Origin of the sequence: Roseibium denhamense (assembly GCF_009711415.1) — a bacterium.
Classification (GTDB): Bacteria; Pseudomonadota; Alphaproteobacteria; order Rhizobiales; family Stappiaceae; genus Roseibium; species Roseibium denhamense.
This window is the reverse complement of the sequence record NZ_SMLZ01000102.1, coordinates 1-57,671: the sequence shown is the minus strand read 5'-3', so window position 1 is coordinate 57,671 and position 57,671 is coordinate 1. Positions and strand designations below refer to the sequence as shown.

General features: G+C 56.3%; 49 protein-coding genes and 1 pseudogene (1 of these 50 running past the window's edge). 26 read left to right on the top strand and 24 right to left on the bottom strand.

The annotated features are described in order from the left end of the window. Positions 1-1,426: the 5' portion of a cysteine--tRNA ligase gene (gene cysS / locus E1180_RS08040; protein ID WP_155190662.1), read on the bottom strand. The gene continues 2 nt to the left of window position 1, outside the view; 1,426 of the gene's 1,428 nt are visible here — the first part of the coding sequence; the start codon lies at positions 1,424-1,426; its stop codon straddles the left edge of the window (only 1 of its three bases is visible, at position 1). A gap of 111 nt (positions 1,427-1,537) precedes the next feature. Here cysS and E1180_RS08035 point away from each other — a divergent pair, with 111 nt between their 5' ends. From E1180_RS08035 to E1180_RS08025, 3 genes are all read left to right on the top strand, one after another. Beyond that, complete coding sequence (locus E1180_RS08035) at positions 1,538-3,370, top strand: L,D-transpeptidase family protein (protein WP_208997007.1); 1,833 nt, start codon at positions 1,538-1,540, stop codon at positions 3,368-3,370. A gap of 139 nt (positions 3,371-3,509) precedes the next feature. After that, positions 3,510-3,698, top strand: coding sequence for a sugar transporter (locus E1180_RS08030; RefSeq protein WP_155190661.1), 189 nt, complete (start codon positions 3,510-3,512; stop codon positions 3,696-3,698). Positions 3,699-3,764: 66 nt separating this feature from the next. Continuing rightward, positions 3,765-4,106, top strand: a complete 342-nt coding sequence (locus tag E1180_RS08025) for an ArsR/SmtB family transcription factor (RefSeq protein ID WP_155190660.1) — start codon at positions 3,765-3,767, stop codon at positions 4,104-4,106. Between the two features lie 32 nt (positions 4,107-4,138). Here the strand turns inward: E1180_RS08025 and E1180_RS08020 are convergent. Together E1180_RS08020 and E1180_RS08015 are read right to left on the bottom strand one after the other, a co-directional pair. Beyond that, a pseudogene (locus E1180_RS08020) lies at positions 4,139-4,649 on the bottom strand (CreA family protein). A gap of 114 nt (positions 4,650-4,763) precedes the next feature. Beyond that, positions 4,764-6,053, bottom strand: coding sequence for an MBL fold metallo-hydrolase (locus E1180_RS08015; RefSeq protein WP_208997006.1), 1,290 nt, complete (start codon positions 6,051-6,053; stop codon positions 4,764-4,766). Between the two features lie 309 nt (positions 6,054-6,362). Here E1180_RS08015 and E1180_RS08010 point away from each other — a divergent pair, with 309 nt between their 5' ends. After that, the gene (locus E1180_RS08010) at positions 6,363-6,863 is read left to right on the top strand and encodes a MarR family winged helix-turn-helix transcriptional regulator (protein ID WP_196220563.1); all 501 of its coding nucleotides are present in this window, start codon (positions 6,363-6,365) and stop codon (positions 6,861-6,863) included. Positions 6,864-6,984: 121 nt separating this feature from the next. Then, a complete protein-coding gene (locus E1180_RS08005; RefSeq protein ID WP_155190659.1) occupies positions 6,985-8,322 on the top strand; it encodes a DUF2865 domain-containing protein in 1,338 nt (445 codons plus the stop codon). On the opposite strand, the gene gltX is transcribed toward E1180_RS08005, so the two are convergent. The 5 genes from gltX to E1180_RS07980 form a co-directional block, all read right to left on the bottom strand. Next, complete coding sequence (gene gltX, locus E1180_RS08000; RefSeq protein ID WP_155190658.1) at positions 8,285-9,646, bottom strand: glutamate--tRNA ligase; 1,362 nt, start codon at positions 9,644-9,646, stop codon at positions 8,285-8,287. The two genes, E1180_RS08005 and gltX, sit on opposite strands and share 38 nt — an antisense overlap. 56 nt (positions 9,647-9,702) lie before the next feature. Continuing rightward, on the bottom strand, positions 9,703-10,917 hold the full coding sequence (locus E1180_RS07995) for an MFS transporter (protein WP_155190657.1): 1,215 nt from the start codon (positions 10,915-10,917) through the stop codon (positions 9,703-9,705). 33 nt (positions 10,918-10,950) lie between these two features. Beyond that, on the bottom strand, positions 10,951-12,618 hold the full coding sequence (locus tag E1180_RS07990; protein ID WP_155190656.1) for an NAD+ synthase: 1,668 nt from the start codon (positions 12,616-12,618) through the stop codon (positions 10,951-10,953). Positions 12,619-12,845: 227 nt separating this feature from the next. Continuing rightward, positions 12,846-13,349, bottom strand: a complete 504-nt coding sequence (locus E1180_RS07985) for a response regulator (protein WP_283404489.1) — start codon at positions 13,347-13,349, stop codon at positions 12,846-12,848. Between the two features lie 192 nt (positions 13,350-13,541). Beyond that, on the bottom strand, positions 13,542-14,924 hold the full coding sequence (locus E1180_RS07980) for a class II 3-deoxy-7-phosphoheptulonate synthase (protein ID WP_155190654.1): 1,383 nt from the start codon (positions 14,922-14,924) through the stop codon (positions 13,542-13,544). 261 nt (positions 14,925-15,185) lie between these two features. Between E1180_RS07980 and E1180_RS07975 the strand changes: the two genes are divergently transcribed. Further along, a complete protein-coding gene (locus E1180_RS07975; RefSeq protein WP_244314001.1) occupies positions 15,186-15,965 on the top strand; it encodes a VIT1/CCC1 transporter family protein in 780 nt (259 codons plus the stop codon). A gap of 8 nt (positions 15,966-15,973) precedes the next feature. On the opposite strand, the gene E1180_RS07970 is transcribed toward E1180_RS07975, so the two are convergent. Beyond that, positions 15,974-16,567, bottom strand: a complete 594-nt coding sequence (locus tag E1180_RS07970; RefSeq protein ID WP_155190653.1) for a gamma-glutamylcyclotransferase family protein — start codon at positions 16,565-16,567, stop codon at positions 15,974-15,976. A gap of 51 nt (positions 16,568-16,618) precedes the next feature. On the opposite strand from E1180_RS07970, the gene E1180_RS07965 reads away from it, so the two are divergent. From E1180_RS07965 to E1180_RS07955, 3 genes are all read left to right on the top strand, one after another. After that, on the top strand, positions 16,619-17,812 hold the full coding sequence (locus E1180_RS07965) for an aminotransferase class V-fold PLP-dependent enzyme (RefSeq protein WP_155190652.1): 1,194 nt from the start codon (positions 16,619-16,621) through the stop codon (positions 17,810-17,812). An 85-nt stretch (positions 17,813-17,897) separates the two neighbouring features. Next, complete coding sequence (locus tag E1180_RS07960) at positions 17,898-19,433, top strand: diguanylate cyclase domain-containing protein (RefSeq protein WP_155190651.1); 1,536 nt, start codon at positions 17,898-17,900, stop codon at positions 19,431-19,433. Between the two features lie 232 nt (positions 19,434-19,665). Further along, positions 19,666-21,141 carry a sensor domain-containing diguanylate cyclase gene (locus tag E1180_RS07955; protein WP_208997005.1) on the top strand — a complete coding sequence of 492 codons (1,476 nt, stop codon included), beginning with the start codon at positions 19,666-19,668 and terminating at the stop codon, positions 21,139-21,141. Positions 21,142-21,292: 151 nt separating this feature from the next. Here the strand turns inward: E1180_RS07955 and gor are convergent, their stop codons facing one another. From gor to rpiA, 3 genes are all read right to left on the bottom strand, one after another. Next, entirely contained in the window at positions 21,293-22,669 is a 1,377-nt protein-coding gene (gene gor, locus E1180_RS07950; protein WP_155190650.1) for a glutathione-disulfide reductase, read from the bottom strand. Between the two features lie 342 nt (positions 22,670-23,011). Further along, on the bottom strand, positions 23,012-23,524 hold the full coding sequence (locus E1180_RS07945; RefSeq protein ID WP_208997004.1) for a DUF2059 domain-containing protein: 513 nt from the start codon (positions 23,522-23,524) through the stop codon (positions 23,012-23,014). Positions 23,525-23,566: 42 nt separating this feature from the next. Further along, positions 23,567-24,268: a ribose-5-phosphate isomerase RpiA gene (gene rpiA, locus E1180_RS07940; RefSeq protein WP_155190649.1), complete on the bottom strand. Its 702-nt coding sequence runs from the start codon at positions 24,266-24,268 to the stop codon at positions 23,567-23,569. A gap of 224 nt (positions 24,269-24,492) precedes the next feature. Here rpiA and E1180_RS07935 point away from each other — a divergent pair, with 224 nt between their 5' ends. The 3 genes from E1180_RS07935 (at position 24,493) to E1180_RS07925 (ending at position 29,168) form a co-directional block, all read left to right on the top strand. Further along, positions 24,493-26,259, top strand: coding sequence for a methyl-accepting chemotaxis protein (locus tag E1180_RS07935; RefSeq protein ID WP_155190648.1), 1,767 nt, complete (start codon positions 24,493-24,495; stop codon positions 26,257-26,259). Between the two features lie 66 nt (positions 26,260-26,325). After that, complete coding sequence (gene gph, locus E1180_RS07930) at positions 26,326-26,985, top strand: phosphoglycolate phosphatase (RefSeq protein WP_155190647.1); 660 nt, start codon at positions 26,326-26,328, stop codon at positions 26,983-26,985. 329 nt (positions 26,986-27,314) lie between these two features. After that, the gene (locus tag E1180_RS07925; RefSeq protein WP_155190646.1) at positions 27,315-29,168 is read left to right on the top strand and encodes a tetratricopeptide repeat protein; all 1,854 of its coding nucleotides are present in this window, start codon (positions 27,315-27,317) and stop codon (positions 29,166-29,168) included. 48 nt (positions 29,169-29,216) lie between these two features. On the opposite strand, the gene E1180_RS07920 is transcribed toward E1180_RS07925, so the two are convergent. The 5 genes from E1180_RS07920 to E1180_RS07900 form a co-directional block, all read right to left on the bottom strand. Beyond that, complete coding sequence (locus tag E1180_RS07920; protein ID WP_155190645.1) at positions 29,217-30,095, bottom strand: class I SAM-dependent methyltransferase; 879 nt, start codon at positions 30,093-30,095, stop codon at positions 29,217-29,219. Between the two features lie 27 nt (positions 30,096-30,122). Then, the gene (locus E1180_RS07915) at positions 30,123-30,815 is read right to left on the bottom strand and encodes an acylneuraminate cytidylyltransferase family protein (protein WP_155190644.1); all 693 of its coding nucleotides are present in this window, start codon (positions 30,813-30,815) and stop codon (positions 30,123-30,125) included. A 20-nt stretch (positions 30,816-30,835) separates the two neighbouring features. Further along, complete coding sequence (locus tag E1180_RS07910) at positions 30,836-31,867, bottom strand: GDP-mannose 4,6-dehydratase (RefSeq protein ID WP_155190643.1); 1,032 nt, start codon at positions 31,865-31,867, stop codon at positions 30,836-30,838. Then, complete coding sequence (locus E1180_RS07905) at positions 31,867-33,684, bottom strand: N-acetylneuraminate synthase family protein (protein WP_155190642.1); 1,818 nt, start codon at positions 33,682-33,684, stop codon at positions 31,867-31,869. Before E1180_RS07905 ends, E1180_RS07910 begins: the two co-directional genes overlap by 1 nt. A gap of 259 nt (positions 33,685-33,943) precedes the next feature. Then, on the bottom strand, positions 33,944-34,756 hold the full coding sequence (locus E1180_RS07900) for a ferredoxin--NADP reductase (RefSeq protein ID WP_155190641.1): 813 nt from the start codon (positions 34,754-34,756) through the stop codon (positions 33,944-33,946). Between the two features lie 415 nt (positions 34,757-35,171). Here E1180_RS07900 and E1180_RS07895 point away from each other — a divergent pair, with 415 nt between their 5' ends. Next, positions 35,172-36,206, top strand: a complete 1,035-nt coding sequence (locus tag E1180_RS07895; protein ID WP_155190640.1) for a GlxA family transcriptional regulator — start codon at positions 35,172-35,174, stop codon at positions 36,204-36,206. A 200-nt stretch (positions 36,207-36,406) separates the two neighbouring features. On the opposite strand, the gene E1180_RS07890 is transcribed toward E1180_RS07895, so the two are convergent. Further along, on the bottom strand, positions 36,407-37,129 hold the full coding sequence (locus E1180_RS07890; RefSeq protein WP_208997003.1) for a sulfite exporter TauE/SafE family protein: 723 nt from the start codon (positions 37,127-37,129) through the stop codon (positions 36,407-36,409). Between the two features lie 52 nt (positions 37,130-37,181). Further along, positions 37,182-37,979 carry a substrate-binding periplasmic protein gene (locus E1180_RS07885; RefSeq protein WP_283404490.1) on the bottom strand — a complete coding sequence of 266 codons (798 nt, stop codon included), beginning with the start codon at positions 37,977-37,979 and terminating at the stop codon, positions 37,182-37,184. 364 nt (positions 37,980-38,343) lie between these two features. Between E1180_RS07885 and E1180_RS07880 the strand changes: the two genes are divergently transcribed. Further along, positions 38,344-39,570, top strand: a complete 1,227-nt coding sequence (locus tag E1180_RS07880) for a winged helix-turn-helix domain-containing protein (protein WP_155190637.1) — start codon at positions 38,344-38,346, stop codon at positions 39,568-39,570. Between the two features lie 31 nt (positions 39,571-39,601). Here the strand turns inward: E1180_RS07880 and E1180_RS07875 are convergent, their stop codons facing one another. Beyond that, the gene (locus E1180_RS07875) at positions 39,602-41,248 is read right to left on the bottom strand and encodes a hypothetical protein (protein ID WP_155190636.1); all 1,647 of its coding nucleotides are present in this window, start codon (positions 41,246-41,248) and stop codon (positions 39,602-39,604) included. Between the two features lie 285 nt (positions 41,249-41,533). On the opposite strand from E1180_RS07875, the gene E1180_RS07870 reads away from it, so the two are divergent. After that, positions 41,534-42,259: a hypothetical protein gene (locus tag E1180_RS07870; protein WP_155190635.1), complete on the top strand. Its 726-nt coding sequence runs from the start codon at positions 41,534-41,536 to the stop codon at positions 42,257-42,259. Positions 42,260-42,279: 20 nt separating this feature from the next. On the opposite strand, the gene E1180_RS07865 is transcribed toward E1180_RS07870, so the two are convergent. Further along, positions 42,280-43,281 (bottom strand): AraC family transcriptional regulator, encoded by a 1,002-nt coding sequence (locus E1180_RS07865; RefSeq protein ID WP_155190634.1) that lies wholly within the window; start codon positions 43,279-43,281, stop codon positions 42,280-42,282. Between the two features lie 254 nt (positions 43,282-43,535). On the opposite strand from E1180_RS07865, the gene E1180_RS07860 reads away from it, so the two are divergent. Then, on the top strand, positions 43,536-43,739 hold the full coding sequence (locus tag E1180_RS07860) for a YgaP family membrane protein (protein ID WP_155190633.1): 204 nt from the start codon (positions 43,536-43,538) through the stop codon (positions 43,737-43,739). Between the two features lie 60 nt (positions 43,740-43,799). Here the strand turns inward: E1180_RS07860 and tdh are convergent, their stop codons facing one another. The 3 genes from tdh to E1180_RS07845 all read right to left on the bottom strand — a co-directional run bounded on the left by tdh (position 43,800) and on the right by E1180_RS07845 (position 46,689). Then, a complete protein-coding gene (tdh, locus tag E1180_RS07855; RefSeq protein ID WP_155190632.1) occupies positions 43,800-44,840 on the bottom strand; it encodes an L-threonine 3-dehydrogenase in 1,041 nt (346 codons plus the stop codon). After that, entirely contained in the window at positions 44,840-46,024 is a 1,185-nt protein-coding gene (locus E1180_RS07850) for a glycine C-acetyltransferase (protein WP_155190631.1), read from the bottom strand. Before E1180_RS07850 ends, tdh begins: the two co-directional genes overlap by 1 nt. A gap of 104 nt (positions 46,025-46,128) precedes the next feature. After that, positions 46,129-46,689: a helix-turn-helix domain-containing protein gene (locus E1180_RS07845; protein ID WP_155190630.1), complete on the bottom strand. Its 561-nt coding sequence runs from the start codon at positions 46,687-46,689 to the stop codon at positions 46,129-46,131. Positions 46,690-46,905: 216 nt separating this feature from the next. On the opposite strand from E1180_RS07845, the gene E1180_RS07840 reads away from it, so the two are divergent. From E1180_RS07840 to E1180_RS07795, 10 genes are all read left to right on the top strand, one after another. Next, a complete protein-coding gene (locus E1180_RS07840; protein ID WP_155190629.1) occupies positions 46,906-48,576 on the top strand; it encodes a formate--tetrahydrofolate ligase in 1,671 nt (556 codons plus the stop codon). A gap of 254 nt (positions 48,577-48,830) precedes the next feature. Then, positions 48,831-49,910: an HD-GYP domain-containing protein gene (locus tag E1180_RS07835; protein ID WP_155190628.1), complete on the top strand. Its 1,080-nt coding sequence runs from the start codon at positions 48,831-48,833 to the stop codon at positions 49,908-49,910. Between the two features lie 193 nt (positions 49,911-50,103). Next, complete coding sequence (locus E1180_RS07830; protein WP_155190627.1) at positions 50,104-50,808, top strand: corrinoid protein; 705 nt, start codon at positions 50,104-50,106, stop codon at positions 50,806-50,808. A 5-nt stretch (positions 50,809-50,813) separates the two neighbouring features. Next, positions 50,814-51,485: a DUF1638 domain-containing protein gene (locus E1180_RS07825; protein ID WP_155190626.1), complete on the top strand. Its 672-nt coding sequence runs from the start codon at positions 50,814-50,816 to the stop codon at positions 51,483-51,485. Positions 51,486-51,600: 115 nt separating this feature from the next. Then, positions 51,601-51,903 (top strand): virulence factor, encoded by a 303-nt coding sequence (locus tag E1180_RS07820; protein WP_155190625.1) that lies wholly within the window; start codon positions 51,601-51,603, stop codon positions 51,901-51,903. Continuing rightward, positions 51,896-52,774: a methylenetetrahydrofolate reductase gene (locus tag E1180_RS07815; protein ID WP_155190624.1), complete on the top strand. Its 879-nt coding sequence runs from the start codon at positions 51,896-51,898 to the stop codon at positions 52,772-52,774. The genes E1180_RS07820 and E1180_RS07815 overlap by 8 nt, the downstream gene beginning before the upstream one ends. A gap of 13 nt (positions 52,775-52,787) precedes the next feature. Further along, the gene (locus E1180_RS07810) at positions 52,788-53,741 is read left to right on the top strand and encodes a methyltetrahydrofolate cobalamin methyltransferase (protein WP_155190623.1); all 954 of its coding nucleotides are present in this window, start codon (positions 52,788-52,790) and stop codon (positions 53,739-53,741) included. Between the two features lie 175 nt (positions 53,742-53,916). After that, a complete protein-coding gene (locus tag E1180_RS07805; protein ID WP_155190622.1) occupies positions 53,917-55,947 on the top strand; it encodes an ASKHA domain-containing protein in 2,031 nt (676 codons plus the stop codon). Between the two features lie 58 nt (positions 55,948-56,005). Next, on the top strand, positions 56,006-57,331 hold the full coding sequence (locus E1180_RS07800) for an MFS transporter (RefSeq protein ID WP_155190621.1): 1,326 nt from the start codon (positions 56,006-56,008) through the stop codon (positions 57,329-57,331). Between the two features lie 131 nt (positions 57,332-57,462). Further along, a partial coding sequence (locus tag E1180_RS07795) for a hypothetical protein (protein WP_155190620.1) occupies positions 57,463-57,671 on the top strand: 209 nt, incomplete at its 3' end.

The following is a 57,671-nucleotide window of genomic DNA, read 5'->3' as shown; positions in this document are numbered from 1 at the left end:
ACCGTTTGAGATCCCAGGTTGTTACGCGAGCGCCGGTTTCGGAGTCTTTTGAATCCTTTAGCAAGATCCCTTGAGATGTCAGTTCATCGCGTATCCGGTCAGCTTCCGCCCAGTTTTTCGCATTGAGGGCTTCAAGACGATCATTGATTGCAATTTGAATGCGCGTCTCATCCACGCCGGACATATCTGCCGCAACAGGCTTGAGACCCAAAAGAGCTGCAGAGGCAGAATACTCTGCCAGCTTTTCCGGGTTCCGGCTCGCCTCACCCGCAAGGCCATGCAATGCCTGAATAGCAGCTGCCGAATTGAGATCATCTTTCATCGCATCGAGGACGTCAGCCGAGGGCGCGGCATCTGTCTCGATCAATTCCGGCCATTTTGCCAGGAGGTTCTCCGCTTCTTCCAGCTTGCGCACAGAGAAGTCGATGGGCTCTTTGTAGTGGGTCATGAGCATCGCAAGCCGCAGCACTTCGCCCGGCCATTTGCGGCCGCCGAAATTTTCCGTATCCAGGAGCTCGTGAATGGTGAAGAAATTGCCCTCGGACTTGGACATTTTCCGGCCCTCCACCTGCACGAAACCGTTGTGCATCCAGTAATTGGACATGCGCTCCGTGCCGTTGGCGCAGCAGGACTGGGCGATCTCGTTCTCATGGTGCGGGAAGATCAAATCCAGCCCGCCGCCGTGAATGTCGAACACCTTGCCAAGATGATGCTCGCTCATGACCGAGCACTCTATGTGCCAGCCCGGACGGCCTCGGCCCCAGGGGCTGTCCCAGCCCGGTTCGTCTGCTGAGGACAGTTTCCACAGCACAAAGTCGCCGGGATTCTTCTTGTGGTTCTCCACTGCGACACGGGCACCGGCAATCTGCTCGTCCAGCTTGCGTTTTGAAAGCCCGCCGTAGTTCGGCATGGAAACCGTATCGAACAGCACTTCGCCGCCATCTGCTGTCTCGGCGATATAGGCGTGGCCCTTGTCGATCAGCAGCTCGATCATCTTGATCATACCGTCGATATGCTGGGTCGCACGCGGTTCGTGATCGGGCTCCAAAACCCCAAGACGCTCGATATCAACGTGGAATTGATCAGCTGTCTTTTGCGTGACCTTGGCAATGGCGTCATTCAACGAAAGGTTGGGAAAGTCGCGCAAAGCCCGTGCGTTGATCTTGTCGTCCACATCCGTGATGTTGCGCGCATAGGTAACATTCTCCGCACCGTAAAGATGCCGGAGCAGACGGAAAAGAACGTCGAATACGATTACAGGACGGGCGTTGCCGATATGGGCAAAGTCGTAGACCGTCGGACCACAGACATAGAGCCGCACATTGCCGTCATCGATCGCACGGAACTCTTCCTTCGTGCGGGTCAAGGTGTTGGTGAGCTTCAAGCCCTTGTAAGTGCCCGAAATGCTGGGATCAGCGGCGCTCATATCAAACGGTCTCCTGGCCGGCTGGCCGGGCGGTCCGTCTCACATGAATTTTCGCACAGAGGGAACGGCCACAGCCAGCGGTGTCGCTAGCTGCAAATAATGGTCGAAGTAATGATGTTTCGTATGGCCGTCATCATGGGCAGCTTTATGGACCGGTTTTCAAGGGCGGGTCAAGTTCGCTTTTCTGTATGGGCGGTTTTTAGCGTGCGCGAGGTCATTGGCGATGCCGCAGGGTTCCTCTACACTTTAACGACAGGGGAATCAGAGGGAGGCTTTCCCATGGGGCTGGAAAGCATTTGGGCGCACAGAATTGTACACAAGACGGTAACAGCGGGGGCCATGGTGGCCTTTCTTATGTCCGCTTCGACCGTCCTCGCGCAATCAAATACGGCTACGGCTGGAGATGGCGCGGCGCCTGCGGTGCTGGAGCCCGCGTCACCCATCGCCTCGTCCCTGCAGGCAGCCCTTGGCCCCGATGTTCCAGATAGCCTGATGCAGCACTACACCGCCCGGGCCTTTGCCCCGGTATGGGTTGCAGACAACAGCCTTACCGAAAACGCGCATCTTGCGATTGCGGCCATGGCGGCTTCCAACGATCATGCGCTCAATCCGGCAAATTACCGGCCGCTGGAACTCGCCGGGCAAGCAGAGCGGGCTCAAACACCGGACGACTGGGCCCGGTTTGATCTGGACATGTCGACAGAGTTTGTCCGCTACGCCACACATTTGTCCTCCGGCCGGGTGCAACCGAACGAAGTCAACAAGGCGCTGAACGTCTTTCCCGATCGGCCGGAACCGGCCGCCCTTTTGAGCGCGGCAACGGGTTCAGACGATTTTGCAACGTTTCTGGCAGAGCTTCCGCCGCAATCGGATAATTACGCCAGGCTAAAACGCCGGCTCGCGCAGTACCGGCAAAAGGCTGCGACCGGGGGCTTCACATCCGTTCCCGACGGCGAGGTGCTCAAGCCGGGAATGCGGGATGCCCGTGTACCGTTCTTGCGCAAACGGCTGATGGAGGAAGATATCCCGGGGGCCGACGGCCATAGCGGGCAGGTCTATGACGGTGCTCTCATCGAAGCCGTCAAGACTTTTCAGGAATATCATGGACTGGCAACCGACGGCGTCATCGGGCCAAACACGTTTGCCCGGCTGAACATCTCGATTGAGCAAAAGCTCATCCAAATGGAACTCAATATGGAACGCCGCCGCTGGATGCGCGACGATCTTGGAGACTTCTACATCTTCGTCAATCTCGCGGACCAGAACCTGAAGGTCGTCAAGAACGGCAAGACCATCCACACCGCACGTGTGGTTGTCGGAAAGCCGTTCCACGCGACGCCGGTGTTTTCGGACACGCTCGAATATGTCGAAGTCAATCCGTACTGGAACGTGCCCTACTCCATTGCGACACGCGAGTATCTTCCTGATCTGCAGCAAAACCCGTCGGCATTGTCGAGCAAGAACATCCGTGTGTTCCAAAACGGCTCGGAAGTGGCCGCCACGCAAGTCGGCTGGAACGCCTATTCAAGACAGAACTTCCCCTTCCGGCTCCGCCAGGACCCCGGCCCGTCAAATGCGCTTGGGCGGATCAAGTTCATGTTCCCGAACGAATTCAATATCTATATTCACGACACTCCATCAAAGTCGCTCTTTTCACAGGCCGAGCGGGCTTTCAGCCATGGGTGCATCCGCGTTTCCGATCCCTTTGCACTGGCCGATGTGATCTTGGCCGATCACAATCTGCCGGACGGGGTCTGGAAGCGGTATCTTGAGAGTGGCGAGCGCGATGTCTTCAGCAAATTCAGCCAGCCGGTTGAAGTGCATCTCACTTATCTGACCGCCTGGATGAACAAGGACGGTTCGACCCATTTCCGGCATGACATTTATGACAGGGACAAGGTCCTTCTCGACGCGCTCCGAACAGCTATGACAGACAACCTTTAGACCCTAATCATCTGTTTTATATTGCACTTTAAGCTCGTTTAGATATCTGAACGCTGGCTGAACGGTGAACTCAGCATGGGTTCAAGGGCGGGCACGTACTCTCCAGGCAATCGCTACACACTTGCCGATGGAGCAAACGATGCTGAACCGCCTTTTTGTGATCATCTTTTTGATGATAGTTCTCGCAGGTCCGATTTTCGCGCTGATCGCAATTACCGATGGCACCCAGGCTTTCGGCAGTGAATTGCAACAAAAAAGCGCCTGTTTGTTAACCGGTACCGGTTGTGGGAATGGAAATATTGTTGTGACAATGGCCGCCCGCATATAGAAGAGACCACATCGACAATCTGCTTTCAAATATACGAAAGCAGGAAACCTTGGGCCTGGCTGCCAAATGGACTATCAAATACTCGAAGAAAAGGCAGATGCCGCCGCTGAATTCTTGAAGATGATGGCTTCTGCGCCACGTCTTTTGCTGATGTGCCTTGTTCTCGAAGAAGAGAAGAGCGTAGGCGAACTTGCCGAAAAAACCGGCATGCGTATGCCGACGGTGTCCCAGCAGCTTGGACTGTTAAGGGCGCAGGGCCTGGTGACAACACGGCGGGAAGGCACGACGATCTATTACCGTCTTGCAAGCGAACCGGTCAAAGACATCATGGCGATGCTCTACAAGCATTTTTGCGCCGACGCTGAACTGCCGGTCGCAAAACACCTTGAGAAACTTGAAAACTCCTGAGTACACGTCCACCCAGGACGCCCACGCCGCCATCATTCGTCCAGATAGTCAGCGCATTTTTGCGGAGCCTGATCGCCCCATGGGCATGATCGGCACCGTCGACGTGGAGTTTTTCGGGCTGCCTTCAATCAGCTTGTCCGAATAGACCAGGTACACCAGAACGTTCCGTTTGGTGTCACAGCCGCGCACAATCCGCATCTTCTTGAACATGAACGAGCGGCGCTGGCGGAACATCTCCTCACCTTGCTCGAAGGTCTCCTTGATGTTCACCGGGCCAACCTGCCGGCAGGCCAGCGACACATCGGAGACTTCTTCAGCCACCCCAAGCCAGCCCGAAACCCCGCCCTTCTCAGGGACGGTGAAATGGCAGGCAACGCCATCAATCAAGGGATCATCAATCGCGTAGGTCGCTAGCTTGTGGTCCGGCGTCAGAAACTTCCACACCGTCGACTTCTTAAAAATCAGATCCGGATCATCGTCGGACCAGGCGGCTCCGGTCCCGGCGAGTGTTGCAAAAAGAACGGCGGCGGCCAGAAAACGCATTCCAAATCCTCCTGAAATTGACGGCTTTCATGTGGGCATCTGGAAGGCGTGATCAAGGCTCAACAAAAAACGCGCGCAAACTGCGCGCGTTTCCGGATCGTCTATCAGCGATGTTCACTGACGGGCGTCTTCAAGCACTTTTTCATCCTCCACCGCTTCGGTCCCGGACGTTTCCGCGTCGCTCGACCCTTCTGATGGTTGTTCATCACCTAAAAGGGATTGCGCAAATACATCATCGGAGACCAGCTCACCGGATGGATCTTCGGAAGCGGTTTCCAGGGTGCCTTGAGGTTCCTGTGCTTGATTGCCGCTGTCTTCTGGAGGGTTATCTTCCGGATGTACAGCGGGCTGATCGGCCTCGCTGTCTGGCTCCGGGACCGCCGGAATTCCGCTTCCGCCGGCAAGAGCGTCGGTCAGGTCGGCACAGCGCTCCAGCGTCCAGATCTGCGGCTGGTCAAGGCCCAGGGCTTCGTCATAGGCGCGAGCGACGTTAAAAGGCAGATGCTCTTCAAAATCCGTGCGGCCGGAAAATTGCGGAGACAATGCGTCTTTGACGGCCTCGAACGTGTCTTTCAGCCCCATGCTGCCTTCCACACAGGCAGCAGCGGCATCCCTGAGACCGGTCACGAACTCGCGGGTGTTTTCGATGGCTGTGGAGACCGCTGCCGCACCTTGCGCCGGTTTTCCGCGGCCGGGCATCAGCGCGCTTGGCCGGAAGGCCGCAATGCGGTCAAGGGCACGCGGCCAATCGGCAAGATGGGCATCACCGCAATACGGCGCCGCCTCGGTCTGCACCACATCCCCGGCAAAAAGCACACCGCTTTGCGGCACCCAAACGACAAGGTCACCCATTGTATGGGCGCGCCCAAGATGCATCAGCCTGACTTCACAGCCGCCAAGGTCAATCGACATGGACGAGGCAATTGTCATGCTGGGAACGACCGGGGGCGTACCGTGCGGCAACCCGCCAAACACGTTCTCAAACCGGCTTCTCGCGACCTGAATCTCTTGTTTGCCGCGTGTATCGCTCATCCGACGGGTAAGATCCGACGCGATAATTTCTCCAGGCTCAAACCCGGAAATTCCAGCAGACACGTCTGCATGGAAATGGGTCAGTACGAGGAGTTTTACCGGTTTGTCCGTGACTTCGCGCAGTTTTTCGAGTGCAGTTTGGGAAAGCGCCGGCGTCGGCTGGCCGTCGATGACAAGCACGCCGCGCTCACCGATGACAAACCCGGTATTCGCGCATCCGTCCGACTGGTAGACGTAGCAATTGCGCCCCATTTCCTCGAGCCGGCCGTTCTCGCCGGGAATGGCATCTTTTGTATTTTTGTAGGTTGCCATGACGGCCTCGCTGTTCTGCCGGTCAATGTCCGGCACTCCATCGATCTGTTGGGAATTCATCCCAATAACTGTTGACGGAAAGGGTTCAGGAATCGCACCCGATTCGCAAATTCATGGGCGCCACTTTGTTAACGAATCCTTTCTTATCAACAGAACGCTGTCAATTCCGCCAGCTATCCGATCGAAAATCAGATGGCTGTACAAGACCGGCTCCAAATGTCCTGCAAATAATTCCAAGCACCATCAAAGGGCATTCCATGCTATCGTTATTATGAGTACTTGCTAATGCTGGAAGGTGGCCGGAAAACGGCAAACTTCTTCTCATATTGTTTGATCTGCACGATAGCCTGACGAGCCTTTGCGAACCTGATGCCGACCTCCCCCTCACGTTCACCGAACCAGTGCGACCGGCCGTTGCTAAAGCTGAGCCGGTTCTTGCCCTATCAGCTCAATCATCTTGCCGAGACCGTGAGCCGGTCTTTTTCTCAGGTCTATTCGGACCGTTTTGGCATCGGCATTCCGGAATGGCGGGTCACCGCGACGCTGGGCGAACATGGTCAGATGACCGCGCGCGATGTTGGCAAGGCGACTTCGATGCACAAGACAAAAGTGAGCCGTGCAGTGGCAGGTCTTGAGACCAAGGGCTATTTGCTGAGAACGAGGAAGGATACGGACCAGCGCGAACAGGCGCTCCAGCTCACCGACGCCGGCAAGGCCATGTATGAAGAAATTGTTCCGCTGGCCAACGCCTATAGCAACCAGTTGCAAGACGCTCTGTCCGAAGACCAGAAGGCCCAGCTCGAAGATATTTTCGCCCGGCTTCAGGCCGCGGCAGAAAACCTTCCGGGAGGCTCCGGAAACCCGGCCTGACAACGGCTCGCATTAACCTCACGTCATAGCTTTCGTTGCTATTGTCCGGCTTTACGGCAATGATGCCGGCATCCAGGTTGAAGCGGATGGCGCGGGGATTGGGCGCTGCAGGGGACAAGTAATGAGACTGCGCTTTAACGCAAAGTCTACGGTGTGTATTGCGTTTGCCTATATGAGCGCTGCTCTAGCGCTTGCAGGCGCCCCTGCACATGCTGCTTCCTGTTCCGCTCTTCAATCCGAACTCCGCCAGCTTGAAAAATCTGCGGGAAAAGCTTCCCCGGCGGCTCAAAAATGGCTTACCGCGAAACGCCAGCAAAGCGCTGCAATCAAGGCGGCCGAGCGGGATGCCCGCCATTTCGACTGCCCATCAGCGGGCGGCGCCAAATGCGACAGCCTTTCCGACAAGATCAGCCGTATGCGCAATAACCTGGCCGCGATTGAACGGCAAATCGCGAAGTCGGGCGGCAGCTCCGGTTCCGGAAAGCGGTTGCGTCAGGTGCGTGCGGCTATTGCAAAACAAAACTGCAATTCCAGCGGAACCACTCGTCAGGCAGAGAGCGGACCGGACGGATCGCAGACAAGCCCGAGATCCCTCCTTGCCCGCCTGTTCAATCCGCAGCCCCGCGTGGAACTGGCAGCGGCCGATCCACAGGAACAAACGGCTGTGCGCAAGCGCCGATCTGCGGGCGCCGCGAGTTCTAAAGTGCGGTTGCCCTCAGGGGGAACGTTCCGAACGCTCTGCGTGCGCACATGCGACGGATATTTCTTTCCCGTCAGCTTTTCGACGGGCAAGAGCCAGTTTGCCAATGATGCCGCACGGTGCTCCGAAATCTGCCCGGCCTCGAACACCGAGCTTTATGTTTATCGCAATCCGGGCGGTGACCAGGCGGACATGATGTCCCTTGCCGGAAGCCTCTATACGGAACAGCCCTTCGCCTACCGGTACAAATCTGAATTTGTGGAAGGGTGCAGTTGCCGCCTGCCACGGCAAACGGGCAGCCAGTCCAGATGGACAGAGGTGAGCGGCAGTGCCTCGGGAAGCAACCGGATCTTCTTCACCGATATCAGCCAGGGGCTGCCACGCCGATCCCTGCAGCTGAGCCGGGGGCGTACGGTCGGCGCAGAAAACGATACCTCGTCTCCCCTGGCCCGCGCGCCCTTGATGCGGGACCAGCTTCCGGCCTACGCGGATCCGGATACCCTGATCAATCTTGAAAAGGGATTTAAAGCATCCGCCCGGCTTGAACCTGTGATGCTGCGGCTAACGCCCGCTTCTGCGCAAGTGGCGGATGCATCCTCAGGCGGATTGCCCTTGCTTGGCAACCGGTACGGAAAAAACCGGGAAGAAGAGGTCGCCGGGTCTCCGGTGTTCAAATCAGATGACCCGGGCTTCCGTCCAGCTCCCGACAGGGACATCCCTGTCAGGGTAGTCGGTCCAGAATTTTTTGTCGCCCAATAAGCGGCAGAAGGTCTTTCATGTCCGGACCATGATCGAGACCGGTCAAAACCCGGCGCAGCGGCATGAAAAGCCCCCGCCCCTTCCTGCCTGTTTCAGCCTTCAGGGCCGAGGTCCAGGCGCCCCAGGTCTCTGCGGACACATCGCCTTCGGGAAAAAAGGCCTTGGCTTGCGCGATAAACTCCCGGTCATCGTCTTCAACGCGGCTCTGCACCGGGCCCTCGACAATCTCCCAATAGCCCCTGGCATCGGAGACCAGCTCGCAATTCCCGCGAATAGCCTCCCAAAACGCCGCGCCGCCGCCAATACCAAGATCCTTCAACCGGTCAGAAGCCACCTCGAACGGCATGTCGTGGACCAGACGCGCGTTCAGGACTTTCAGTTCTTCCGGGTCAAACTTGGCGGATGAACGCGACACGCTCGTCAGATCGAACTTTTCGACCAGAGCATCCATGGTCGGCAGAGCTTCAACGGCCTTGCTCGTGCCGGTCAAAACAGCAAGCGAGCACACGGACATTGGCTCCAGGCCGGTCTCCCGCAAAGACCCGATGGACAGGGCGCCCTTGCGTTTGGACAGCCCTTCCCCGTCAACCGTCGTCAGCAGATTGTGGTGGCCGAAAATTGGAACTTTCGCCCCGAGCGCTTCAAAAATGGCAAACTGCACGCCCGTATTCGAAACGTGGTCTTCACCGCGGATGATATGTGTGATGCCCATAGCAATATCGTCGACGATCGACGCAAATGTGTAGAGATAGGTGCCGTCCGAGAGGATCAGCACCGGATCGGGCATGGAAGCCAGATCCACGGTTTGCTGGCCCCGGCAAAGGTCCTCCCAGGTCACCTCGGTACGCTGTGTCGAAAACGGATCGCCTTGGTGGTTCGGCAGGACGAACCGCCAATGCGGCTTGCGGCCTTCCGTCTCAAATGCCTTTCGCTCGTCTTCGGTCTGCTTCAACCCGGCTCGGTCATAAACCGGCGGACGGCCAAGGGCCCGCTGACGGGAGCGCCGGCGTTCCAGTTCTTCCGGTGTTTCGTAACAGGGATAAAGCAGCCCGGCGTCTTTAAGCGTCTGCGCAGCTGCGTCATAGCTTGCGATCCGCTCCGACTGGCGCTCGATTGTGTCGGGCTGGATGCCAAGCCACCGCAAGTCCTGCTCGATGGAATCGGCATACTCCTGTTTTGAGCGTTCGGTATCTGTGTCGTCGAAACGCAGGACAAAACGCCCGCCGTTTTTCTTGGCAAAAAGCCAGTTATAGAGAGCCGGGCGGCTGTTGCCGATGTGAATGTGGCCGGTCGGCGACGGCGCGAAGCGTACTGTAATGGTCATGGCGCTTCAGTTAGCTTGAGACATGGAAGCGGGCAAGCGCAAATTGAGGCCATGCCTCAGCTTTGTTCCCGGTCACGGTAAACGCGAGCCGCCCCTGTAAGAACAAAACAGAACACCAGACAATAGGCACCCATACCCATCACCTGCAAATCGAATGGCACACTATTATCGATCAGCCATCCAACAGCGCCGGGCCCAGCGGCAGACGCAAATACCATCAGCGAAAATGCAACAGCGCGAATGGCACCAAGATAACGGGTGCCGTAAACCTCTGGCCAAAGTGCACCAACGAGGGTCCCGTTAAAACCATTGGAGACACCGACAAGGCCCATGAAAATAAATGCTGCGACCGGCAGATGAACTGTGGCCAACACCGCGCAGGCAACAGTTAGAGGGAGCAGTGTAAAAGGCAGAAGATGGCGGGCGGAGTATCTGTCGATGAGCGGCCCTATGGTCAGCGACGCACAGACGACACCTGCGGCCATTACCAGAAAGGCGCCTGCGAACAATTCCAGGCTCCAGCCGCGAAGTTCGACCAGATAGACCTGATGAAAGAAGATCGCCGTTCCGATGCAGGCAGGCGCATTGATACCGGCAGAAACAAGCCAAAAAACGGGATCACGCAGCACCTCGGCCCGTGTCCATTGGCGGCCTTCCGGCTTTGCTGAAGCGGTTTCAGACGCAGATGCGATCCGGTCCTTTGCCAGCAGAACAGCTAGGATCGGCAAGCAAAGCAGCAAAAGGACGCCCGCAGAAACCGTCCAGGCGCCGCGCCAGCCTACATAACCACTCAGAAGGACAAACAGGATCGGAAACAACGCCTCGGCAGTTGGAAAGCCGAGCATCGCGACGGAGACGGCGCGGCCCCTTTGCGCAGAAAACCATCGGCCGGCCGCCGTGATGGATGTGTGGGTCAACATGCCCTGCCCGCACAAGCGCAGGCCGAAGAACGCAAGCCCCACCATCCAGACGGCCGCCGTGGTTGCCATCAATAAACAGGACAGCGCGAGGGAACTGATAACGATCACAGCAATCCGGCGGACCGGGAAGTAATCAAGGCTCTTGCCGACATAAGAGAGCGAAAACGCACTGGCCAGGGTGGCGACCATATAGATAAGACCGAGCTCACCATGGCTAAGACCGAATTCCGCCCGGATATCGCCTGCAGACAGGGCGATAAAGAATGTCTGTCCAAATCCGGAGAAGACCGCGAGCAGATAGCTTGCGGAAAGCCAGCGGGCATTGTCGCGCAGAAAGCCTAAATAGGTCATGGAAGTGTCCCGTCCGGCCTGCCGCGCAATGTGTTAGGAACGATCACGAAAGCGGTTGGTGATCGGATACCGGCGGTCCTTGCCGAAATTGCGCTCAGTGATTTTCACGCCCGGTGGGGCTTGGCGGCGTTTGTATTCAGCAATGTACAACAGATGCTCGATCCTGTGGATCAGATCCCGGCTGTGGCCCCGCTTTTCGATCTCACCGACCGACATCTCCTCTTCGACCAGACATTCCAGAATGTCGTCGAGCACGTCGTAGGGCGGGAGCGAATCCTGGTCTGTCTGGTTTTCGCGCAGCTCTGCCGTTGGCACCTTTGTGATGATGTTGGACGGGATCACCTCGCCCTTGGGGCCGAGAAGGCCTTCAGGCTGGTTCCGGTTCCGCCAGTCAGCCAGGTGGTAAACCTGCGTCTTGTAGAGATCCTTGATCGGATTGTAGCCGCCATTCATGTCGCCATAGAGCGTTGCATAACCGACCGACATTTCTGACTTGTTGCCTGTGGTCATCACCATCTTGCCGAACTTATTGGAGACCGCCATCAATATGACCCCACGGGTCCGCGACTGAAGATTTTCTTCCGTCGTGTCCTCGTTCGTACCCTTGAACATGCCGGAAAGCGCGGACAGGAAGCCTTCAACGGGCTCCGCCACCGGCACGGTGTCATAGCGTATGCCAAGCGCCTTTGCGCAATCGGCTGCGTCCTGAATGCTCTCCTCCGACGTGTACCGGTAGGGCAGCATGATGGCATGGACCTGGTCAGCCCCGAGCGCATCAACGGCCATCGCTGCGCAAATTGCTGAGTCGATCCCGCCCGACAGGCCAAGCACAACCCCGGGAAAACCGTTCTTGTTCACATAGTCGCCAAGCCCCATGACGCAGGCCCGCCAATTGGCCTCATCCAGGTCAGGCAGTTTGTCCATTGGACCGTTTTCACAGACCCAGGTCTCTCCATCCCGTTTCCAGTCTGAAACGGCAAGGCTGGTCGCGAATTGCGGCATCTGCAGGGCCAGCGACCGGTCGGCCTGGAGCGCGAACGATCCACCATCAAAAACCAACTCATCCTGCCCGCCTACCTGATTGCAGTAAACCAGCGGCAGATTGGTCTGCACAACACGGGCAACAACGACCTGCAGTCTTTCTTCCGCGCGGTTCTCCCAGTATGGGGAGCCGTTTGGAACCAGCAGCAGTTCGGCGCCGGTTTCTTCCAGGCACTCACAAACTTCGTCGTTCCAGATATCCTCGCAGATCGGGATACCAATCCGCACGCCCCTGAAATCAACCGGTCCCGGCAACGGGCCCGCCGCAAAGACGCGCTTTTCGTCAAAAACACTGTAGTTCGGCAGGTCGTATTTATAGCGAACGGATTGGATCTTGCCCTGGTCGAGCAGCAAGGCCGCATTGTAGACCCGGCCATCATCGCCCTTGTAAGGGGTGCCAATGATCACCCCCGGACCGCCATCGGCCGTTTCCAAGGCCAGTTGTTCGGCCGCTTCCATGCATTTGCGGACAAATGCGGGCTTTAGAACCAGATCTTCCGGAAGATAGCCGGCCAAAACAAGCTCTGATGTGAGAAGTAGGTCCGCACCCTTCCGAGCGGCTTCCTCTCGGGCCGCCCTGACAAGGCTCAAATTGCCGGTCACATCACCAACTGTTGGATTGAGTTGGGCCACAGCCAAACGGAAACGGTCTGAAATCATGAGGATAATCCGGGAATAGTTGCTACCCGATGGTGTAGCGGCCCGGCCGTGCGCTTGCAATCGGACATTTCGACTGCCCCCGGCTCGAGCATCGGGTGTTTAGTTAGAAACGCCCAAAGATGATCGCCCAGTTAATAACCGAGCATCTTTGGGCGGCGTATTTATCCCGATTAACCGCCCGCTAACCTAGAAGCGTTACCCGCTCGCGCGAAACAACAGATGGCGGATTACAAAAGCGCGAGCGCTTGCGCCGGATCAGGCTGGTCTTTCGGAGCCATGCCGGACAGATCGGTTATGTCTAGGCTACGCGTTTTCTGGTCACCTGGCCCCATGATCCCCGTGCTTGGGCCCTCAACTTGCTGGCGCTGAAGAATGTCGCACATGTGTTTGTAAAGGATGGCGGGCGCGATCGGCTTGGCCACAAATCCATGAATGCCGATCCCTATCGCCTCCAGAATAGTGGTCCGTTTGGCATGTGCGGTGATTACAAGGACCGGCATCGTGCAGATGAGCGGGTCACGGTCACCGCGCAAGATCTTCAGAAATTCGTTTCCGCCGAAGGGTTGCATGGCCCAATCGCAAAGCACGATATCCGGCTTCCGGTCGACAACCAATTCCAACGCCTCTGCGCCGTCGGACGCCTCATAAATTGCCCGGATTCCGAAGCCAGACAAGACCGACCGCAGAATTGAACGCATGTGAGGATTGTCCTCTGCAACGAGGCAGGACACCCTCGACAGATCCCATAACTCACGCAACGTAATCAGTTCCTTACGAACAGTTCCTCAACTCATTTAGGCATGCGCTTTTTGGGTTAATGCACCCTTACGGTTTGCCGGAATTTGAATCAATTGTTATGCAAAACGACAAGAGGGCGGCAAAAGCCGCCCTCAAGGTTAATGCGTGGTTTTCGAATTCGCGGATTACGCGCTGGCAGCCAGCGGCTCGCTTTGCCGGTCGTCACGTTCCTTCTTGAGATTTTCCGCAATCAGGAAAGCCAACTCAAGCGCCTGATCCGCGTTCAAACGCGGGTCGCAGTGGGTGTGGTACCGGTCACCGAGCTGCTCCTCGGTCAGCGCCCGGGCACCGCCCGTGCATTCTGTCACGTTGCGGCCGGTCATTTCCACATGGACGCCACCCGGATGGGTGCCTTCCGCACGGTGGACCGCAAAGAACGCCTCGACTTCCCGCAAGATCCGGTCGAACGGACGGGTTTTGTAACCGCCTGCCGAAATGGTGTTGCCATGCATCGGATCGCAGGACCAAACCACGGACTTTCCTTCGCGTTCAATCGCGCGCACCAGCTGGGGCAGATGGTCAAAGACTTTGTCGGCGCCAAACCGCGCGATCAGGGTCAGGCGACCCGGTTCATTGTCCGGATTCAGAATGTCGACCAGCTCCAGCAAACCATCCGGCGTCAGGGACGGACCACACTTCAAGCCAATCGGGTTCTTGATGCCCCGGAAGAATTCGACATGCGCATGGTCGGGCTGACGGGTCCGGTCGCCGATCCACAGCATGTGGCCAGAGGTTGCGTACCAATCGCCGGACGTGGAATCGACGCGGGTCAGCGATTCTTCATACCCCAGAAGCAGCGCTTCGTGGCTGGTGAAGAAATCAGTTCCCCGGAGCTGGGGAACGCTGTCCCGGGTGATGCCGCACGCACGCATGAAGGACAGGGATTCACTGATCCGGTCCGCCAGCTCCTTGTAACGGTGGCCTTGAGGGCTGTCGGAGATGAAACCGAGCATCCATTGATGCACCTGATCCAAATTCGCAAAACCGCCTTGGGAGAAGGCTCTCAGGAGATTCAGCGTCGCAGCGGATTGCCGGTAGGCCATGGCCATCCGGTTCGGATCCGGAATACGGCTTTCCGGTGTGAAGTTGATGTCGTTGATGATGTCACCACGGTAGCTCGGCAGCTCCACATCATCCTTTTTCTCGATGTTGGACGACCGCGGTTTTGCGAACTGGCCGGCGATCCGGCCAACCTTCACCACCGGCTGCGATGCAGCATAGGTGAGAACCACCGCCATCTGCAGGAACACACGGAAGAAATCCCGGATGTGGTCAGGATGGTGTTCGGCGAAGCTTTCGGCGCAGTCACCGCCCTGCAGCAGGAAACCATTTCCCTTCGCAACTTCGGCCAGCTGGTTTTTCAGCGCTCTGGCCTCACCTGCAAATACGAGCGGCGGATAAGTCGACAGGCGATGTTCCACATCCGCCAAAGCCTCTTGATCCGGGTATTCCGGCACCTGCAAGATCGGCAAGGATCTCCAGCCGTCCGGGCTCCACTTTTCCGCCATTGTCATTCTCCTCGTCGGGACCCGGTGGTCCCTTTGCTTCTCTTATGCCTCAACCCAAGGAACTTTCTTGCTTGGCGCACGGGTTTGAGGACGCAATCGTGCGGCCTTATACACCTGTCGGACGGGCTTGGCCACTTCCGATCTGACGCAAAGTTTTCTGTATTCTTGATCTTAATTCATCGATCATTCCGATTAAACACGCCCAATGACGGGTAAGGCCGGGGTCCTTTAAACAGAACCGCTTGAGCAAGATCATGGTGGATGGCCAATCGCGCGGTCATGCTGGCCGTCACGAAGGGACGATCAGCCATGCACCGGCAAGACTTGGAGCACAGCCACAAGCCGTCAGATATTGCGACCCGCTTGGCCAAAGGGCCCACGACCAGCTACCTTCGTGACTGGGTCTATGGAGGTATCGATGGTGCCGTCACGACATTTGCCATTGTCGCCGGATCCGCAGGTGCCGGGCTTTCTTCGACCGTGATCCTCATCCTCGGAATTGCCAATCTTTTGGCAGACGGCTTTTCAATGGCTGCGGCTAACTACACCGGCTCCAAATCGGAGAACGAAGACATTGCCCGCCTGCGGGCAATCGAGGAAAAACACATTGCCTTGGAGCCCGATGGCGAACGGGAAGAAATCAGGCAGATTTTCAAGGCCAAGGGCTTTAGCGGCAAAGACCTTGATGAAATCGTCCGTCTCGTGGCGTCAAACAGGACCATGTGGATTGAAACCATGCTGCAGGGCGAATACGGCATTGCCGGAGATACACGCGATCCGATGAAAGCCGCCGGATACACATTCTGCGCATTTGTCCTGTTCGGCGCCTTGCCGCTTCTGCCCTTTTTGCTGGCATTCGGCAGCGACGTAATTGTCGCGACGCTGCTTACAGCCTTGGCGTTTTTTGCCATTGGCTCGGTCCGGGCCCGCTGGTCAGAGCGGTTTTGGATCCTTTGCGGACTTGAAACCGTGGCCATCGGCATGACTGCGGCCGCGATTGCCTACGCAGCCGGGCACGGGTTGCAGGTGCTGCTAACGTGACCGGTCACCTACGTCGGATCGACATAGGTCAGGTTCAGTGGTTCGAGCATGTCATCAATGAGAGCTTCGAGGTCCCGTTCAAGCCTGACTGCGCGCGGATAATGGGGCGTTGAGCGATCGTTCAGAACAGGCACGTGCCAGCCGTCTGTCGTTTGCAGGAAATGACGGATCCCAGCCTCGCCCCAGATCTGGAAGAAGCCCGCAAGAACGCAATCCAGATAGGTCTGGAGTATGGGATGCACCTGACACCCCCAGCGCTCATTCTCCAGTGTTGCCTTGAACAAGAACAGATCGTCCGGACCCGGTTTCTTCTCCGCCTCGCACCGGAAATCCTGAGCAATTTCTGAGATCTTTTCATACCGGCTTTCGCGCTTTTCGAGCGCCCCCATGCGGGATGGCTGCTCCCGGGTCATCACGCCCCAGATTTCGGCTCCCGGTTGACGCCGGACACTCAGAGCACACCGGCCCTGGCCGTTCTCCCACATTCCACAAAAACGCCATTCGCGCACCCAGCCGGACAGCCGGCCAGGAATGATCTCAGCCCCTGCTGGAACCGTTGACGCGTTGACGAGGGAACCATATCCAAAATAAGTGATAGTCATCGTGAGTTTGTTCGACTCTCTTTCCCACCGAACCGGTTTTGAGGAGCAGCAATGATCGTTCCGTCCCTATCTGAGCGCGATATTTCGACCATGCGCGAAGATACGCCCGGTGTAAGCCAGCGCATCCACTTTAACAATGCCGGCACGGGGCTTGCCCTTGCTCCTGTCCTTGACGCGGTCAAAAACCATCTTGATCTTGAAGCACGGATCGGCGGCTATGAGGCTGCGGCAGCGGCTCAATCCGGGCTCGATGCATTTTATACCGGGCTTGCTGCTCTGATCGGCTGCCGCCCGCATGAAATCGCATATGTGGAAAATGCGACGCGCGCCTGGGACATGGCCTTTTACGGGATCGACTTCCGGGAGGGCGACCGGATCATAACCGGGCGAGCCGAATATGTGTCCAACTATGTCGCGTTCTTGCAGATGAAGGCCCGCAAGGGGATCGAAATCGACCTCATAGAAGACGACGAGCACGGCCAGATCGACCTCACGGCCCTTCAAGCTGCAATCGGGCCCAAGACGCGGCTCATTGCTCTTACCCACATCCCAACCTTCTCCGGCCTTATCAATCCGGCCGAGGAAGTCGGGGCTATCGCGGCGAAAGCTGCAGTTCTCTATCTACTGGATGCTTGCCAGTCGGCGGGTCAGATCCCGCTCAACGTTGCGGAAATCGGATGCCACATCCTGTCTGGCACCGGCCGGAAGTACCTTCGCGGTCCGCGTGGAACGGGATTTTTGTATGTGAGTGATGCGGCGTTGGACCAAATCGAACCGCCATTCGTCGACCTTCAGGCAACAAAGTGGCTTGATGAAAACACCTACGACCTGGTCCCCCACGCAAAGCGGTTTGAAAACTGGGAACGATATGTCGCCGGCCAGATCGGGTTGGGCGTTGCAACCCGCTACGCCATCGGATTTGGCATGGACCGGATTGGCAAACGTGTCTGCGAGCTTGGCGCTCAGTTGCGCGCGGAACTCTCAAAGGTCTCCAAGGTCACGTTGCATGACAAGGGCAAGAACAAGGGCGGCATCGTAACCTTCACCGTTGATGGCGAGACGCCCGCCCAAACTCAGCAACGCTTATCGGCTCACAACATGAACGTATCAGTCAGTTCCGCAAGTTCCGCCCGCATCGACCTGCCTGCGCGGGGCCTTGACGCTTTGGTGCGTGCATCTGTCCACGCCTTCAACACTGAAGATGAGATCACGCGCTTTATGAAGACTGCCGGAACCTTGCCCTAATCTGGAAAAATTGCGGCAATAAGCGCACGGGCTGTTAAATATCCGAGGGTACATAAGGAGACGGAAACCTATCGGGGACGTCTCATTGCGGACCAGACCAACACTTGCTGCAACTACAGCTTACGGCACAAGTTCGACGGCGGGCCGTCGCATAAAGGTCTGGATCTATGGCCTGGCCGCGCTCTTGATCTTTCTTTCGACCGCATCCCTCATGTTTATCGCGCATCTGGCATGGCGCGAGGCCGACCGGCAAGCGCTTGAAAGCGAGCAACTGCGGTTTGGCAACGCTCTGGCGGAAAACCACCGGCAAATTGCACGCGATCAGATCGAGTTGGTCCAATGGGACCCTTCATTTGCCGCCGTAACGGCGCCTATCGACCAGGATTTCATTAAAGATGAACTTGTCGAGGATCTGTGGGAAGACTTTGGCCTGCCCCGGACGTTTATCGTAGACCCGGCCGGTAGCCTGATTGCCGGGGCAATTGAAAACCGGGTGTCGTTTTCCGAAGCTGATCAGCCCCCAAGGCCTTTGCTGGTGGACTTGGCCGAGCAGACCCGGGCTGCATTTATAGAAAAGCAGCGTACTTCCGGTTCGATTTTTGCCGAATGGTATCTGCCGCATGATGCCCTGATTGACGTTTCCATGTCTGCTTTCGCAATCGTGGACGGACAACCGGCAATCGTGAGTACGATGCCGATACTGCCGGACGAGGGACTCGTTCAACTGGATGGTCCCTACCCGTCAATCCTTATCAATGCGGTCTATCTGGACGATGACTGGCTGCAGGACGTCAACAGTCAGCTGGCGTTCAACGACTTCCGATTCACCGAGGGGCCGCCGGAAAAACGGCAACCGTACCATTATGTTGTCGCGTCCGCGGATGGATCGGCCGTTGGCTACTTCCGGTGGGACCATTCCAAGCCTGGACGGAACATCTGGTATGCGGCCTTGCCACTGGTGTTGCTCATCACAGCGATCATTGCCGTGGTCTCGATAGCCATTGCCAATAAGATCAGCCGCCTATCGGCGTCTCTTGAAGAAAGCGAGCGCAAAAATCGTCATTTTGCCCGGCATGATGCGCTGACGGGTCTCCCAAACCGGCACCATTTTTCCGATTGCCTCTCCTATGCGCTCGATGCCCAGCCGGAGAAGGGCTTTGCGGTCATGGCTTGCGACCTGGACAAGTTCAAGCCGGTCAACGACACATACGGCCACGAAGCCGGTGACAGGGTCTTGTGCGAGGTCGCAGATCGCCTTCAGGCGCTGATGGGCAAGGCCGGTGTTGTCAGCCGAATTGGCGGCGACGAGTTTGTGATCCTGATTACTGCCTTTAGCGATGCGGCCACCTTGAAAACAGTGGCGGACAAGATCCTCAATTCTATTGCCCGGCCAATCGACATTGGAGCCGAAAAGACAGTCATGATCGGCATGAGTATCGGAATTGCACAAGCGCCTGCTCATGGCACAGGCGAAACGGAACTGATCCGCAGTGCTGATACAGCGCTATACACCGCCAAACAGCGGGGGCGGAACATGTGTGTGTTTGCCGGGTCCGGGCAGCTGGAAGCGGCCCAAGACACACAAGCAGAGAACGTACACAAGCTCAAGCAACAACAATAGATTGCGCATTTTCATTTAATGCAACTTATGACCATGTCATAAATACTAGTCTCTTTTCCCGCCTCTATTTGATCAAACGCACCGACCATTAATACATTACGCAGTATCATGGCTGCGTATACGAGCCTTTGCGCGCGAAGGACGATCATTAACAACGAGCTGAGATTTGACCGAGTTCAGGCGTCGACACACGGACCAGCCTATTAAGGCGCCGCGCCAGCAAATTTCCCGTTTGGCCTTTGCTCTTGCTGGACTGCTGATTGCGGTCACGGCAGCGTCTCTTCTTTTTGTAGGCTATATCGCCTCTGAAGAATCGACCCGCCAGGCGATCTCCAACGAAGAACGCCTATTCCGCAGCGCGTTGAACGAACGCTTGCGGGCGCTCGTGCGCGAACAAATCGGAACCGCTTACTCAGATGAAACCGTGGCCAAGGCCGTGCGCAGCTTTGATCCGGCCTATGCGCGGACGACTTTCGATACGCTCTGGTCGAACTACCGGCACAGCAAGGTTCTTCTGGTTTCCGGCGACGATGAAATTCTTGCAGAATCGTTTGAGGATTACACGCACATCACACGCCGCCCCTTGAGCGAAACGCCGGAACTGGAGCAGGTGATAAAGGAGGCGCAGGCTCTTTACATGTCCAACCGGGTCCGGGTGCCTGGAGGCTATGGCCATCGTTCTCTCCAGGGACTGGATCCGTCAGAATTCGCCGTCATGGGCTTCCTGCGGATTGACGGAAAGCCAGCCCTTTTTGGCGCCATGCCGGTCATGCCGGATCAGTATGAAACGACCTTGCCCGACGGGATGCCCACCGTTTTGCTGTCAGCCGATTTCATCGATGAATCGCTTCTGCGCCGTTTGAATGCCCAACTCGACTTTTCAGCCCTGCGGTTTGAATTGCGCGCCGCCATGCCTGAGGACGGCCCCTTTCATATGATCTACACAAACCGTGGCACCGCATTAGGGTCGTTCCGCTGGGACAGCCAAACCGTAACCACATCGATCTGGCCGACGGTTATTCCGGTGATCGCGATCTTGAGTGCAGCCCTGGCGGCCCTGGCCTTCGGGATTGCCTGGCGCATTGGACAGTTGACGACTTCCTTGCAAATCAGCGAACGCCAAAACCGTTTTCTGGCGCTCCACGATACCTTGTCGGGCCTTGCGAACCGGCTTCAATTCAACCGGGTTCTGGAAAGCTCCTGCAATTCGCTTCCCGGCAGCCCTTTTGCCGTACTCCACTGCGACTTGGACAAGTTCAAGGCCGTGAACGACACCTATGGCCATGCGGCGGGTGACCAAGTCATCAAGACGATGGCTGACCGGCTAACGGAAGCGGTTGGTTCGCCGGGTTTGGTTTGCCGGATTGGCGGCGACGAGTTCATGATCATCTACCGTGCTTCGGTTGAGCGCAGAAAGCTTGACCATCTCTGCATCACGATGATCGCAATGGCCGTAAAGCCAATCGAAGTCGGCGATGGAAACAGGGCCCATGTCGGATTGAGTATCGGTATAGCCTTGGCACCGGATGACGCCATCAGCCCGGAAGAACTGGTCGCACACTCGGACTCAGCCCTCTATCACGCCAAGAAGATGGGCCGGGGCCGTCATGCTTTCTATGCGGATTTGCCCGGTGATACCTTCCTCGCAGCCGATGAGGAGAATAGTCCCCCCACCCCGTCTGTTGCAAAAGTCTCCAAGGCTGTCTAGCTACCCGCGCAGCAAACCAGTACCTGAAAAATCCTTAGAGCTCTTGGGCGACTGAGGCGGTCCGGCCAATCGGTTGCCGATCAGCCGGACAGGGTTCATCTTCGGACCCATCATCACATTGTTGTGGACGGACCGAAAGAAACGGACAGCCTTAGCCGCGAAGACGCTCTGTCGGCTCACGCATCGTGACAAGCTCTTCTGCCGCGGTCGGATGAACAGCAATGGTCCGATCAAAGTCGGCTTTTGTCGCCCCCATTTGCAAGGTGATCCCGAGGATCTGGGCAAGCTCACCGGCATCGGGTCCAACGACATGGACACCCAGCACCTTCTGCGTATCGGCATCGACAATCATCTTCATCAGCATTTTTTCGTCACGGCCGGACAGCGTATGCTTCATTGGACGGAAACTTGACTTGTAGATGTCAAGGTTCGGCGTCTTTTCGAGTGCCTGCTCCTGGGTCAACCCAACCGTCCCAAGCTCCGGCTGTGAGAACACCGCAGTTGCAATCAAGCTGTGGTCGACTGTCCAAGGCTTGTTACCGAATACAGTGTCGGCGAACGCGTGGCCTTCGCGGATGGCAACGGGTGTCAGGTTGGCACGGTTGGTCACGTCACCAACTGCGTAAATCGAGTCGACGTTGGTCTTAGAGTCTGCCGACACCTTGATGGCGCCGATGCCGTCCATCTCCACACCCGCCTTTTCAAGGCCGAGTTCGCGCGTATGCGGGTTTCTGCCGATTGCAAACATGATCTGGTCCGCCTCAAGGCTTGTTCCGGATTTTGTATGCCCGACAAGGCCGCCATCGGCACGCTTTTCAATTTTGTCGAACGTATCGTTCAGGACAAGTTTGATGCCCTTCTTCTCCATCTCCTCACGCACCATGACCCGCAGGTCCATATCAAATCCGCGCAGGATCTCGGGGCCGCGGTAAATCAGCGTCGTGTCAACGCCAAGACCGTTGAAGATGCCGGCAAACTCGACCGCTATATACCCGCCACCGGCAACGACGGCCTTTTGCGGCAGTTCGGAGAGATTGAAGGCCTCATTCGAGGTGATGACGTGCTCACCGCCCGGCAGACTTGTGTCAACATTTGGCGATGCTCCAACCGCAACAAGGATATACTTGGCGGTGATTGTTTGGCCGGTGGACAGGAGACGCACAGTATTCGGCCCCTCTATCACCGCGCGGCTGTCGTGGCTTTCAACCCCTGTCCGGTCAAGATTGCGGCGGTAAAGGCCCTCAAGACGCGTGATCTCCTGGTCCTTGGCGGCTATCAGCTTGTCCCAGGCAAAGTGCCGTTCTCCGACCGTCCAGCCAAAGCCTTCGGCATCTTCAAATTCTTCGGAGAATTTCGAGGCGTAGACAAAGAGTTTCTTCGGGACACATCCGCGGATGACACAGGTGCCGCCATAGCGGAACTCTTCGGCAATTCCAACGCGCGCTCCGTGAGTGGCGGCAATCCGTGCTGCCCGGACACCGCCGGACCCGCCCCCAATGACAAACAGGTCGTAATCGAATTCACTCATTATCGCCTCGCCGGGTCATGCCCTCTAGAGCATCTTTGAGCGTTTAGTTCTAAACGCTCAAAGATGCTCGATCACTTCATATTCGGTCAGCTTTGGCCGGTATATCGGCTCCGACTTATCGCCATCTGACCTAGTCTTCAAAGCAGTTGTTTAAACCGTCCCCCAAGTAAGCGCGGAAACAACATGTACAAGCTGTTGCAGCACATTCGCATTCCGGCTCCCGTGTGATCACGTCTTTTCACAAACAAACGGGCCGCAATTGCGGCCCATTTCCGGCAAGGATCCCCGCAGCCCGAAGCTGCATTGGTGTCCAGCCATAACGCATATGTGACTGGTGCCCGCCTACTGCTCGGACGCCCGCTTCGTCAGCTCTTCGCGAACGATCGCTACCATTTCGGTTCCAAGTGTGTCTTGCCACTCCCGGGCGATCTGAAGCGATTGGCCGGTGATTTGCGGAATGTTGTCACGCAGCTTTACGCCAAGTGGCGTGTTGTAGAATTCGGCGAGCTGAAGCAATTCTTCTTCAGTGAATCTCGCCGCCCACAGCTTGTAAAGCTGAGCATTCAGTTCGGCCCGCTTGGGCGCCAGTTGCAACGCAACTTCCTGGGTTACCGCAACCGCTTCTTCCGCCCTCATCGGGTCGGCCTGAACAAAGGCGTTGGTCGTCTGTTCTGCAAGAAGCGGCAGAATCGCGTCGAAGGGCTCGAGAGCTTTGGACGCGATGGTCACGCTCTTGGCCGCTTCCAGATGGCTTTCAGAGAAAGTCTCTTGTGCTGCAACAGCAGAAGACCAGATCATTCCCAACGCCATCGCTGTGCCGAACGCAACAGACATTTTTCTTTTTGCAAGCTTCATTTTCTTACTCCTAGCCGGTCTCCTCACGAGAAGACCTCAAATTCACGCAGCCGTTTCAGGCAGTATTTCTGCAACGCCGTCTTCACCAGCAACATAGGCTCTCGTTGCAAGGTCGATAAACAAGCCATGGTCGACAACACCCGGAATGGCGGTCAGCTCCATGGCGAGCTCTCTGGCATCCGGGATGTCTTCCAGATGCGCGTCAAGGATCACATGCCCACCATCTGTGACGAAAGCTTGACCATCTTTTTCGCGCAGATGCAGCACATCCGGCAATTCCAGCTTTGACAAAACCGATAGAACAGACCGTCTGGTGGCTTCCAGTCCGAACGGCACCACCTCAATTGGCAAAGGGAATGCTCCGAGCCGGGAAACTGCCTTACTGGAATCCGCAATCACGACCATTTCTTTCGACGCCGCCGCGACAATTTTTTCCCGCAGCAAAGCGCCCCCACCGCCCTTTATGAGGCTCAGATGCGCGTCCAGCTCGTCGGCACCGTCAACCGTAAGATCAAGCTCAGGCTCGTTATCCAAGGTGGTCATAGGAACGCCCAACTCAACGCAAAGCGCATGGGTCCGCTCAGAGGTCGGGACACCGACAACTTGCAGTCCTTCGCTTACTTTGACCGCCAGCGCACGAACGAAGTGCTCCGCCGTCGAACCGGTGCCAATTCCAAGCCGCATACCGGATTTCACATCCTCGGCCGCCCGTTCGGCAGCAAGCTGCTTGAAATGTTCACTCATTCACAACTCCGTTCAGCCATACCGGCTCTAATCTAACCAGGCAGGCCTTCCCCAGAAACCGGACGGGCGGTGCTTAGCATGTCCCATCGGCGCCGGTCCAGAGGCATTGCAGATACTCGGATCGAAACCCTCAGGTTTGCCATGAATCATTTCCGATTAACCATACCTTTAGGAACCGCGTAGCATCTTTAAGTAGGAAGACTCAGGCGGAAAGTTATACCCCGATGAAGCTGCTTAACTTTGGCATCGCGCGCAATCGTTCGCCGGAAGTATCCCCGGATGTGACTGAGCCGAACGTTGAAACCACTGCTCCGGACACTGCGGCTGAGTTGGACACGGGGCGTATGAGCCTTGTTCTGGACAGTCTGGAAGGTGACTTCAAGGTAGCCGCCCGCGCAATCGACACGGCGGCCGAGAAAGTCCAGAATAGGCTGGATTCCCAGATCGAAAAACTCGACAGAATCCGCACGGACACGAAGGCGCTGACCGACCGCTCATCGGCCGCACAAGAAAACGCGTCACATCTTGCCGGCTCGATTGACGAGCTTGCCCGTTCGACCAGCGAAATCGGCAATCAAGTCGGCGTCTCCAATCAGCTTGCGATCCGTGCAAGAGATGTTGCGGACCAAGTCAATCACGGGGTCATGGACCTCAAGTCGGCCATTGACGACATTGCCAATGTTGTCAGCCTCATTTCTGATATCGCGAAGCAAACAAACCTCCTCGCCCTGAACGCGACAATTGAGGCGGCCCGGGCGGGCGAAGCCGGCAAGGGCTTCTCGGTTGTTGCAAGCGAGGTAAAGGCGCTTTCCGTAGAGACCCAATCGGCGACAGAGCAGATCATCGCCAACATCGGCCGGTTGAATGAATCCGCCGAGGACAGTCTTGGTTCCGTTCATCAGATCATCGATGTGATCGGTCAAATCAGGCCCAGTTTCGCCGCTGTCGAAACCGCGGTTCAAACCCAGGTTGAAACCACCGAGCGGATTGGCACGCAGGCACAGGAAACCGCCCAGTTCGTTCAGGATGTCGTTGAAAAAGTGGATGCAATCAGCGCTTCTGCGGCCGATGCCGAGACCGGCGGTACGCTTGCCCGCCAAGCCGGTGAGGAAATGAGCGCCAAGACAAGCGCGTTGCAATCACGCTTTTCCATGATGATCCGGCAAACTGAAATCGGAGACCGGCGCGAAGACGATCGGCTGCCCGCAAAAATCTCGGGCACTCTGACTGTCGGGTCCGTCTCCGCCCCTGTTGAGACACGGGATATCTCCAAAGGCGGGACCCTGATCACCTGTGCCAACAAAAGCCTCATAACAAGCGCAAATGCCAAAGCAGCCATCTCGCTCTCCGGGATGGGCGACACGAAGGTCCGCGTCGTGAACAGGACCGAGGCCGGCTATCACTGCGCTTTCCATGAACCTGGAACCGCCTTCCTGGAGAGCCTTCACCAGAAGATTGGCACAATCGAGAAGAGCCACGCCCGCGAGGTTGAACTGGCCCGCGACGGCGCCAACCGGATCTCAGAAGTAATGGAAAATCTGGTGTCACAGCGGCAGCTTAGCGAAGCGGATCTGTTCGACACCAACTACAGCCCCATTTCAGGAACCGACCCCTTGCAGCTGGAAACCCGGGCACTTTCCAAGCTGGAACAGCTTTTGCCTTCCATCCAGGAAGACATTTTGAAGCATGCGCAAGGGATGGCATTTTGTGCAGCTGTTGACCGGAACGGTTATCTGCCCGTCCATAACCAAGTCTATTCAAAACCCCAACGCCCGGATGATCCCGTTTGGAATGCCGCGAACTGCCGCAATAAGCGCATATTCGATGACCGTGCTGGCCTGAGTGCCGGCCGCAACACCCGCCCCTACCTGATCCAGACCTATGCCCGCGACATGGGCGGTGGCAATATCGTCTGGATGAAGGAAGTTGATGCACCTATCGTCGTACACGGCCGGCATTGGGGTGGTTTCAGAACCGCCTACAAACTCTGATCTTTTTGTTGCGCCGCATAGCAAATCTCTTTAGGCCCAACCTGTCTTTAATAGCCTGAGGGTTTCATGTCTGTCCTCGTTTTTGATCTCGACGGAACCCTGGTTTCGTCGATGAAAGATCTGGTTGCCGCGCTCAATTTTGTTTTGACCCATGCGGGGCACAAGGCCGTGCCGGAAGACAAGGTCCGGAACATGGTCGGTCTTGGCGCGAAGGTACTGATACAGCGCGGTCTCGACTACAACGGCGCTGCCTGGACCGATGAAACAGTCGCATCGCTTTTCGATCACTTCCTCGATTGCTACGCGGACAACAGCACCGTGCACACCCGTCCGTTTGACGGCGTGGTGCCAGCGCTTGAAGCGCTCAAGGCGGACGGATGGAAACTGGCGGTCTGTACCAACAAGGCTGAGCGGCTGACGCTTCCACTGCTGAACAAGCTTGAAATCGATCACTATTTCGACGCCGTAGTGGGCGGCGATACATTCCCGAGCGCAAAGCCCAATGCCGAGCCGCTGCTGGGCGCAATCTCCAGGGCCGGCGGGACGCCTCAGGGCTCCATCATGATCGGCGACAGCCGCCCTGACATCGACGCCGCCAAGAATGCGGGTATTCCGTCAATCGCTGTCGATTTCGGCTATACGACAGTGCCGGTGACCGAACTTGGCGCAGACAAGATCATTTCCCATTTCAATGAGTTGTCTGACGCGATCGACTCGCTGGGTTGAGTGTTCCCAAGACCACACCAACAGCCTCGCTTAAGAACAAATGCCGTACCAGCAGCACCCGTCGCTCAAGGAGGTTTTTTCTAAGCTGCGAGCGGCTGAAACGGGTCCGTCTGGATGCAATCAGCAAAATGCCGAGAAGAAGGCAGAAATTAGATTTGTCAATTTCCAACCCCTGTCAGTTCAGTAGTTCCAAGTGAACATGAACGGACTAGGCACTGGATCAGAAATTTAAATCCCCAAACAATTCGCTGAAACTGCCGAGCCACACTGCAATCAGAACCATGCGCTGGTAGTATCTCTGGAGCGAATCTAACGGGACTTTTGAAGCGATGGCAACAAATCTGAAGCAGATGTCGACACGGGATAAACTCGTTGAAGGCGTAAAACTGCAGGAAGCTGGAGAATACTCCAAAGCTCAAAGATTTTACCGCCAGATTCTCCGGACTGAACCCAAGAATAAGGACGCCCTTCATCTCTTTGGGGTCGCTTACCGCCAGCTTGGAAAGCCGAAGAAGGCTTTGGAATACATCCAGAAAGCAATAGCTGTTGATCCGAACCAGTCGGCATTTTACGCCAATTTGGCAAGGACCATGATGGACTTGGGCACGGACCCTGACAGCCTTCTGGCCGTTACCGAAAAAGCCCTTGTGCTGGATCCCAAGCAAAGGGAGGCGCGGAATATCCGCGCTATTGCACTCGGTCGTCTGGAACGTTTTGAAGAAGCGGAAAACATCCTCCAAGTTCTTGTAGTCGAATACCCGAACGACATTGACGCTTATCAAAACTTCGGCCAGTTACTGCTTGATGCAAAGCGTCCGGAGCACGCAGTAAATTTTTATTTTAAGGCGGTCATGCTCGCGCCAGATGACCCGAAAAACTATATTTTGCGGGCAAGGTGCCGTCTTCAGACCAAAGAATACGAGCGCTCGCAATATGAACTTTCAGAAGCACTCGAGCGCTTCCCCGACAATGCAGATGTGCTTCATGAAGCTGCACGGCTTCTTTTTTCAATGAATGAAACCAACAAAGGCATTTCATTTGCCCGGCAAGCCCTGGCGCAGGACCCTAAAGATGCTCACAAATGCGTCACGCTTGGCGTATTGCTATTGATGGATGGGCAAAGCAAGGACGCACTTAAGACCTTGCAAGAGGCAGAACGATTGTTTCCCGGCAAAAATCCGTCAATCGAATGGAACCAATCTCTTGCATATCTTGCGGTCGGTGACTTGGCCAATGGCTGGAAACGGCATCCAGCCCGAAGAGATGACCCAGCCTCTCTCGTTACACGCCGCACATTCGAAAAACCTCTTTGGAAGGGTGAAGACCTAAAAGACAAAACAATTCTCATTTGGACGGATCAGGGACTTGGAGATGCGCTTAAGAGCGGAACAATGCTTCCTGATCTGGAAGAGCGCGCAGGCAAGATAATTGTTGAAGCCTCGCCGAAAGCTATGAGGGTTATGAAACAGACCTTTCCAAAAATTATTTTTAGAAATCCAACAATGGATAAAGAAAAACATGCCACTGCGGACGATTATGACTATCATGCCAACATAACCGATATTGCAGAGATATTTCGACCAACAATTGACTCGTTCAAATTGAGCAGCTGGCCAGTTTACAACTTCGATCTGCAAAAGGCCCGAGACTATCTGCAACGTCTTACCGGACATGATGCCAAGCCCGTCATCGGATTTTCATGGCGTTCCCGAAATCTTGCCGCCAATCGTGCCCGCTATTACCTGTCAGCGCCGAATTTTGCACCGATCTTGGCCTCCCGCGACGCAATTTTCGTCAACCTGCAATACAAGGCAATCGATAAGGAAATCCAGTTTTTCAAGACCAATTTCCCAGAACAGTTTCATAACTTCGACGATGTTGATTTGTTTGACGATCTCATAAGCGCGGGCTCACTCACAGCGTGTTGTGATTTTGTCGTCTCGGCAAATACCAGCGTTGCCGACATGGCCGGAATTCTCGATATCCCGTCCATCCGTTTCGGCCAGCAGGAGCCTCCCCTTCTATTGGGGCAAAATAATCCGCCCTGGTATCCCTCGATGACCTATATGCACCCTTACACGGACCGACCATGCGCCGACTTTGTGCCGGAGATCATCGCTGAACTTGACCGGCAACTTGAAAACTGGACGCCGGAGCGGCGCAACCAGCGGCTTGGGTTATAGCCCTCGCTTTGGCATACTGGTATAGAATTCCCTTCGGAGGGAGGTTGATCAAGCTGGCTTCTTGGCAATTGCAACCAGGGTATCAGTCGCGTCGATCCGGTTGAGCGCCGCCTCATAGGCTTCAGTCAGGGCTGGCGTATCCAGAGCGGCCAACTCTGATTTGTGGCCTCCGGGTTTCCCATTCGCCAACCAATTCAGGTGATTGGAGAGTGGATACCTTTGGATACCTTCAATGACGCATTGTTCAAAGCCCGCAGCCAACATCAGCCGCCGGAGACTTTCTCTTGTGTGAAGTACAAGATGCTGACTCCACAGTGTAAAGGTCTTGAACGGATCACATTCGAACCGGCTCAACAAGCCATCATTGGCATGAGGAACCTCAATCACTGCAGTCCCACCGGGTTTTAAGACCCGAAGAATCTCGTTCATGGCAGGAATGGGTTCGGGCAGATGCTCCAGGACGTGAAAACTCACCACAGTGTCGATAGAATCATCTTCGAGTGGCTGCAGGGAGGTATGACAGGGAATCCCCGAGCCATTGAGCGCGTCGACATAGTCCTGTTGAAGCTCAACACCCTGGCAGCTGAGTGTTTCCGGTCTCACAGTTTCTAAAAAGGCACCGTCACCGCATCCAAAATCAACTATGTGACGACCGGCAACATATGGCAGATACGCTCTTGAGCGCCTGGCAGCATCCCGGGTTATCTCGTAATCACGGGACCCGGTTTTCAGAACATTGTCCTGCCTGTAGCTCCCGTCCTTGTAAACGTCGTCCCCACCATAAAAGCCGTCGATATAGATCACGCCGGACCGACGGTCACGATACACCTGAACATCGCTGCGATCACGCGTCCGGGGCGAATAGAGCTCCCGGTCCGTTTCGCTCGCGACACCGATTTTTTTAAGGGTTTCAAAGATAGTGCTCATATGCTGGATGCTCTTTGCATTTGCGGCTCACTCGCAGGCCTGTCCAACCGAGCGGGCATAGGCCTCAAGGGCGAGCCAGTCTCTCGGTGTATCCAGATCAATCTCAACGGCGTCGCTCAACACCACGGGTACGCTTCGGCCAAAGAACCGCTGGCCGGCCTCGGCGAACCCTTTTCTGTCAAGGGCATAGATGGCGCCCGTTTCACGGTACTGGCGCGGCCGGTCTTGGCGGCGCTGACGTGGTTTTGATGCGTCATGGTTCACGCCGTAGCCGGAGCCATCTTCCCCAATCTCCCAAAGGAATGCATGCACTTCGACGACGGAGAACGCCGTGTCGCCCTTTAACTCAATCCGCGATCGGACAACCTGATCAATTTCTGCAGATGTGGTCAAAGGCGAGGTACACTGCAGGAAAAGAAGTGTTTCGGCCTGCTGACAGATCTCAAGGGCACCGATGGCATGCAAAACAGCAGATTCCGAAGACGCTTCGTCTCCGGAGATGCCGGGAGGCCGCTTCAAAGGCGTCGCCCCAAAGGCCTCGGCAACACGCAAAATCTTATCATCGTCACTGGACACAATGACATCGGTGACCGTTTCAGCGCCAAGCGCTGCCTTGATGGCATGCCCTACCAAAGGAGTGCCCAAAAAAGGCTTGATGTTCTTTCCCGGTATTCCTTTTGATCCGCCGCGGGCCGGGATAATGGCAACAGTGCGTGTCATTTTGCCCTCCAGCTGCTAGCCTAAAGACCGGGCATCTCAACAGCCGCTTTCTTTAAATCGTAGATTGCCATTTTCCGGGCAAGCTCAGGCACAAGAACCTTCGGCGTCCATCCGAGCACCTCCTGTGCCTTTGAGTTATCGCCGCGTAGATAGACAACATCCGACGCCCGGAAGTATCTGGGGTCGACATAGGCAATCAACCGGCCCGTCTTCTTGTCGTAGCACTTCTCATCTGCCCCCTCGCCTTCTGACTGAAGGTCAAAGCCGACTTCCTGGGCAGCCATGAACAGAAAATCGCGCACGGTGTATTCGGTATTTGTGGATATGACGAAATCGTCTGGTTGGTCGTGATCCAGCATTTTGATCATCATGTCGGTATATTCAGGTGCATAGCCCCAATCCCGGACACTGCTCAGATTGCCAAGCGGCATGGCATCGCCATTATGCAATTTAATGCGCGCCAGCCAGCTGGTGATCTTGCGTGTGACGAACTCATACCCACGCAGTTCCGATTCATGATTGAACAGGATCCCGGATGTGGCGAACATTTCGTAGGCCTGCCGGTAGTTGACGACAAGCGAGTGCGCGCCCAGTTTGGAAACGGCGTAGGGGCTCAGTGGATTGAAAGGCGTTTTTTCCGACTGCGGCTTTTCAAGCACATCCCCATACATCTCTGAAGTCGAGGCTTGGTACAGTTTCGTATCCAGCTTCAGGATCCGGATGGCTTCAAGGATATTCAAGACCCCCATATAGTTGACTTCGGACGTGTAGTGCGGGAACTGAAAACTGTCCGCAACGAAGCTTTGCGCTGCAAGATTGAATATCTTGTCCGGTCTTATGTCGTTCAATACGTTCTGAACATTGGCGAATTCCGTCACCTCGAGCGTACACAAATTTACCTTCTCGCGGATGCCCAGTTCCTTCAACCGCCCGGTCTTGGATGTACTGCCACGGCGCATGGCGCCATAGACTTCGTCGCCACGCTCAATTAGGGACCGAGCTAGAAAGGCCCCGTCTTGACCGGTGATGCCGGTGATCAATACTTTTGCCATTATTTTTCTCCCAGCTGCCGGATGGCAGTTTCAAATCCGTCGCCTTCCGACAAATGTCCTTGCCAGACTTCCAGAACCTTGCGGACCGATCCATCCAAAAAGGGGCCAGGGTCACCAAGGTCACCCCGGCCGAACTCGATGCCCTCGCCGTCAATTCCAACTGCGTCGGCAATGTGCAGGTGCCGTGCAAGCGGCATCAATTCATTGCACCATTCCCGCCAATCCGCCTTTTCGTAATTCGCAGACAGGATGAGGTGCGACAGATCCAGGCACAGCTCCATTCCAATCGACTTCACAATGTCAACATCGTCCGACCCGCAAAACATGTCGAGCACATCTGCGCCGCCAAAGTACCACGCGATGCGCGGCAGCCATTGCGGATAAATCGGGGCCGACCGCTTTCTGCCCAGCCGGTCCAGTGTTTCTTGAAGCGTTTGATAAGTTGCCGTCTTGCCGTCCGGCAAAAGCCGCGAGAAACTGCCGACAATCGGCACTGCTGCGCCTGTTCGGCTTTCTAATTCAAGCGCCAGGTCCACGCACGTGGCAATCATGTCATTGCTGCCATCTCGAACCGCATCATCGCTTGCAAGCGGATCAATTAGCGTCTTGCTGTCGATATAGTCTGGAATGTGAATGGAGTAGTGCCTCGTCAAATCCAGAAGACTGAGGTTTGCAGCCATCTCCGACTTGAACGACCGAACTTCTCCGTAAGACAGGTGCAATTCGTTGTTCCGGATCGGAAAGCGCGTCTGCAAGGCTTTCGCATCGTGAAGCCGGAGAGGAATAGACAACTGTCTTTCATCACAAAAGGCTACAAGTTTGGAACTGAGAGGGGGCTTGGGATCCGTAAAGTGCAGATCCGTAACGGCTGTTCCAGCCGCAATTGGCCGTTTTACGGCACCAAGTTTCTTGCGGGCTACATCGGCCCAGGTCAGCCCCTTGCGCGGGGCTTTGACGACGACATTGTCTTGGGAAAGCAGATCTCCGACTTCAATTTGACGACTCGCGTAGAGCGATGATCCAAGGTTCTGCATATTTATGCGTTCCCCCTGGTTGATCTCCCGCCGAGCATTGCCTTGAACGGTTGGATAGGCGTTGATCAACTTGCAAAGGCGCCTGAACTCATCCGGGTCGGAGCTGGAACTGTCATCAATCCCCTTGCCGTGCTTATCCATGGTCAGATGGCGTTCAAACACCGTTGCGCCGTTGGCAGCCGCAACCAGGCATACCTCCCAATCCTGGTCGTGGCTTGAGTATCCTATTGGAGCCTCGGTTTTCTCTCTCAAGGTCCGGATGAAGCCCATCTGTTGATTGCCGAGCAGGACCGGATAATTCGAAATGCAGTGCAGATAGTAAACGTCCGGGATCGAACGCGTCGACTCGATTGCGTTGAAAATATCTTCTTCCGAATGACCGCCGGTACTGAGGATTAAAGGCTTGCCTAAACCGGCAAGCGCATCAATCAGCGCTTCATTGCGGAGTTCGGCAGAAGGCACCTTGAAGAAATCAAACTCTGCAATGGCGCTGCCGAAATCCGCGGAATCTGAAAACTTGAAGAAGCTGATCCCTGCCGCCATTCCCTTTTGCTTGATCATACCCGCCAGACGCAGGATGTCTTCCGGTTCGATGTAGCTGTCATCGATCTCGCGGCTGAGGATCTCGTCACCAATTTCGGTGGTTGACTGGTAAAATCCGTCCTTGGCCCGGTACTGGAATTTTGCGCCCCATGCGCCGGCATCGGCAGCGATGTCGATCAATTGTTCTGCAATGCGGGACGATCCGCGGTGGTTAATGCCAAGTTCGGCAATAACTTTCATGTGTCAGGACCTTGTCTGAGCAATTCTGGCGGCTGTGCAGGACGAATGCCTTTCGCCAATATTTTCAATCCTATCTAAGCGATATGGGCTGAGCGCTAAATATCTACAGGACATCGCATACGACATTCCACAGATAAGGCTAGCAATTCTTTGGTGTTTATGGGTTTCCGATCCCGATCCGTGCCTCCACGATTGAACCCCAACAAAAAAGGCCGGGTTACCCCGGCCTTTGATGATTCTTGCGGTTTGAGGAGGCTGCCTATCCGACGAACGCCCGCTCAACCACGAATTCTGCCGGTTTGTTGTTTGCGCCCTCGTTCAGGCCCGCCTCTTCCAAAAGGGCCTTGGTGTCGCGCAGCATCTCCATCGACCCGCAGATCATGCCCCGGTCGACTGCAGGGTCGAGCGGAGGTACACCGAGATCTTCGAACAGTTTTCCGGACTTTATCAAATCTGTGATCCGGCCTGTTCTGGGGAAATCTTCGCGGGTCACTGAGGTGTAGTGCACCAACTTGTCCTTGGCATACTCGCCGATCAACGGATCATTCAGCGTCTCCTGAACAAGATCCTCGCCATACTTGAGTTCCGCAACTTCCCGGCATGTTTGCGTCAGGATCACCTGATCAAACTTCTCGTAGGTGTCGGGGTCCCGAATGAGGCTCGCAAATGGCGCAATGCCGGTTCCCGTTGAGAACATGTAAACGCGTTTGCCGGGCACAAGAGCGTCGTTAACGAGCGTCCCGGTCGGCTTCTTTTTCATGAGCACTGCGTCCCCTGGCTGGATTTTCTGCAGATGAGAGGTCAGCGGCCCGTCCGGGACCTTGATCGAGAAAAACTCCAGTTCTTCATCCCAGGCCGGGCTGGCAATCGAATAGGCGCGATAAAGCGGCTTGCCATCGATCATCAGGCCGATCATCACGAATTCGCCGGACCGGAAGCGGAAACTTGCCGGACGCGTCATGCGGAAGCGGAAAAGCCTGTCCGTGTAGTGCTGAACGGATTTGACTTCCTCAACGAAAGCGCCCGACGGCGCTGCAGCTTCAAGGTCTGCGGGTTTGGCAAGTACATTCATATGTTTTTGCGGTCCGTGCGTTTTCATACAATCTGGATTTGCCCCCATGTAGCACCAACCGTGCATTGACCTGAAGCAACTTCGATCCACGAATTTGAGCATTTGCAAAAAAAACGACCCAATTTGGCTGTTTTTTTGCATTTGCGGCCGCTTGCTGGCCAACAAACGCCGGCGGCGCAGATCCCGCTCCGGCTTCAGCCCGGCTGACCAGCGATCGGTCTGACCAGAAATAGCGCAGTGTCCGCGTTGAAAAGCGGCAGCCTGTCCGTCTGTTGAGCAATTCGAATTAGTAATTATGACAATTTTAGGAATGTACTTGATTTCGAATTTTTTTATTTGACACACAAATACAAACGGAAAAAACTACTCTGATGCAAAGATAAAAAAAATAATGCCTTCTGATGGGATCAAATAAATGACTGGACGCGCAATCGAAGAAACAGGTCAAAAAATAGCATTCGTACTCATGGAGCGGTTCTCCATGAATGCATTTGCGAGCGTGATCGAACCGCTGCGGATAGCAAATCGCCTGCTTGGGCGAGATTACTATGCCTGGGAAACTTATTCCCTGGACGGAAGCTCAGTGACGGCGAGCAACGGATGCGATGTTTCCGTCAAGAAACCTATCAGAGAGCTTAACGACGCCGATATTACACTTTTGTGTACTGGTCTCGACGTCGAGCGGCTGCCGCTGGACGCCGAGCTCGGCAACAAATTGCGCCGGCTCAACGCCATGGGCCGCACCTTTGGTGCGATCTGCACGGGCGCCTATCTGCTTGCCCGCTACAATTTGCTCGACGGCCGCCGCTGCACGATCCATTGGGAAAATTTGCGTTCTCTTCGGGAAGAGTTTCCGGATGTGGAAGTGACATCTGACATCTTCGCAATCGACCGGAACTGCATCACCTGCGCTGGCGGGCTTGCCTCCCTGGACATGATGTTGCGCCTGATTGCCATCCAGCATGGCGCCTATCTCGCCCATGAGGTCGCTGAGGTTGCCCTTTACCAGAACATGCGGTCCGGTGAATCGGCACAGCGCCATGACATCGAAGCGCGGACCGGGATTTCGAATGCGAAAATCCTGGATGCCATCCGGATCATGGACCTTCACATCGAGGATCCACTCAGCTGCCAGCAGCTGGCCATGACGGTGAACCTCTCACCACGCCAGCTGGAGCGCCTGTTCCGCCGGCATTTCAACTGCACGCCGGGCCAATACTACCTGCGCCTGCGTCTTGAAACGGCGCGAGACCTTCTCCGCCGGACCAGCCGCCCCGTGCTCGACGTGGCATTGGCCTGCGGCTTCGCCTCAACGTCTCATTTCACGAAGTGTTACCGGGAACGGTTTTTGTGCACACCGACTGAAGAGCGCCAATCTTATCAGTGGGCGAACACCAAATCGACGTCCGGCGTTGGCACAGCCACTCCGATGCGCCTCGTTGCCAAGTGAGCCGGGGCACATCCAAAGCAAACGTCTCACCTGTCGCTGATGTGATAGCCACGGCTTGAAAGCGATAGGCCATGGCCGGAGTTTCCAGACCCTCATAAAGCGCTTCAAAAGCGTCCGCTTTCCGCAAGCTTTGAAAAGGCGCCGTTTCCCAAACGGCGCTTTTTTTCTGGTCTGACCTTCTGGAAGGGCCCGGCCAGGTCTCAACCGGAGATCAGCCGGTAGAGGCCAAGCGGGATCAGATACAGGCCAAGCGCCAAAATGGAGGCAAGAACGAGCCGCCTGAACCCTTGCTCGGACAGTCTCCGGCGGATGTATTGACCGGCGAACACACCCGCGGAGGTCGGCACACACAGCGCCGCTGACGCCATCACGCCGCTATTGCTCAAGATACCGAAGCTGCCCAGCGAGACAGACAGCGCAACAGTCGATGTCAGGAAAAGCATGCCCATGGCCTGAACAAGCTCGTCCTTCGAGAGGCCTAACGCCTGCAAATATAAAACGCCGGGAACTGTATAAGATCCGGTCAGGCCGGCAAAAACGCCGTTGATGCTGCCAAGGACAACGCCTGCAGGCCGCTCGAAATGGCGTCCAATATGAAACTTGACGCCCGCCAGCAGCGGAACCGCATAGGCGATCATGAGAAGGCCCAGGACAAAGTCGGCAAGCCCGACCTGCAGCTGGGTCAGGAGAAATGTTCCGGCGAAAAGCGTGCTGCCAGCCGCAAGCAGAAACGGCCAGAGCCTGGCAACCAACGGTTTGAATTGGCCGCCGGATGCGGCCTGCCAGACGTTTGTGAGAAATGCTGGCCACAGGACAAGAACAATTGCCGCTTCAACGCCGACGAAAACGGTCATGAGGCCCAGGCCGATCGTCGGCAGACCGAAACCAACAGCCCCCTTGATGATGCCAGCGCCGAAAAACACCAGGCACGCAATTCCTACCAGTCCGGGTTCGCTTAACAGTTTAGACCACCACTCAGTCCGTCAATTGCGCATGACTGTCATGGTCGAGAATCATTGATGCGACCGTCCCGTCAGCAATATGCGCCTCCAGAGCGGCATTAAAGTCTTCAAGTAAATTCACACAAGCTGATTTTTTGGAAAACATGAAGTGGATGGTGTTTTCAATTGCAGACCAAGGCGCAACCATGACGGCGTCTTCCGCCTCAAGCTGTGCGATCATCCTGTCGCCTTCCCGGCGCGCAATAACGAAGTAGTCGGCTTTGCCCTCCAGCAATAATTGCATGTTTTCCAGATTGTCATCAAAAGACTCTCTGTGGATCGCAAGATTGTCACCGGCGAAGACATCAAACTCCTCGCCAAAAGACGACCCGAAAGGGGCAAGACCGCGCAGACCAATCAGGTCGTTCAGGCTTTGCGGCTGTGCTGGCGTATCGCGGCGGATGAATATTCCGATCTCTTCGCGAATGACGGGATGACTCAGCACATATTCCTTTTCGCGCTGCCTGGTGGAAAACGCTCCGGCCAGAACGTCGACCTCACCTGCTTCCAGAAGGGTCAGGCTCCGCCTCCAGGGCAAATCCGTCAATTCCATGACAGCGACCCCCAACTCGCCGAAGATCTGATGGGCAAGGACCGGCATGACACCTTCCAAGCTCTGCCTGTCCTCCGTCGCCATGGAAACGGGAAACCAGGTGGGCGAACCCGTCAAACGGACCGTTTCACACGTGCCGGATGGTTCGGATGCAGAGGCCGGTCCAATCGCCCAAAAAATTGCAAACACCATCGCGGCGATCTTGCCGGAAACTAACACTACCAATCGCACGTCCCGCGGCCCCATTGCCCATAGTCTCACTCGCCTGAAACTAAAAAACCTTTACTTCCCCGGGTCAATATGTGCCGCCACGTAATCATCAAGATATGTGCTTTGCACATCACATTCCGGTCTGTGGGCAAGGATGTTCGCCGCCTCAACTGAAGTGCGGCTCATGTCCCGGCATGCACTGAACGAACTTCAGACCCACGAAGATGACGAGAAATTTTATGTTTCTAGTGTGGTTTCCGGAATTGAATTTCGTTCCGGAAGTTGCCTCCACTTTGAGACAAATATCAATTTCACCACACCAGATCAGGTTTGGGTGTTTCTGACAAAACGCCCGATGCTCTAGAGTTGAAAAATGACCCGTGAATCGCTTGCCACTATCTCCAATCAATCTGCCCGGTGCATCTTTTTGGACCGGCATGGTCTTGCCTCAGCGCCGCGTGGTCCCGGAAAGGGCGCGGATCTCCAGACCCTGATTGCAGCCCTCGGGTTTGTTCAGGTCGACAGCATCAATACCGTTGCCCGTGCCCATAACATGATCCTTTTGGCGCGGCGCCCGTCCTACAAAGAGCCGAACCTGAAGTCGCTTTTGGAGCGCGAAAGGTCCGTATTCGAACACTGGACGCATGATGCGTCGATCGTCCCGACCGAATTCTTCCCGCATTGGCGCTTGCGCTTTCGGCGTGACCGGGAAAAGCTGATCGGACGCTGGCGGAACTGGCGGCGGGATGGATTTGAAGCCAAGTTCAACGCCGTTCTGAAACAGATCCAGGATCACGGTCCGGTTACATCAGCAACAGTCGGCGAAAACGAAGAACGCCGGAGCGGCGGCTGGTGGGATTGGCACCCCTCCAAAACCGCCCTGGAATTTTTATGGCGGACGGGCGAGCTGTCCGTCTGCAGGCGAAACGGATTTCAAAAAGTCTATGACCTGACCGAACGGGTCATTCCTGGTCCGGCACGCAATCAGGTGGTCGATCCGGAAGAAACGGTCGCGTGGGCTGCGTCAAGCGCGCTTGCGCGGCTCGGGTTCGGTACGTCCGGAGAGATTGCAGCCTTCTGGGATCTGATCACCCCGGCGGAGGCAAAGGCCTGGTGCCAGCAGGCGTTGGCAGACGGCTCCCTGATTGAAGCAAATATTGGGACTGCAGATGGCGGCAAGCGCCGCGTTTACATGTTTCCGCAATCTCTGGACCAATTCGATAACCCTCCCGAACTGCCCTCCCGCGTGCGCATCCTGTCGCCGTTCGATCCGGCCCTGCGCGACCGCAAGCGCGCCGAACGGCTGTTCGGGTTCAATTACCGCATCGAGGTTTTTGTGCCCGAGGCCAAGCGGAAATATGGCTATTATGTCTTTCCGGTCTTGGAAGGAAGCCGGATAATTGGCCGTATCGACATGAAGGCTTTCCGCGATCAGGACACCCTGCGTGTGCGCAGCTTTTGGCCCGAGGCTGGCATCCGCATGGGCAAAGGCCGCCAGAGGCAGCTGGAGAGCGAAATTGCCCGGCTCGCGACGTTCTCCGGTTGCTCCAAGATCGATTACCAAACGGGTTGGCTGCGGGACCGGAACCTCGAGCCGTAAGCCCATCTTCTTTTCAAGGTATCACACCCTGTTACTCGTCCTTTCGGATGATGCCGGTGACAGCCGCTGCAGCGATGGCGGTAATGATCCAGCCGAGCGCGATCAGAACCTTGCTGAGATAAAAGAACCAGACCCCGGCGGGACCGCGTGTTGTCGACGGAGCCCAGGCATCGGTCTGACCGAGATTGATGATCGGCACCACCAGATCAATGCCGTAGTAGAGCGAACTGAAAGTCTCATAATCCCGGCCGGGATGATCCGGCGCGGGCGGAGGATTTGTGCCGGAAGGCAAGCCGTTGCGATCGGCCATGGTCTGGTCCGGGCCGCGCGCCCAGCAGCGCGCAGGGTTCTGAAACAGATCTTTGCCGTTCGAACCTGTAGCGTTGGCATAATACTGCCAACTCGGTGAGGTCAGCAGGATATCCGAATTCGGTGCGAAATCGCCCTGTTCCCAAACCAGTTTTGCGCCAATGGCGGCCAGACCAAACAGGACAAGCAACGCAATCAAGCTGCGCCATGGCTTGTAACCATAGCCGGTGAGGTACAAAGATATCCGGTCGCCGAACCAGTGCGGGTCGTTGAAAAACCGCGCGCTGATTTCAGCGCGATCCGACCCGGTCTGTTTTCGCAAGCGGATGGCGTGTCTCAAACGTCCATGCCGCGTTTCCCGTTTCTGACGGAACTCCTTTTCCACCAGGATTTCCCGCGCTTCAAAACGATGCCCGCTGTCGCGGAAGAATTTCGCCAGCTGCTGATAGGGCTGGGGGTGAAAATCGCCAAGTAGACGCGCCCCCTTGGCAAGCCAAGCTTTGCGCATGGCCAGATCGTAGGGCCCCACAAGCGTGTCATAGGTGAAGCCGACAAGACGGAGGCGTTCCACCTTGTCCCAGCTTGGCGCATCATCCACCAGATCCGCCGCATGGGCGGCCTCGAAGTTTGCTCTACCCGCCACCCTTTTGATGTCGCACCAGAAGAAACTGTCCTTTACGACCAATCGCTGCACATTCAGTGCATACCCGTCCTTGCCGTCCAGCGACACCCCGGTGAACGATAATTGCCCACCGATCTCGGCGCCGGAAAAACTGACCTCGCCGGTCGTCATAGAATTCAGAAGTATCACATCCCCAGTGATCTTGGCCCCTTGCGCGTTCAGCGCATCCCTCCGTCCGCCATCCAGAGTCGCGCCAGCGCATGAGAGTTGTCCGCCTATCTCAGCGCTGGCAAAAGCAACCTCTCCGGTTGTGTTGGCGTTTCGGAGAGACACTCCACCAGTGATCTTGGCCCCTTGCCCGTTCAGGCCGGGAAACACGCTGCCACCGAGGTTGAGGACGTCCGCCTCCATTTGCAGCGCTTCGATTTTGTGTTCAAACACACAAGAAAAGAACCCGTTGCGGCCCCGTGTCTTGGCAAACCACAGATCGAGCTGCCCCGAGATCCAAGCGCCGCGTAATTCGGTGCCTCTTTCATGGACTGGCCAATCCGCGCAGCCACCCAACATCAAATAACGCAGGATATCCGCCCTGATTTCCACCGAGTCGTTTGGGGCGTCGGGCAGATTACCGTCGCCAAGAAACGTCGGCTCACCATCGCGGCAATTTTCAAGGAGTTGTTCTTCGGCGGTGGTGAGCCCGCCGTCTTTGCGAATGGCATCGATTTGGGAAATTGTTGTAATCAGCATCGGCAATCGGTTTGTCGTAAATAGAACTCCCAAACCTTAGGCGCATTCCGCAGGAACAACAATTCCTGATTGCTATTCATCTGATTCTGAAGTCCACGTTACGGACGGCAGGCTCTGAACCAATGTCAGTTCCAACACACTCGCCGGAAAACGGGAGGCGCCGTTGTCCAGTTTGAAAAGGACTGGCTGCGCGGCGGTTGACGTGCTTCAGCATCTCTACCGAGGTTAAACCTTTCCAAACCACTTGGGCGTCATGGTTATCCGTCAGCCTTGAGGACAATGAGTGTGCGTTCACCCGCAAAAAAGCCGAAAACAGAATGGCCCAAACTGAGCGGGCCGCATATTTGCGCGGGTGTGGGCAAGCAGACTCTGGACCTTGCCCGCAAGGGCCTGTTGAGCGCTGCCGATATGCGCGGCGGTCATTTGACACGGGACGACATCACCCTCGTGTTCGACTTTCTTGCCGAAGCGCCGGAGTTGTTCGATCTGTTCCGCAGCAACTATGAAGCCTGCGGCAAAATCCATCGAAAACAGGCGTTTGTCGGTGCAAACAAGGATTTCTTCGCCGTTTCAGTCTTGAGGTTCTTATGCTTCGACGTCTTGCGGCGGGTGTTCGACCCGCAGATCCAACGATCCGGACCTGACTGGGAAATCGAGTTCCTGCACGGCTTCAGCGCCTATATCAGCCAGGTGGCAGACCCGGAGTTTGAGGATAAACTGTCAGCGGCCTACCGCCGACTTGCCAAACAAAATGGCAACGAGATAACGGCAATCACAATTGCGCATGATGCCGCCATCCAGGCCCTCATCCGCGACATCGCCAAACTGTTCCCGGCCGATCAAACGGCCTATGTGAACTTCTCCAATGCCGTCAACAAGGCGCTGTCCGAGAAGTTCGAAGACTATGGTCCATCGCCGATCAAAATTTCCGAACCGCCGACCGAACGCTTTTTCAAGGCGCTTCGCAACACCACGCGGTCCAATTACTTCCGGAAGGTGATGCTCGGCTGATCTGGACCGCTATCGAAAACCTATGCCAGATGCATCGCCTGGCGGCTGGTTTCAGGTGTTACCCCGGTCCAGTTGTGATAGGCCCGAATGAATGAGTTCGGATCGTCATATCCCAGCAAGAACGCGATTTCCGCATTCGAATAACGCGTCTTTTGAAGATAAGTTCTTGCCGCTTGTTCCCGGACCTCGTTCAACAGCTGCTGAAAACTTGTCCCCTCCTGAGCAAGCTTGCGCTGTAGCGTGCGTGGGCTGACTGCGAGCCGCTCTGCGACATCGCCAACGCCCGCAATCCCGCTTGCCAGCATTTCGGTCAGGCAGGCACGCACCCTGTCGGTCAGCGATGCCGCTTGCGCAAGGTCCGACAGCCGCTGGCGGAGGATCGGCTCAAAAATGTCAAACATGGCGTCATTCACCGACAAGAAGGGCAGATGTAAATCCTCGCTCCGGAAAACAACTTCGTCCCGGTCCGCCGTTTTAAATGGAACGCCGAAAAAGGAACGATAGGCCGCCAGTTCTTTCGGCACTTCGCGAAGTTTCACTTTCAAGGGCACAATCTTGCGGCGAGTTGCCGTGCGCGCGATGTGGACGAGGAACACCGCTTCGAAAAGGATCAAATTGGCCGGAAGATCCGGAACACCCTGGGCCTTGATCCCGACAGCCAATTCCGTGCTGCCGGAAATCAGATCCAGGACCATGGGGCCAATGATCGGTTTGTAAACCTGGAGCCGTTCAAGCGCTGTCTTCAGATTAGGGCTGCAATAAGCTGCAAACAGTGGCGGGCTGAAAATCTCCGGAGAAAGGCTTTGGCCGAGGGTCAAAGGGAAAACCGGATCCCCGGACAGCGCCTCCATGCTGTTGCAAAGCCGGAAATAGGCCTCAGCATCAAGCTCAGGTGTCCGCTGGGAGAACAAGTCAAGCGGCAACGCGGCGTGCCGCAACAGGTCCTGCGGACCTATTCCCACACTTTCCAGCAAGCCGACCCATCCGATGTCGACAGTAAATTTGGTGGCCGCGCCGCGCATGTCTACCTGCCCCTTTTTTGAAGCCTCGGGACAGTTTATGCTTCGACCAACGATGTTGACTAGCAGATCATGCCATCAGATCAGCAATTCACGCCAAAAGCGGATAATTCCGGCCCTGAAGGAGGCCCAGACACACCAAACATGTCAGGGAAAGTCCGCATGACCGAACGCCGCAGTCAGGTGACTGGCATCTCACACCCAGAGAGCATATTATTTCATTGTTATGAATATTGTAAATCACATGGAGGATCGACATGACTGTCGAGCGGGGAATTTTGCTGGTTGTCGGCGCGCTTGTGCTGGCGTCGGTGCTTTTGGCTGTTTATTCGAACCTCAACTGGCTTTGGCTCACCGGTCTCTTGGGGGCGCACTTGATGCAAGCCTCCGTGACCGGGTTCTGTCCGGTTGTGATGGCATTAAAAAAGCTTGGTTTGCCCCAAAAGGCGGGCTTTTCCTGACGCCATAGATGCCTTGCGACCGCTGCTAAACGACACGATGCCCGCCAGCCCTAGCAGGGTCTATGTCCAGCTCAGAACGACCTTTCCAGCTTCGCCCGATTTCATAGCCGCAAAGCCCTTTTCAAAGTCGTCGACACCGAACCTGTGCGTGATGACATTGCGCACAACAAGGCCGTTTTGGAGCATGGCGATCATCTTGTACCAGGTCTCGAATATCTCCCGTCCGTAGACCCCCTTGATCGTGATGGCCTTGAAGACAATCCGCGACCAGTCAACAGGCGATTTTCCGGGCGGTATGCCAAGCAGCGCGATCCGTCCGCCCATGACAAGGTTTTCAACCATCTGGTCGAGCGCCGCCTGATTGCCGGACATCTCCAGTCCGACATCAAAGCCTTCCCGCATGCCCAGCTTGCTCTCGATCCCTTTCAGATCGTCCTTGGCAACATTCACTGGCACGACATCGGCGACCTTTGTCGCAAGGTCGAGGCGCGCCTGATTGACATCCGTGATGACAACATTGCGAGCCCCCACATGCCGGGCCACAGCTGCAGCCATGATGCCAATGGGCCCGGCGCCGGTAATCAGGACATCCTCGCCGATCAGATCGAAACTCAGAGCTGTATGAACGGCGTTGCCCAGCGGATCAAGAATAGCCCCGATCTCGTTGTCGACCGCATCTGGCAAAGGCACGACATTGAAAGCGGGCAGGCGCAAATATTGGGCGAAAGCCCCCTGCTCATTGACACCGATCCCGCGGGTTTCGGGATCCAGATGGAACTTTCCGGCCCGGGACTGCCGGGAGTGTTTCCCGATCAGATGGCCCTCGCCCGAACAGCGCTGGCCCACGTGAAGACCGGTCACGTTCTTGCCAACCTCGACAATCTCGCCAGCGAATTCATGACCGGTTATCATCGGTACGGGAACCGTTTTGGCGGCCCATTCATCCCAATTCCAAATGTGAATATCCGTCCCGCAAATTCCGGTCTTGTTGATCTTGATGAGGACATCATCCGGACCCACTTCCGGAACCGGAGCACGGGTCATCCAAAGGCCTTCCGCAGGCCTGGATTTTTCGAGCGCTTTCATCTGATTACTGGACATCACAGCACTCCCGTGGCCTTGCCTGCGGTTTCAAAGGCCTCAAGGGCCCGGTCGAGATCCGCCTTGGTAAGGGCCGCATTCATTTGCGTGCGGATCCGCGCCTGACCGCGCGGCACGACCGGGAAGAAGAAACCTGACACATAAACCCCTTCTTCAAAAAGCCGGGCCGCCATGTCCTGGGCCAGTTGAGCCTCTCCAAGCATCACTGGGATAATCGGATGCTCACCGGCCAGAAGGGTGAAACCGAGACTTTCAAGTCCGGACCGCCAGTATTTTGCATTCTCAAAAAGGTTCTTGCGAAGGTCATCGCCTTCTTCGACAAGCCGGATCGCTTCCAGGCCGCTCATAACAATTGCGGGCGGAAGGGAATTGGAGAAAAGATACGGTCTTGCCCTCTGGCGAAGGAGATCGATGACCGGCTGAGGTCCTGCGATGTAGCCACCAATCCCGCCGCCCAGCGCCTTGCCGAGGGTCCCGGTCAGGATATCGACATCGACGCCGAAATGTGCCGGTGTCCCCTCGCCCTTCGGCCCCATAAAGCCCGTGGCATGGCAATCGTCCACCATGACAATCGCGTCATACTTTTTTGCAAGCGCCGTAATCTCCGGCAGATTTGCAAGATAGCCATCCATGGAAAACACGCCATCCGTGGCAATCATCATATGCCGGGCGCCAGCCGCCTGAGCCTCCTGCAGCTTTGCTTCCAGATCCGCCATGTCGGAATTGGCATAGCGATACCGCTTGGCCTTGCACAGCCTGATCCCGTCGATGATCGAGGCATGATTGAGCGCGTCCGATATTATCGCGTCTTCAGGCCCTAGGAGCGGCTCGAACAAGCCGCCATTGGCATCAAAGCAAGCTGCAAAAAGAATGCTGTCGTCTTTTCCCAAAAACCGGGCAAGGCGCTGTTCAAGGTCCCGGTGGATGTCCTGCGTTCCGCAGATGAACCGGACCGACGCCATGCCGAAGCCTTTCGGATCCATCGCCCGCTTGGCTGCGTCGATAAGATCCGGATGGTCTGCCAGACCCAGGTAGTTGTTTGCGCAGAGATTTATGACATCCCGCCCGCCAACATCAATATGGCCGCCCTGGGGCGAGCTGATAAGGCGTTCGCGTTTATAAAGGCCTTCCGCCTCGATTTCAGTCAGCGTTTGCGTAACATGTGACAAGAACGCGCTTGGCATACAGCCCTCCGGCAATCAGGATTTTTTCCATTATAACGGATTTTCTTCCAAATTAGAAGAATATTTTCCAGAGCGACGGAGGGCGTGAGGGTCAGGGCACGTTGTTAAAACCGGACCACCATCAAAATTGCACGGGCTGGTCCACCAACAGCGGAAATGCAATGGGGGACATCGGCAGCATAGCGGGCTGTATCGCCCTTCTTGATCACGCCGGTGGCCGCACCTGAAGTCACCTCAAGCGTTCCTTCTTCCGCGACCAGTTGTTCCCGGGTTCCCCGCTCATGCGGCTTGCTTTTGAGTTTGCCGTCCTCTGCAAAAATCAGCTCATAGACCTCAAACCGGCCCGTATCCTGAGGTGGAGATAGGATCCGTATCTTGCACCCGTCCCCTGCCCGGTCGAGCGCCGGAGTTTGATGCTCGTGCTGAATCTCGACCCGGTCCTCGGCCGCTTCCTCGCCCAAGAGCCCGGCAAAATCGACATTGAGGGCCCTGGTCAAATTAAGAAGCGTTGCAACCGTCGGGTTGGATTCGCCGCGCTCGATCTGACTCACCATGGACCTGGACACGCCGGAAAGCTTTTCGACAGCTTCCAGGGAGAGGCCTTGCGTGCGGCGCGCTTTCTTAAGCCTGTCCGGCAATCGCGCAAGAATGTCATTATCTGCCATGACGGAACCTAAATCCGTTTCGCTGGAATTTGCAATACACTGTTTTGGAAATCAATTGGACTTGGGAATAGACGCTTTGAACGGCCCGTCGCATCTGCAGCCCACGCCGTCGCATACGGAACATTTGTTGCACCGCCCCCTCTCCTAGCGTTTTGGAATATACAGACCTGCGGCAGGACACCTGCCGGTTTGACAAGCAACGGTTGGGAGAGAGCCATGTCCAGCGATATCGAGATTGCCCGCGCGGCAAACATGAAACCCATTCAGGATATCGGCAACAGGCTCGGCATCCCGGAAGACAGTCTCCTGCCCTACGGTCGGACAAAGGCAAAAATCTCCGGCGAGTTCATCCAGGCTTTGAGTGGGCGGAAAAACGGCAAGCTTGTCCTCGTCACGGCCATCAACCCGACGCCAGCAGGCGAAGGCAAGACCACCACAACCGTCGGCCTGGGCGATGGTCTCAACCGGATCGGCAAGAACGCCATGATCTGCCTGCGCGAACCGTCCCTCGGGCCCTGCTTCGGGATGAAGGGAGGCGCTGCCGGCGGGGGGCATGCGCAAGTCGTGCCGATGGAAGACATCAACCTGCATTTCACGGGTGACTTCCATGCGATTACGTCCGCCCACAATCTGCTTTCTGCCCTCATCGAAAACCACATCTATTGGGGCAACGAGCTTGGCATTGACCAGCGCCGCGTCACCTGGCGCCGGGTGCTCGACATGAACGACCGGGCTCTCAGGTCCATCGTCTGCTCGCTCGGAGGTGTCGCCAACGGATTTCCGCGCGAAGGCGGTTTCGACATCACCGTGGCGTCGGAGATCATGGCTATCCTCTGTCTTGCGACCGACCTAGAAGATCTTCAAACCCGCCTTGGCAACATCATTGTTGCCTACCGGCGGGACCGTTCCGCTGTCACCGCGCGCGACCTGGAGGCCGACGGCGCCATGACTGTGCTGCTGAAGGAGGCGCTCCAGCCAAATCTTGTACAGACCCTGGAGAACAACCCCGCGTTTATTCATGGCGGCCCGTTTGCAAATATCGCCCATGGCTGCAATTCAGTGGTCGCGACACAAACGGCCCTCAAACTGGCTGATTACGTGGTTACCGAAGCCGGGTTTGGAGCGGATCTTGGGGCCGAGAAGTTCTTCGATATCAAGTGCCGCAAGGCCGGGCTCTCCCCGGACGCCGTTGTGATTGTGGCAACAATTCGGGCACTGAAGATGAACGGCGGTGTCTCCAAGGAGGACCTTGGCGCTGAAAATGTGGAGGCCGTCGAAAAGGGCTGCGCCAACCTTGGCCGCCATATCGAGAACGTGAAACAGTTCGGCGTCCCGGCAGTCGTTGCAATCAACCATTTCACCGCCGACACCGATGCAGAAGTCGCCGCTGTCAAAGCCTACTGCGCAGAGCTCGGGGTTGACGCCATCCTTGCAACTCACTGGGCGCATGGCTCGGAAGGGACAGCGGACCTTGCCGCCCGTGTCATCGAGCTTGCAGAAAGTGGCGCTGCGCAATTCGCCCCGATTTATGACGACAGCCTGTCGCTGTTCGAAAAAATCGAGACGATCGCTAAACGGATCTACCGCGCCGATGAAGTCTTGGCCGACAAAGCTGTGCGCGATCAATTGAAGCGATGGGAAGCAGACGGGTTCGGTGACCTGCCCGTCTGCATGGCAAAGACGCAATATTCTTTCTCGACCGACCCGCAACTGCGCGGTGCCCCGACAGGCCACAGCCTGCCGATCCGCGAAGTCAGATTGTCAGCCGGTGCCGGCTTCATTGTTGTCATTTGCGGAGAGATCATGACGATGCCGGGGCTGCCGCGCATTCCGTCAGCCAATCACATCAAACTGGATGACAAGGGGCAAATCCAGGGCCTGTTTTAAACAATCAGTAGGCAGGCGCGCCCGGACACCGTAGGGGCGCGCCGCCTCTTTCCAGCAAACCAAGCGGCGGACCGTTCAGACGGCCTGTCATAATCAGGCTCCACTGCACCACATCTTTCTGAGGTAAATTGCGCGATATTTAATAATAATACCAGTCTATTAAATTTATTTTTGCTTTAAGTTTCTAGCGCATATTCCGTAGAGATACCTTTGACACCCTCAGTCAAGCCAACCCGTTTCTGTGCGCGCGCAACATGCATGATGTTCTTTTTGTATCCGACTCCATCCCAAGGTCCATTGACCGGGCATCGCTTATTGCCCGCGCCTTCAATACGCTTATCCTGGCTCCCAAACGCGTCAATGCCAGCCAGATGAAATCGGCCGGCATCGTGGTTTTCGACCTCCTGCTGAACAATCAGGATACTGTGGAGCTAATCGAGGAAGCACAACGCCAAAATCCAAATGTCATCGTGTTTTACTCGGGCGCCAATCAAGTCGAAAAAGTCCAAGCAAACACGCTCACAGGTGCGCAACTCGCCGAACGTTCGCACCGCACAGCCCCCATCGTGAGGATGATGCAGACCCTACTTCGTGGGAAGAAAAAAACGACCACGATGCGAGAGGCAGCAGAAATCGTCGACAAGATCGCAACGAGCTTCGAAGACATCAGCATGGCTGCGATCCTCGGCGATCCCATTCCGTTGCAAAAACTCACTGACGCCTCAGACACCATAAATGGCACATTGGCGAAATATAGTCTCAGCAGTTTCCTGGGCGCTTTACAGGATTACCATTCGCACACAACCCGTCACACGCTTCTGGTAGCAACCGTCGCTGCGGATTTTTGCGAGAAACTAAAACTGTCTGAAAAGACACGCGAAATGATGGTATCAGGTGCTATCGTCCATGACATAGGAAAAACAAGTATTCCCCTCGCGATCCTCGACAAACCTGGTAAATTGTCGGAGTCGGAGATGGAACTGGTTCGGACACACGCCCGGCACGGCCAAAGGATATTGGCAAAACACCCAAAAATCGACGACCGCATCAAGACACTTGCCCTCGAACATCACGAGTTTCTTGACGGCAGCGGTTATCCTGACGGTAAATCCGGCAATGATCTGTGTACCGAAGTACGCATCTTGACGATTTGCGATATCTATTCGGCCTTGATCGAACAACGGAGCTACAAGGCACCAATTCCGTCAAGGATTGCGATTGGCATGCTGGAGGAGATGGGCGGGAAACTGGATCAACGGCTTGTGGCCGAGTTCAAGAAGATCCATCAGGCCGAGTCTGGCTTTGCAAAGGTCCGCCCCCGGCGCGCAAGCTAGCCGAACCGGGCCTGGCTCATCGCCGGCCCCGCAAGAGGCGCGCCGAACGGCGTGAATGCAGGCGAGAAGCGCGGCGGTAAATGATCGTCGCAGGTGCGACTTGCCGTGTCGTTTTGGTGATATCCGGTATTTGCGCATGAGGCTTAAGATTATTTGCAAATAACGGCCCTTATGCGCCTTCTTGGAGCGACCCATGTCCGAAGATGATATCGATCTCGCCGCCCTATCAGACGATGAGCTTGTCGAGCAAATGCATGACGATCTCTATGATGGATTGCAGGAAGAGATTCAGGACGCCGTCAATATCCTGCTGGAACGCGGCTGGGCGCCTTATGACATCCTGACCAAAGCCCTGGTGGAGGGCATGCGGATCGTTGGCGTCGATTTCCGCGATGGGATCCTGTTTGTGCCGGAGGTTCTTCTTTCTGCAAACGCCATGAAGTCGGGAATGAGCATTTTGCGCCCGCTTCTGGCTGAAACCGGCGCCCCGAAAGTCGGGAAAATGGTGATCGGCACCGTTAAGGGCGACATTCACGACATCGGGAAGAACCTTGTCTCCATGATGATGGAAGGCGCCGGCTTCGAAGTCATCGACATCGGCATTAACAACCCGGTCGAAAACTATCTCGCGGCTCTGGAAGAGCATAAGCCCGACATTCTTGGAATGTCTGCGCTTTTGACGACAACCATGCCTTACATGAAGGTCGTCATCGACGAGATGAAGGAAAAAGGCCTGCGCGACGAGTACATCGTACTTGTAGGCGGCGCACCGCTGAATGAAGAGTTCGGCGAAGCCATCGGGGCGGACGGCTATTGCCGCGACGCAGCCGTCGCAGTGGAAATGGCCAAGGACCTTATTGCGCGCCGGCATAACCAGCTCGCCGCAAACCAAGGCTAAAGAAAATGTTCGAGGAGGCAGCCGACATGCAGGGCGGCGTGCCTCTTTTTCCGATCGAGCCGCAGGACACCGGAACCGGTCAAAAAGTCGGACGTATTCTGGTCATTGCCTGCGGAGCGCTTGCCCGGGAAATTATCGCGGTCCGCGATCAAAACGCCTTTGAGCACATAGATCTGACCTGCCTCCCTGCGCAACTGCACAACACGCCCGACAAGATCCCGGATGAAGTTCGCCGGGTCATCACGCTCAATCAGGACGTTTACTCAGATATTCTGATTGCCTACGGCGATTGCGGAACGGGCGGCCTTTTGGACAAGGTTCTCGAGGAGACTGGCGCGCGGCGGATCGAAGGCGCCCATTGCTACGCCTTCTTTACCGGGCTGGAGGCTTTCGATGCCTTGGAAGAAGATCAGCTCGGGACCTTTTACCTGACCGACTTTCTTGCGCGGCACTTTCAAACGATGGTCATCGAACCACTCGGCCTCGATTGGCACCCACATTTGCGCGACATGTATTTCGCTCATTACTCACGGCTTCTTTACATCGCGCAGACCAATGACCCCGAACTGGAACAAGCCGCCCGGGCCGCTGCCGAGCGTCTCGGCTTGCCATTTGAAATGAAACAGACGGGATACGGCCTGTTGACTGATTTTCTATCCCCGGACGAGTCCGTTTGAGGCCTTGGCGGACACGCCCTTGAACAAGTCGGATTTTCACGTGCGCATGCCGGTATCACGCGGCCTGCTGCTCCCCCTTTCCGGCAAGGATTGTTCTTAGGAGGACTGAACACTTATGGCGCAAAAAACGATTGTTTTCTGGAGAGATATTCCGGCCCAGATCCTGGTGAAGAAAGGCCGCAAGTCGGCGCGCCGGGAATTGCCGCCCGTCTTCATGGAAGCAATCGACGCCTGCGCCATGCGGGTCGGTGCCAAGGACAGCGATGCCTATATGGCGGAATGGCGCCGTACTGAACCTGTCGATGTTTCAGATGATCTCGAAACGGAAGCGGATACGGCCCTTGCCGACATTGTCGGCGCCTATCCTAAGGAGCGCTTGCAGGCCCTTTTGGCGAATGGAGGCAACGACCATGACTGAATTGAATGCACACGGACGCCTGCCTGCCTCGACCGAGATGTCACCCAAACAGGTGGTCGAAAAGGGCGAACTCCTGGCGCATATTCCCGCCGGCACACAGGTTTACGTGACCGACCTGGGCAACGCCCCGGAAGACATGATCGTCTCCGCTGCCAAGATTTTGACCGACAACAAATTGATCGCCGTTCCGCATATGGCGGCGCGCCGCTATACGTCACTTGAGGCCTTTGAACGCCGGATTACGCGCCTCACGCAAGACGCGGGTGTGACCGAGGTCCTGTGCATTGCCGGTGAAGCGGAGAAAGCCGGCCCCCTGACCTCCTCTGTTGCTCTCCTTGAAAGCGGGCTGTTTGACAAGCTTGGCATTCGCAAGATCGCGGTTGCCGGGCACCCGGAAGGCGCTCCGGACATTAAGGCAGATGTCATCAAATCGTTTCTCGCCAAAAAACATGAGCTTGCCGCCAGCAGCGACGCCGAGTTCCGATTGGTGACCCAGTTCGGCTTTGATCCGCACCGTGTCAGTTTATGGCTCGACGAAATCCGTGCATGGGGCAACACCTTTCCGGTGCATATCGGAGTTGCCGGTCCTGCAAAGATGACAACTCTGTTGAAGTTTGCCGCATTTGCGGGCGTCGAAAACTCCCTGAACTTCCTGAAAAAACGCGGTGGCGCGGTGGTTTCCATGCTGTCTGGATACGACCCGGACACAATGGTCGAGCCGCTTGAAACCCGCCTTGGCAGCCAGCCGGACGCCCAGCTTGCCCAGATCCATGTCTATCCCTTCGGCGGCATCCAGAAGACCGCCGACTGGCTCCATGAGCGCGGAAGCTGGTCTTTTCGCGCCGATCATTCCTCTACCCTGACCGCTTGAAAGACCCGCACCCATGACACGCACCGTCGTCGCTTCGGCCACCAAGGAAATCGTCATCGGCTTTGATCAGCCGTTTTGCGTCATTGGCGAACGCATCAATCCGACCGGCAGGAAAAAACTCGCCGCAGAAATGGTCGAAGGCAATTATGAAACCGTGAAGGCGGATGCCCTGGCGCAGGTCGCGGCGGGAGCGACAATGCTGGACGTCAATGCCGGCGTAACCTCGGTCAATCCGAACGAGTCCGAGCCGCCGCTGCTGGTCAAAACTCTGGAGATCGTTCAAGAACTTACAGACATTCCCTTGTCTATCGATTCATCCGTAACGGAGGCGATCAAGGCAGGGCTCGAAGTCACCAAGGGTCGCCCGCTGGTCAACTCGGTTACCGGCGAAGAAGAAAAACTCGAAGCCATACTGCCGTTGATCAAGAAGTACGACGTACCGGTTGTTGCCATCTCCAACGACGAGACCGGCATTTCCGAGGATCCGGACGTGCGGTTCGAGGTTGCGAAGAAAATCGTTCAGCGCGCGGCTGACTACGGCATTCCCGCACATGACATCGTGGTGGACCCGCTGGTCATGCCGATTGGGGCCATGGGCACCGCCGGCAAGCAGGTGTTCGCGCTCCTTCGCCGCCTCCGTGAAGAGCTGAAAGTAAACACAACCTGCGGCCTCTCTAATGTTTCCTTCGGCCTTCCCCACCGCCACGGCATCAACTCTGCTTTCATTCCCATGGTCATCGGCGCCGGAATGACATCGGCGATCATGAACCCCTGCCGCCCGCAGGAAATGGAAGCGGTGCGCGCCGCCAATGTTCTGAACGGCACCGACCCCAACTGCCAGGAATGGATCATGACATACCGGGATCATCAGCCAGCAGCGGCCGGGGGGCCTGCAGCACCTGCTGAAGGGGGGGCTGCTGCCGGTGGCCGCCGCCGTGGCGGCCGGGCAGCACGCCGCGCCGGATAACAATGTTACAGCCGCTTCGGACACGCGCCGGAGCGGGCCCCAGTCAGCTGCCTACTTCAAGTGCCGGAACACCGGCACAAAAAGGCATTCAGGCAGCATCCCGGTCTTGGCTTGCAAGATCGGGATGAGACATTTTAACGCTCGTCCAGTCAGACCGATCAGGGCCAACAGGTAAATGATAGACAGCACCGATAGACTTGCGAAAGTGGTATTCCAGCCAAGCGGGCGGCGGGGCAGCTTTCCTGTTGGCACCCCGCTTCTGGACGCCGCGCGATCGCTCGGCGTTTATGTAGAATCGGTTTGTGGCGGACGGGGCATCTGCGGCCGCTGCCAAATCTCCGTGTCAGAAGGCACCTTTGCGAAAGAAAACCTGGTCAGCGCTGCGGACCATCTGGATCCGGCAAGCGAGGCCGAAATCCGGTACGCCACGCTGAGGACCCTGCCCGCGGACCGCCGCCTCTCCTGCCAGGCCAAAATTTCCGGTGATCTCGTCATCGACGTCCCGACGGATGCCCAAACAAACCGCCAGGTCGTGCGCAAACGCGCGGAAGCCAAGGCGATTGTCCCGGACAGCGCAATTTCACTCGTCAAGGTGAGCATCAGCGAACCGGATATGGAAACTCCGCGCGGGGATCTCGACCGGTTGCGCGAAGCCATTGAAACTGCTTCAGGTCATGACAGGCTTGCGGTTGATCCGGTGCTGTTGCCGATGGTGCAGACCACCTTGCGCAAAGGTGGCTGGACGGTCACAGCGGCAATTCATTCGGACAAGAACAGCGCACCGACCATCACGGCGCTTTGGCCGGGCGAAAAGGAGGCCGTCTACGGTCTCGCCGTTGATATCGGCTCCACAACCATCGCCGCACATCTGTGCAACCTTCAAAATGGCCGGACTGTCTCGTCTGCAGGAACGTCCAATCCGCAGATCCGCTTCGGCGAGGATCTGATGTCTCGGGTTTCCTACGTTCAGATGAACCCGTCACGCCTGCCGGACTTGACCAAGGCCGTGCGTGAGGCCGTCAACTCCCTGATCGGCAAGCTGGCCGGAGATGTCGGTGCCCTCAGATCCGATATTCTGGACGCCACCTTTGTCGGCAACCCTGTCATGCATCACCTCTTCCTCGGCATTGATCCGGTTGAGCTCGGCGGTGCTCCATTTGCCCTTGCAGCTTCCGATGCAATGGTGCTGGCGGCACGCGATCTTGACCTGGAACTGAACCCGGGCGCGCGGGTCTACATGCTGCCCTGCATTGCCGGTCATGTCGGTGCGGATGCGGCTGCCGCGACCTTGTCGGAAGCACCACATACTCAGGAACCGATCACCCTTCTGGTGGATGTTGGCACCAATGCGGAGATTGTTCTTGGCAACAAGGATCGGTTGCTCGCCGCATCCTCCCCGACCGGACCTGCCTTTGAGGGCGCCGAGATTTCCTCCGGGCAGCGCGCTGCCCCCGGTGCCATTGAACGCATCCGGATCGACCGCGATACGCTGGAGCCGCGCTTCAAGGTGATCGGCGTTGATGCATGGTCCGATGAGGAGGGATTTGCCGACACAATCGACAGTGTCGGGGTGACCGGGATCTGCGGTTCGGGCATCATTGAGGCCGTTGCCGAGATGTATCTATCCGGCCTGATCACGGAAGACGGTGTGATCGACGGTGCGCTTGCGGACCGAACGCACCGAATCCGCCAGAAAGGCCGGACTTTCTCTTACCTAATCGCGGATGGGGATGTCGAAATCTCCATCCTGCAGACGGATATCAGGGCAATCCAGCTTGCCAAGGGCGCTCTTTATGCGGGCGTCAAGCTTCTGCAGGACAAGCTCGGAACGGACCGCCTAGACCGGATCAGGCTGGCCGGCGCGTTTGGCAGCTACATCGATCCCAAATACGCGATGGTCCTTGGCCTTATTCCGGATTGTCCGATCGACGGCGTCTCGGGCGTTGGCAATGCTGCTGGAACAGGTGCCCGCATGGCGCTGCTGAACCGCGGCCACCGGCGCGAAATCGAACAGACCGTGCACGATATTGAAAAGATCGAAACCGCGCTTGAGCCCAAGTTTCAGGATCATTTCGTCAACGCAATGGCGCTTCCCAACAAGGTGGACCCCTTCCCGCACCTTCGGGCGGCCGTCGAGTTGCCAGAGCGCAAGGAGCTTGCACAAACGGTGCAAGGCGGCGGCAGAAGACGCAGGCGCAGGGTGTAAGTCAGCGGCCGATTAGCTTTTTGGCAAACGTGCCATATGTGCCGGTCTCAGGGATCTCATGTCCCGGTCTTTCAGAAAAGGTCGTGCCGTGGTCGCAGTTTTATCGTCGATATGGGCACTTTTGCTCGGCATTGTTCTGATTATGCTCGGAAATGGTATGCAATTCACCCTTATTGGTATCCGAGGCGATATCGAGGGCTTTTCGGCGGCCGAGCTTGCGATTGTAACGTCCGGCTATTTCGTCGGGTTCCTGTCGGGCGCCCGGCTGAGTCCGCTTTTGATCCGGCGAGTTGGCCATGTTCGCGTATTCGCGGCACTTGGCAGTTTCATGTCGGCGGCCCTGATCGCTTTCCCACTGCTAACCGAGGCCTGGGCTTGGACGATCCTGCGGATTTTCGTCGGCTTTTGCATGTCGGGCATCTATGTCACAGCTGAAAGCTGGTTGAATGATGCTGCTACGAATGAAACCCGCGGCAAAGTGCTGTCGGCATACATGATTGCTCAGACGCTGGGTATCATTGGTGCCCAAGGGCTCCTGACCCTTGGAGACGCAGGAACAGCCGTCCTTTTCATCGGCGCATCGATCCTAGTGTCAATCTCGTTCTCGCCGATCCTGTTGTCAGTCAGCCATGTTCCTGCCGCTGAGGTGTCCCGTCCAATGCCGCTTAGGGATCTCTTTGTTGGATCACCGTTGGGGACGGTTGGAATTTTCATACTGGGCAGTGTTTACGCCACGCAATCCGGTATGGGCGCGGTCTACGGCACGGAAATAGGGTTGACAGCCGACCAAATTGCTCTGTTCGTTGCGATGCTGTTCGCAGGTGCCCTGCTCCTTCAATACCCGATTGGCTGGCTTTCGGACCGCATGGACAGACGCTGGCTCATCTTTGCAGCTGCCGCCCTTGGTGCCCTTTCTTGTATGATTGGCTGGGTGTTCAGTGGCGGCTTCTGGACGCTTTTGGCATCGGCCTTTTTCGCAGGTGGTGTAACAACTCCTCTTTATGCGCTGTTCCTCGCCTATACCAATGACAGCCTATCTCTTGAAGACATGCCGGCGGCCTCGGGTGGACTTGTCCTGACCTTTGGAATAGGGGCCATCATCGGGCCATTGTCGACGGGCTGGGCGATGCAGCAATTCGGACCAGTTGCATTTTGGGCTACGCTTGGCATCAGCTTCGGATTGATCGCGATTTATGCCCTTTATCGCATGACGCAGCGTGCGCCAACGCCAGTAGAAGAAACCGAAAGTTACTTGGGTGTCTTACCGACAGCAACACCCGTGGTTGTTGAGGCTGCGGGTGCCTGGTCCGCAGACCAGGCCGAGACTTCCGACGATGCAAATGCCGACGAAGAGGCTTCAGATCACTTCAAGGATGGCGCTTGATGGCTGGAGCATCAAAAAATAGGTAATTTGAGTTGGGCGTTACTGTCTTGCAGTTTACAAGTTTGCTTCCCACCTGTTGTTCATACCGGCAATCAAACTGATACCGGTTTATCAGTCTGGAACCTCTTAAAATGGAAATCGTCTACACCGTTGGGATGATGGCCTTATGCGCGGCTGTCTTTGGCCTTGTGGTATGGCTTTACTTTAGGGTCGCAAATCATTTTTCTGCCGAAACCCGGCCCGGGGGCTTGCGCGGCGACGGGTTTGCAATCCTTCTGGCGCTTGGTTTGATCGTGGTCTTTATCGCGAGCTACATAGAGATCTTCGTATTCGCGTTCCT

Coding starts and splice junctions, on each gene's coding strand:
- E1180_RS08035 (WP_208997007.1), top strand. CDS start 1,538: ATGATGTTTCGTATGGCCGTCATCATGGGCAGCTTTATGGACCGGTTT.
- E1180_RS08030 (WP_155190661.1), top strand. CDS start 3,510: ATGCTGAACCGCCTTTTTGTGATCATCTTTTTGATGATAGTTCTCGCA.
- E1180_RS08025 (WP_155190660.1), top strand. CDS start 3,765: ATGGACTATCAAATACTCGAAGAAAAGGCAGATGCCGCCGCTGAATTC.
- E1180_RS08015 (WP_208997006.1), bottom strand. CDS start 6,053: ATGAATTCCCAACAGATCGATGGAGTGCCGGACATTGACCGGCAGAAC.
- E1180_RS08010 (WP_196220563.1), top strand. CDS start 6,363: ATGCCGACCTCCCCCTCACGTTCACCGAACCAGTGCGACCGGCCGTTG.
- E1180_RS08005 (WP_155190659.1), top strand. CDS start 6,985: ATGAGACTGCGCTTTAACGCAAAGTCTACGGTGTGTATTGCGTTTGCC.
- gltX (WP_155190658.1), bottom strand. CDS start 9,646: ATGACCATTACAGTACGCTTCGCGCCGTCGCCGACCGGCCACATTCAC.
- E1180_RS07995 (WP_155190657.1), bottom strand. CDS start 10,917: ATGACCTATTTAGGCTTTCTGCGCGACAATGCCCGCTGGCTTTCCGCA.
- E1180_RS07990 (WP_155190656.1), bottom strand. CDS start 12,618: ATGATTTCAGACCGTTTCCGTTTGGCTGTGGCCCAACTCAATCCAACA.
- E1180_RS07980 (WP_155190654.1), bottom strand. CDS start 14,924: ATGGCGGAAAAGTGGAGCCCGGACGGCTGGAGATCCTTGCCGATCTTG.
- E1180_RS07975 (WP_244314001.1), top strand. CDS start 15,186: ATGGCCAATCGCGCGGTCATGCTGGCCGTCACGAAGGGACGATCAGCC.
- E1180_RS07970 (WP_155190653.1), bottom strand. CDS start 16,567: ATGACTATCACTTATTTTGGATATGGTTCCCTCGTCAACGCGTCAACG.
- E1180_RS07965 (WP_155190652.1), top strand. CDS start 16,619: ATGATCGTTCCGTCCCTATCTGAGCGCGATATTTCGACCATGCGCGAA.
- gor (WP_155190650.1), bottom strand. CDS start 22,669: ATGAGTGAATTCGATTACGACCTGTTTGTCATTGGGGGCGGGTCCGGC.
- E1180_RS07945 (WP_208997004.1), bottom strand. CDS start 23,524: ATGAAGCTTGCAAAAAGAAAAATGTCTGTTGCGTTCGGCACAGCGATG.
- rpiA (WP_155190649.1), bottom strand. CDS start 24,268: ATGAGTGAACATTTCAAGCAGCTTGCTGCCGAACGGGCGGCCGAGGAT.
- E1180_RS07935 (WP_155190648.1), top strand. CDS start 24,493: ATGAAGCTGCTTAACTTTGGCATCGCGCGCAATCGTTCGCCGGAAGTA.
- gph (WP_155190647.1), top strand. CDS start 26,326: ATGTCTGTCCTCGTTTTTGATCTCGACGGAACCCTGGTTTCGTCGATG.
- E1180_RS07925 (WP_155190646.1), top strand. CDS start 27,315: ATGGCAACAAATCTGAAGCAGATGTCGACACGGGATAAACTCGTTGAA.
- E1180_RS07920 (WP_155190645.1), bottom strand. CDS start 30,095: ATGAGCACTATCTTTGAAACCCTTAAAAAAATCGGTGTCGCGAGCGAA.
- E1180_RS07915 (WP_155190644.1), bottom strand. CDS start 30,815: ATGACACGCACTGTTGCCATTATCCCGGCCCGCGGCGGATCAAAAGGA.
- E1180_RS07910 (WP_155190643.1), bottom strand. CDS start 31,867: ATGGCAAAAGTATTGATCACCGGCATCACCGGTCAAGACGGGGCCTTT.
- E1180_RS07905 (WP_155190642.1), bottom strand. CDS start 33,684: ATGAAAGTTATTGCCGAACTTGGCATTAACCACCGCGGATCGTCCCGC.
- E1180_RS07900 (WP_155190641.1), bottom strand. CDS start 34,756: ATGAATGTACTTGCCAAACCCGCAGACCTTGAAGCTGCAGCGCCGTCG.
- E1180_RS07895 (WP_155190640.1), top strand. CDS start 35,172: ATGACTGGACGCGCAATCGAAGAAACAGGTCAAAAAATAGCATTCGTA.
- E1180_RS07880 (WP_155190637.1), top strand. CDS start 38,344: ATGACCCGTGAATCGCTTGCCACTATCTCCAATCAATCTGCCCGGTGC.
- E1180_RS07875 (WP_155190636.1), bottom strand. CDS start 41,248: ATGCTGATTACAACAATTTCCCAAATCGATGCCATTCGCAAAGACGGC.
- E1180_RS07865 (WP_155190634.1), bottom strand. CDS start 43,281: ATGCGCGGCGCGGCCACCAAATTTACTGTCGACATCGGATGGGTCGGC.
- E1180_RS07860 (WP_155190633.1), top strand. CDS start 43,536: ATGACTGTCGAGCGGGGAATTTTGCTGGTTGTCGGCGCGCTTGTGCTG.
- tdh (WP_155190632.1), bottom strand. CDS start 44,840: ATGTCCAGTAATCAGATGAAAGCGCTCGAAAAATCCAGGCCTGCGGAA.
- E1180_RS07850 (WP_155190631.1), bottom strand. CDS start 46,024: ATGCCAAGCGCGTTCTTGTCACATGTTACGCAAACGCTGACTGAAATC.
- E1180_RS07845 (WP_155190630.1), bottom strand. CDS start 46,689: ATGGCAGATAATGACATTCTTGCGCGATTGCCGGACAGGCTTAAGAAA.
- E1180_RS07840 (WP_155190629.1), top strand. CDS start 46,906: ATGTCCAGCGATATCGAGATTGCCCGCGCGGCAAACATGAAACCCATT.
- E1180_RS07835 (WP_155190628.1), top strand. CDS start 48,831: ATGCATGATGTTCTTTTTGTATCCGACTCCATCCCAAGGTCCATTGAC.
- E1180_RS07830 (WP_155190627.1), top strand. CDS start 50,104: ATGTCCGAAGATGATATCGATCTCGCCGCCCTATCAGACGATGAGCTT.
- E1180_RS07825 (WP_155190626.1), top strand. CDS start 50,814: ATGTTCGAGGAGGCAGCCGACATGCAGGGCGGCGTGCCTCTTTTTCCG.
- E1180_RS07820 (WP_155190625.1), top strand. CDS start 51,601: ATGGCGCAAAAAACGATTGTTTTCTGGAGAGATATTCCGGCCCAGATC.
- E1180_RS07815 (WP_155190624.1), top strand. CDS start 51,896: ATGACTGAATTGAATGCACACGGACGCCTGCCTGCCTCGACCGAGATG.
- E1180_RS07810 (WP_155190623.1), top strand. CDS start 52,788: ATGACACGCACCGTCGTCGCTTCGGCCACCAAGGAAATCGTCATCGGC.
- E1180_RS07805 (WP_155190622.1), top strand. CDS start 53,917: ATGATAGACAGCACCGATAGACTTGCGAAAGTGGTATTCCAGCCAAGC.
- E1180_RS07800 (WP_155190621.1), top strand. CDS start 56,006: ATGTCCCGGTCTTTCAGAAAAGGTCGTGCCGTGGTCGCAGTTTTATCG.